This window comes from Vibrio sp. OPT46 (assembly GCF_015163535.1).
In the GTDB taxonomy this organism is placed as follows: Bacteria; Pseudomonadota; Gammaproteobacteria; order Enterobacterales; family Vibrionaceae; genus Vibrio; species Vibrio alginolyticus.
The window spans coordinates 25,983-70,355 of sequence record NZ_JADDYG010000141.1 but is presented as its reverse complement, the minus strand read 5'-3'; the positions used below and the strand labels follow the sequence as shown (position 1 = coordinate 70,355).

General features: G+C 45.0%; 40 protein-coding genes, 2 tRNA genes and 3 pseudogenes. 22 read left to right on the top strand and 23 right to left on the bottom strand.

The genetic code is table 11. From position 1 onward, the window contains the following. The 4 genes and pseudogenes from IQR33_RS32410 to IQR33_RS06585 all read left to right on the top strand — a co-directional run. A pseudogene (locus IQR33_RS32410) lies at window positions 1-285 on the top strand (hypothetical protein); the annotation flags it as partial. Between the two features lie 205 nt (window positions 286-490). Next, window positions 491-889 (top strand): VOC family protein, encoded by a 399-nt coding sequence (locus tag IQR33_RS06595; protein ID WP_005377827.1) that lies wholly within the window; start codon window positions 491-493, stop codon window positions 887-889. Between the two features lie 165 nt (window positions 890-1,054). Continuing rightward, window positions 1,055-1,693 (top strand): DJ-1/PfpI family protein, encoded by a 639-nt coding sequence (locus IQR33_RS06590; protein ID WP_005377828.1) that lies wholly within the window; start codon window positions 1,055-1,057, stop codon window positions 1,691-1,693. 129 nt (window positions 1,694-1,822) lie between these two features. Then, complete coding sequence (locus tag IQR33_RS06585; protein ID WP_005377829.1) at window positions 1,823-2,053, top strand: hypothetical protein; 231 nt, start codon at window positions 1,823-1,825, stop codon at window positions 2,051-2,053. A gap of 258 nt (window positions 2,054-2,311) precedes the next feature. On the opposite strand, the gene IQR33_RS06580 is transcribed toward IQR33_RS06585, so the two are convergent. From IQR33_RS06580 to hppD, 8 genes are all read right to left on the bottom strand, one after another. Then, window positions 2,312-2,388 (bottom strand) — tRNA-Val (locus tag IQR33_RS06580). Window positions 2,389-2,421: 33 nt separating this feature from the next. Beyond that, a tRNA-Val gene (locus tag IQR33_RS06575) sits at window positions 2,422-2,498 on the bottom strand. 179 nt (window positions 2,499-2,677) lie between these two features. Beyond that, window positions 2,678-3,016: a hypothetical protein gene (locus tag IQR33_RS06570; protein WP_005377830.1), complete on the bottom strand. Its 339-nt coding sequence runs from the start codon at window positions 3,014-3,016 to the stop codon at window positions 2,678-2,680. 119 nt (window positions 3,017-3,135) lie between these two features. Beyond that, entirely contained in the window at window positions 3,136-3,795 is a 660-nt protein-coding gene (locus IQR33_RS06565; protein WP_005377831.1) for a DUF2726 domain-containing protein, read from the bottom strand. 195 nt (window positions 3,796-3,990) lie between these two features. Further along, entirely contained in the window at window positions 3,991-4,659 is a 669-nt protein-coding gene (gene maiA, locus IQR33_RS06560; RefSeq protein ID WP_005377832.1) for a maleylacetoacetate isomerase, read from the bottom strand. A gap of 21 nt (window positions 4,660-4,680) precedes the next feature. Next, window positions 4,681-5,718: a fumarylacetoacetate hydrolase family protein gene (locus tag IQR33_RS06555; protein ID WP_005377833.1), complete on the bottom strand. Its 1,038-nt coding sequence runs from the start codon at window positions 5,716-5,718 to the stop codon at window positions 4,681-4,683. Between the two features lie 9 nt (window positions 5,719-5,727). After that, window positions 5,728-6,858, bottom strand: coding sequence for a homogentisate 1,2-dioxygenase (locus IQR33_RS06550; protein WP_017633969.1), 1,131 nt, complete (start codon window positions 6,856-6,858; stop codon window positions 5,728-5,730). Beyond that, complete coding sequence (hppD, locus tag IQR33_RS06545; RefSeq protein ID WP_005377835.1) at window positions 6,851-7,924, bottom strand: 4-hydroxyphenylpyruvate dioxygenase; 1,074 nt, start codon at window positions 7,922-7,924, stop codon at window positions 6,851-6,853. The genes IQR33_RS06550 and hppD overlap by 8 nt, the downstream gene beginning before the upstream one ends. 538 nt (window positions 7,925-8,462) lie before the next feature. Between hppD and IQR33_RS06540 the strand changes: the two genes are divergently transcribed. The 7 genes from IQR33_RS06540 (at window position 8,463) to IQR33_RS06510 (ending at window position 17,243) form a co-directional block, all read left to right on the top strand. Further along, entirely contained in the window at window positions 8,463-9,569 is a 1,107-nt protein-coding gene (locus IQR33_RS06540) for a M20/M25/M40 family metallo-hydrolase (protein WP_017820903.1), read from the top strand. A gap of 264 nt (window positions 9,570-9,833) precedes the next feature. Next, window positions 9,834-11,444 carry a peptide ABC transporter substrate-binding protein gene (locus tag IQR33_RS06535; RefSeq protein WP_017820902.1) on the top strand — a complete coding sequence of 537 codons (1,611 nt, stop codon included), beginning with the start codon at window positions 9,834-9,836 and terminating at the stop codon, window positions 11,442-11,444. A gap of 144 nt (window positions 11,445-11,588) precedes the next feature. Beyond that, window positions 11,589-12,509: an oligopeptide ABC transporter permease OppB gene (oppB, locus tag IQR33_RS06530; RefSeq protein ID WP_193837423.1), complete on the top strand. Its 921-nt coding sequence runs from the start codon at window positions 11,589-11,591 to the stop codon at window positions 12,507-12,509. 9 nt (window positions 12,510-12,518) lie between these two features. Next, window positions 12,519-13,451: an ABC transporter permease subunit gene (locus IQR33_RS06525; protein WP_005377839.1), complete on the top strand. Its 933-nt coding sequence runs from the start codon at window positions 12,519-12,521 to the stop codon at window positions 13,449-13,451. Window positions 13,452-13,461: 10 nt separating this feature from the next. Further along, window positions 13,462-14,445 (top strand): ABC transporter ATP-binding protein, encoded by a 984-nt coding sequence (locus IQR33_RS06520; RefSeq protein WP_017820901.1) that lies wholly within the window; start codon window positions 13,462-13,464, stop codon window positions 14,443-14,445. A 9-nt stretch (window positions 14,446-14,454) separates the two neighbouring features. Continuing rightward, on the top strand, window positions 14,455-15,447 hold the full coding sequence (locus tag IQR33_RS06515; RefSeq protein WP_017633963.1) for an ABC transporter ATP-binding protein: 993 nt from the start codon (window positions 14,455-14,457) through the stop codon (window positions 15,445-15,447). Beyond that, on the top strand, window positions 15,447-17,243 hold the full coding sequence (locus IQR33_RS06510; protein ID WP_193837424.1) for an aminopeptidase P family protein: 1,797 nt from the start codon (window positions 15,447-15,449) through the stop codon (window positions 17,241-17,243). The genes IQR33_RS06515 and IQR33_RS06510 overlap by 1 nt, the downstream gene beginning before the upstream one ends. 159 nt (window positions 17,244-17,402) lie before the next feature. Here IQR33_RS06510 and IQR33_RS06505 read toward each other — a convergent pair whose 3' ends face one another. Continuing rightward, window positions 17,403-19,847, bottom strand: a complete 2,445-nt coding sequence (locus tag IQR33_RS06505; RefSeq protein ID WP_017820899.1) for a collagenase — start codon at window positions 19,845-19,847, stop codon at window positions 17,403-17,405. A gap of 302 nt (window positions 19,848-20,149) precedes the next feature. Here IQR33_RS06505 and IQR33_RS06500 point away from each other — a divergent pair. Continuing rightward, window positions 20,150-20,584: pseudogene (locus IQR33_RS06500) on the top strand (hypothetical protein). Window positions 20,585-20,704: 120 nt separating this feature from the next. Here the strand turns inward: IQR33_RS06500 and IQR33_RS06495 are convergent. The 7 genes from IQR33_RS06495 to IQR33_RS06465 all read right to left on the bottom strand — a co-directional run bounded on the left by IQR33_RS06495 (window position 20,705) and on the right by IQR33_RS06465 (window position 28,515). Beyond that, window positions 20,705-21,553, bottom strand: a complete 849-nt coding sequence (locus IQR33_RS06495) for an ABC transporter permease (RefSeq protein WP_025766753.1) — start codon at window positions 21,551-21,553, stop codon at window positions 20,705-20,707. A 2-nt stretch (window positions 21,554-21,555) separates the two neighbouring features. After that, on the bottom strand, window positions 21,556-22,836 hold the full coding sequence (locus IQR33_RS06490) for an ABC transporter permease (protein ID WP_053350407.1): 1,281 nt from the start codon (window positions 22,834-22,836) through the stop codon (window positions 21,556-21,558). Further along, window positions 22,833-23,954: an ABC transporter ATP-binding protein gene (locus IQR33_RS06485; protein ID WP_005377849.1), complete on the bottom strand. Its 1,122-nt coding sequence runs from the start codon at window positions 23,952-23,954 to the stop codon at window positions 22,833-22,835. Before IQR33_RS06485 ends, IQR33_RS06490 begins: the two co-directional genes overlap by 4 nt. A 73-nt stretch (window positions 23,955-24,027) precedes the next feature. Further along, window positions 24,028-24,942, bottom strand: a complete 915-nt coding sequence (locus IQR33_RS06480; protein ID WP_033905160.1) for a dihydrodipicolinate synthase family protein — start codon at window positions 24,940-24,942, stop codon at window positions 24,028-24,030. A 56-nt stretch (window positions 24,943-24,998) separates the two neighbouring features. Beyond that, window positions 24,999-25,973 (bottom strand): ornithine cyclodeaminase family protein, encoded by a 975-nt coding sequence (locus tag IQR33_RS06475; RefSeq protein ID WP_193837471.1) that lies wholly within the window; start codon window positions 25,971-25,973, stop codon window positions 24,999-25,001. Window positions 25,974-26,060: 87 nt separating this feature from the next. Beyond that, window positions 26,061-27,134: a polyamine ABC transporter substrate-binding protein gene (locus IQR33_RS06470; protein WP_017633955.1), complete on the bottom strand. Its 1,074-nt coding sequence runs from the start codon at window positions 27,132-27,134 to the stop codon at window positions 26,061-26,063. A 124-nt stretch (window positions 27,135-27,258) separates the two neighbouring features. Next, on the bottom strand, window positions 27,259-28,515 hold the full coding sequence (locus tag IQR33_RS06465) for an NAD(P)/FAD-dependent oxidoreductase (protein ID WP_017633954.1): 1,257 nt from the start codon (window positions 28,513-28,515) through the stop codon (window positions 27,259-27,261). A 109-nt stretch (window positions 28,516-28,624) separates the two neighbouring features. On the opposite strand from IQR33_RS06465, the gene IQR33_RS06460 reads away from it, so the two are divergent. The 6 genes from IQR33_RS06460 (at window position 28,625) to IQR33_RS06435 (ending at window position 35,153) form a co-directional block, all read left to right on the top strand. Next, a complete protein-coding gene (locus IQR33_RS06460; RefSeq protein WP_017633953.1) occupies window positions 28,625-29,626 on the top strand; it encodes a 4-hydroxyproline epimerase in 1,002 nt (333 codons plus the stop codon). A 21-nt stretch (window positions 29,627-29,647) separates the two neighbouring features. Continuing rightward, a complete protein-coding gene (locus IQR33_RS06455; protein ID WP_017633952.1) occupies window positions 29,648-31,180 on the top strand; it encodes an aldehyde dehydrogenase (NADP(+)) in 1,533 nt (510 codons plus the stop codon). 152 nt (window positions 31,181-31,332) lie between these two features. Beyond that, window positions 31,333-32,007: a GntR family transcriptional regulator gene (locus IQR33_RS06450; RefSeq protein WP_005377862.1), complete on the top strand. Its 675-nt coding sequence runs from the start codon at window positions 31,333-31,335 to the stop codon at window positions 32,005-32,007. A gap of 30 nt (window positions 32,008-32,037) precedes the next feature. Next, the gene (locus IQR33_RS06445) at window positions 32,038-32,802 is read left to right on the top strand and encodes a hypothetical protein (RefSeq protein WP_017633951.1); all 765 of its coding nucleotides are present in this window, start codon (window positions 32,038-32,040) and stop codon (window positions 32,800-32,802) included. Between the two features lie 364 nt (window positions 32,803-33,166). Then, window positions 33,167-34,762: a S41 family peptidase gene (locus tag IQR33_RS06440; RefSeq protein WP_193837425.1), complete on the top strand. Its 1,596-nt coding sequence runs from the start codon at window positions 33,167-33,169 to the stop codon at window positions 34,760-34,762. A 70-nt stretch (window positions 34,763-34,832) separates the two neighbouring features. Further along, window positions 34,833-35,153, top strand: a complete 321-nt coding sequence (locus IQR33_RS06435) for a hypothetical protein (protein WP_017633949.1) — start codon at window positions 34,833-34,835, stop codon at window positions 35,151-35,153. Window positions 35,154-35,224: 71 nt separating this feature from the next. Here IQR33_RS06435 and rlmF read toward each other — a convergent pair whose 3' ends face one another. Together rlmF and IQR33_RS06425 are read right to left on the bottom strand one after the other, a co-directional pair. Further along, window positions 35,225-36,352 (bottom strand): 23S rRNA (adenine(1618)-N(6))-methyltransferase RlmF, encoded by a 1,128-nt coding sequence (gene rlmF / locus IQR33_RS06430; RefSeq protein ID WP_017633948.1) that lies wholly within the window; start codon window positions 36,350-36,352, stop codon window positions 35,225-35,227. Continuing rightward, window positions 36,339-36,854, bottom strand: a complete 516-nt coding sequence (locus IQR33_RS06425) for a M48 family metallopeptidase (RefSeq protein ID WP_053303159.1) — start codon at window positions 36,852-36,854, stop codon at window positions 36,339-36,341. The genes rlmF and IQR33_RS06425 overlap by 14 nt, the downstream gene beginning before the upstream one ends. Window positions 36,855-36,992: 138 nt before the next feature. Here IQR33_RS06425 and IQR33_RS06420 point away from each other — a divergent pair, with 138 nt between their 5' ends. Next, on the top strand, window positions 36,993-37,223 hold the full coding sequence (locus IQR33_RS06420; protein WP_005377871.1) for a glutaredoxin family protein: 231 nt from the start codon (window positions 36,993-36,995) through the stop codon (window positions 37,221-37,223). Window positions 37,224-37,250: 27 nt separating this feature from the next. Here the strand turns inward: IQR33_RS06420 and IQR33_RS06415 are convergent, their stop codons facing one another. Further along, complete coding sequence (locus IQR33_RS06415) at window positions 37,251-38,120, bottom strand: LysR family transcriptional regulator (RefSeq protein ID WP_005377872.1); 870 nt, start codon at window positions 38,118-38,120, stop codon at window positions 37,251-37,253. A gap of 106 nt (window positions 38,121-38,226) precedes the next feature. On the opposite strand from IQR33_RS06415, the gene IQR33_RS06410 reads away from it, so the two are divergent. The 3 genes from IQR33_RS06410 to IQR33_RS06400 all read left to right on the top strand — a co-directional run bounded on the left by IQR33_RS06410 (window position 38,227) and on the right by IQR33_RS06400 (window position 40,798). Then, window positions 38,227-39,450, top strand: coding sequence for an MFS transporter (locus IQR33_RS06410; protein WP_005377873.1), 1,224 nt, complete (start codon window positions 38,227-38,229; stop codon window positions 39,448-39,450). An 89-nt stretch (window positions 39,451-39,539) separates the two neighbouring features. Next, window positions 39,540-40,112, top strand: coding sequence for a DUF1415 domain-containing protein (locus IQR33_RS06405; protein ID WP_017633946.1), 573 nt, complete (start codon window positions 39,540-39,542; stop codon window positions 40,110-40,112). Window positions 40,113-40,222: 110 nt separating this feature from the next. Next, the gene (locus tag IQR33_RS06400) at window positions 40,223-40,798 is read left to right on the top strand and encodes a nucleoside triphosphate pyrophosphohydrolase family protein (protein WP_005397767.1); all 576 of its coding nucleotides are present in this window, start codon (window positions 40,223-40,225) and stop codon (window positions 40,796-40,798) included. Window positions 40,799-40,866: 68 nt separating this feature from the next. Here IQR33_RS06400 and btuD read toward each other — a convergent pair whose 3' ends face one another. From btuD to IQR33_RS32405, 4 genes and pseudogenes are all read right to left on the bottom strand, one after another. Further along, window positions 40,867-41,634 carry a vitamin B12 ABC transporter ATP-binding protein BtuD gene (gene btuD / locus IQR33_RS06395; protein WP_080960060.1) on the bottom strand — a complete coding sequence of 256 codons (768 nt, stop codon included), beginning with the start codon at window positions 41,632-41,634 and terminating at the stop codon, window positions 40,867-40,869. Next, entirely contained in the window at window positions 41,621-42,616 is a 996-nt protein-coding gene (btuC, locus tag IQR33_RS06390) for a vitamin B12 ABC transporter permease BtuC (RefSeq protein ID WP_193837426.1), read from the bottom strand. Before btuC ends, btuD begins: the two co-directional genes overlap by 14 nt. A gap of 82 nt (window positions 42,617-42,698) precedes the next feature. After that, window positions 42,699-43,727, bottom strand: coding sequence for a succinylglutamate desuccinylase (locus IQR33_RS06385; protein WP_017820882.1), 1,029 nt, complete (start codon window positions 43,725-43,727; stop codon window positions 42,699-42,701). 274 nt (window positions 43,728-44,001) lie between these two features. Further along, a pseudogene (locus IQR33_RS32405) lies at window positions 44,002-44,373 on the bottom strand (oligoendopeptidase F); the annotation flags it as partial.

Here is a 44,373-nt window from a genome sequence, read left to right as displayed (position 1 = left end):
AATGATGGTTTAGGAACAACATGTAAGGATTGGCACCTACCCCTAGAATCTGGATTGCGAGAAGTTAACAATCATAAGAATCAAGTGGCGATAGACCAGCAGCGAGCACATGAAATACATAAAGCAAACGCTTCTAAACCTGTAACGTATTCAACACCAGCATCTACTTCGACTAGTAATGTTGTTCACTGTTACAAATTGGAAGACGTTAGCTTGGATAAGAACATTCAAACCTTTAATGGAATGATATGCCCTATAGGCTGGCTTAAATATTATGGCTATTAATGTATTTGATTAATACAGTACTTAAGAATGAACTCTAAGTTTAATTTTTAGTTCAAGATTGGGTTTCTTGTTTACAATGTTATGTTTCCAGTTGGATTACCGTATTCGAATAGATTGACGAAGTTAATCAATATATGTGTATTGATGCTTACTTTTTATCGAGTTATCTTTGTTTGATAGCCATTAAAACGAGTAAGGAAACAAAGTGACTGTGTTAACAAAAGGCATACACCACGTAGGTTTAACCGTATCTAACCTAGAAGCAAGCGCGAAGTTTTTCACTGAACAATTAGGTTGGAGTGAAGTAAAAAGAAATCCAGGCTACCCGGCAATATTTGTGAGTGATGGGCATATCATGCTTACACTATGGGCGGCTAAGGCTGATGCCGCCACTCCATTTGACAGAAAAACGAATATTGGTTTGCATCACTTAGCTTTACTCGTAGAGACTGAGAAGCAACTCTATGAGTTGCGTGATCAATTTATGGCGTCGGGAATCGAAATTGAGTTTGGTCCCGAGCTTGTTAAAACAGGACCCGCAAAACATTTAATGTGTTACGACCCAAGTGGTATTAGGGTTGAGTTTTTCTGGGCGGGCTCATAAAACAAACATAACAAAGTTTTATAATAGGGATTTGGTACACATGGCATTGTTAGTTTGCACCGCCTTTGGTGTTTAAGGTGCTCAGCAGAAGCTTGCGTATTGAATGCCCCTCCCCTCCTACTACACATTTTGCGACTTACGAGTAAGTCCAAAAGGATAAATGTTATGTATAAAATCGGCGTTGTTTTATTTGATGATTTCACGGATGTCGATTTCTTTCTTATGTATGACTTGCTAGGGCGCACAACCGACAGTTGGACAGTAAGTATACTTGGAACTAAATCTGAACATCATTCCCACCTCGGTATGAAAGTTAAAACAGACGGACACCTTTCTGAGGTGACGAATCAAGATGTCGTTCTTATTACAAGCGGCAAACGGGGTATTCCAGCCGCTTTAAAAGATGCTGAATTTATGTCAGCGTTGAATCTTGATCCAAATAGGCAGCTAATAGGTTCGATTTGTGCGGGATCATTCATCCTCCATGAACTCGGTTTACTAGAAGGCAAGCGATTAACAACAAACCCAGATGCAAAGGCTGTTCTACAAAGTATGGGAGGAGATGTTCAGGATCTGCCTCTCGTGATAGACGGTAATGTAGCGACGGCCGGTGGCTGTCTTTCACTGATGTATCTAATTGGTTGGTTAACAGAACGGCTATTTGACTCAAACAAACGAAAAGCTATACAAAATCAATTGATACCTGCTGGGCAATTAGAGCTATTTGAAGAGCTTATTGCCACAACTATTCAATCAGCAGAGTTAGCAAGCTCGGATAACAAGGCGTTAAATAATCATTCATAACATGTGGTGTTTTACATTACGTTAGTTTTAGTGTTTAGGGTAAGTCACACACCAGTCTTGTGTGACTTACCCTTGAACATAACGCCACTTGGGGAAATTAACTTACAGGGAGTAAATCAATTGGTAAAAATGTACGGTTCTGAAGAGACAAGAGCGTTTTGCTGTAATTGTAAAGAAGTAACGCTACATCGGTACGAAAGCTTCTCTAAAGCACAGGAAAAGACCGAGAAAAAAGCTAAAGGTTTCTTCTCTGGTCTATTTGCAGCAATAATTGGCTCATTAATGGAAGGCGAAGCGACTGGTGACTACAAATGTACAATATGCGGCACTAATCTTCACACGCCAGATAATTTAGATTAGTAGTCAGTGTCTCTAGTGCCACAGCAAGTGGCACGCAACACAATTTATAGACGGCTCTAGTGGGTTTGAAGCGTATGCACCTTATGCATTGGCATTTAGGGTTTTGAGGTTGTGTTGCGGATCAGGTAGTGCGCTTTTATCTTTAACAAGGGGCTAACGCAGAGCAAAAACAAGGACAAGAAAAGAAGTAGTTTTATTTGAGTATTAATGAATTACAGACACAAAAAAGCCCACCAAAAGGTGGGCTTTTCTAAAATTTGGTGGGTCCGGGCGAACTCGAATCGCCGACCCCTACCATGTCAAGGTAGTACTCTAACCAACTGAGCTACGGACCCAAATTTTTATGTTCCTAACCATTCAATTCAGAATGGTGCGTCCGAGTGGACTCGAACCACCGACCCCCGCCATGTCAAGGCGATACTCTAACCAGCTGAGCTACGGACGCATTTCTCTGGAACGACGAGGATATTAGCTATAAGCGAACGACGGTGCAAGCACAAATTTACCAACTTTGAACCGTTTGGCGAAAATGTAAACTCAACACGCGTTTTCAGATGATTTTATCGACAAGGACTGAGCCTGCAGGGTTTAAAAGTGTGATCTATATAACTTTTATTATCTCACTTAATTGTCGTAAGGCACTTCACTGAGCATCCAAATCTGTAAGGTTTGCGATACCTTAGGGCAAGTGCCGAACAAAATCTGATATTTAGGTTTAAATGGTTCGCCGATATAGGTTGTACGGATCAACTCTCCTGTTTTGACGTCTACTTGAGTGCTCACCCTGCCTTTGAAGTTTTGAAATATGACAAACTGCTCACTGTGGTAAACCATTTGCTCTCGGTAAAACAAGAAATGATCTTGGGGTGTCTCTGTCAATTCACACTCCAGTGGTTTCAAATTAGGTATCGCACTAACATTCGATGCGATGAACAACGCCGATAAAATCCATCCGTATCGCATATGGCTGCCCTATTCTGCCCTCTTTTTCAAAGTATAGGCCCTGCCTTGATGACTGATACAAAAAAGGCTTTGATCATCTCTAATCAAAGCCCCTTGTTTCTGCTGGTTAATTGTCGTGTTTAGTCGTCCGCCTCAAACACAACGTTATAATTTTCGGTGTATGTACAATTCGGCTGACGGCTACAAGTAAAGAAACGTCTCCCTTTGAACTCACCTTGGCTTGCGGTTTTAATGATCATCGGACTGCCGCATTTTTTACAAAAACGCACTTCTTTATCGGGCTCAATCAAATCAATGTGTGCCGCAAGCAAACGACGTAATCGCCCAACTTGATAACTGTGCTTTATCGAAGCGCCAATTAAAGGCAGGTTGGCCGTCTTACAAACATGAATCAATAACTTTTGTCTTTCTATCTTACCCTTGTTTAGCTCCTGCCCATTATCCAATTCAACGATAACGCGCGGCTCTAGTGTCCTTGGGTCACAAATAACGTAATCAAAATAGCTTCGAGATATACGGTTGTTCGCGACAAAAAACTGCTTCTTATTTTTGATTTCTTTTGGCGTAACCAAACTGGACATGTTTACTTTCGCGAATACTACGGCATGCTCCCCTACCGCCGCTCTTAACGCATTATAGAACGCACCCTCTTGACCTCTGAGCAGAGGGCCTTTCGAGCGATAAGGATAATCACGCGTGTCATCGTGCTTAATCACGTACTTTTGAATAACAAAGAAGAATAAAACCAGAAGAACAACAATGATAAAAATGTTGGTCATAAATAAAGTGCATCCAAAACAACTCGTTGCTCAAAGCGTAAATGGAAATGTTATGCAGAGCAACAAAACCTCGCAATTTTGAGGCGCCACGACGATAGCGAGAAACAGAAAATTTTGCTCACCAATAAAAACGAGCCAATCACACACTTGGATTGGCTCGTTTAAATTTTGTTAATACATTATGTATGCTAAGAATCAACTATTAGCGTCTGGCTGATTCTCTGGCATCGCATCAATAAAAGCTGGCAGTTGATTGCATGACTGCACAACAGCGTTAATGGTTGGATAAAGAGAGGTATCTACACCAAAGCGTTGTGCGTTATAAAATTGTGGTACCAGACAAATATCGACAATAGATGGCGAGCTTGTCAGGCTAAACTTGCAATCACCATTTAGTTTACGATGCTTCTGAAGTTTCTCTTCTAATGCTGTAAAACCTTTGTGGATCCAGTGATGAATCCAAGCGACTTTGCGCTCTGGTTCGCAAGCTAGCTCCCCCTCTAAATACTGTAGAACTCTTAAGTTATTCAGGGGATGAATCTCCATTGCAATATCCTGAGCCAAAGCTAGCGCTTGGTATCGAAGCGGCGTTTGCTCGGGGATCACAGTGACATCCGGGTAGTGTTCTTCTAAGTATTGAATGATCGCCAGTGACTGGGTTAACTGAACCTCCCCATCCACCAGCAAAGGAACCAGTTCAGAAGCGTTTAACTCATGGTACTCGTCACTGTGTTGTTCGCCACCATTGCGCACCAAGTGTACCGATTTTGAATCATACGATAACTCTTTAAGATTCAAGCAAATACGCACACGATACGCCGCCGATGATCGCCAGTATCCGTATAAAATCATGCTATCGCTCATATCGTCTCCCAACCAGCATTGTTAGTGCTTGAGATATTGGCTAACTTGTTGGTCAATCGAGCCGAATATGTTGTTGCCATCCGCATCGAACATTTCCAATCTGATTGAATCTCCAAACGACATGAAGTTAGTCGACGGCTTACCATCACGAATGGTTTCAATCATGCGAACTTCCGCGATACATGAATAGCCAACGCCACCTTCTTCAATAGAAGTGCCATGTTCCGTTCCCTGCTTGTTGGATACCGTACCTGAGCCTATAATCGCCCCAGCAGATAGCGGGCGCGTTTTAGTCGCGTGAATAATTAAGTCTGCGAAATCAAACGTCATATCGATACCTGCATTCGGGCGACCAAACGGCTTGTGGTTGTAGGTCGAGACCAATGGTAAATGCACTTTGTTTTCGTACCACGCATCGCCTAGTTCGTCTGGTGTTACTGCCACAGGAGAAAACGCAGAAGAAGGTTTAGATTGGAAAAAACCAAACCCTTTAGCTAATTCTGCGGGAATTAGCCCACGCAGTGAGACATCATTCACCAGCATGATCAAACGAATCGACTCCTGAGCCTCTGCAACACTCGCGCCCATTGGTACGTCACCAGTTACCACAGCAACTTCACCTTCGAAATCAATACCCCATTCATCACTCGCAAACTCGATGTTGTCACAAGGTCCAATAAAGGCATCAGAGCCTCCTTGGTACATCAACGGGTCCGTCCAAAAACTCTCTGGCATTTCAGCGCCGCGAGCTTTTCGAACCAACTCAACGTGGTTTACGTAAGCACTGCCATCAGCCCACTGATAAGCGCGAGGAAGCGGCGACTCACAGTAGTGCGCTTCAAACTCTTCATACCCTGCAACCGTGCCATTGTTCAGTGCAACGTATAGCTCTTCCAGTTGTGGTGCTAGCGTATCCCAGTTATCAAGCGCCACCTGCATCGTCGGTGCTAAGTTCATAGGGTGGAAAATTTCTGTCGCAGGTACGCAGCGCGTTAAGTCTTTGCTCACGACCATCAACAAACCGTCACGAGTGCCATTTTTCTTGGTTGCTAATTTCATCCTTGCCTCTTACTTCTCTTGCCAGCTATAGACGTATTCTTTGTTTTCTACTTTTTCCAGCTCATCCGAAAACTGAAGTGCGTGACGCGTATCAATCATGACCGCGACTTCGTCGGCAAAAGTCTTCTTATGCTCTCGCCCTGCCTTGAAAGCTTTCGGGTGAGGGCCATGTGTAAAACCTGCTGGATGGAATGTCACCATACCCGCTTCAATGTTGTCACGACTAAAGAAGTCACCTGCATGGTAGAACAAGACTTCGTCATAATCGTCATTGTTGTGGTAGAACGGTACTTTGAGCGCTCCAGGATCACTTTCAATTGGACGAGGAACGAAGGTGCACACCACAAATCCTGATCCTACAAATGTAGTATGTGCAGAAGGCGGTAAATGGTAACGATGTGACATAAGTGGACGAATATCACGCCAGTTCACTTTTACTACCGCCAAATCACCATGCCACCCAATCGCATCCAGCGGGTTGAATGGGTAAGTGATAACACTGACTTTATCGTGGCGTTTCACCTGAACCTGTGTTTGATTCTCAGAATATTGAGCACGGAACTGATCGTTGATCGACGGCGTTTCTAAAACCGCTGGATCAAACACCGCGTGGTTTCCAACCATGCCTTTTTCGGGCAATGTATAGGCCGCATCGGTGTTTTCAATCATCAGAATGAACATCGGCTCGCTTGGTTCTAAACGCCAGCTCGTTGAGCGCGGGATCATGACATAATCCCCTTCACTCACTTTCAAATGACCATAATCACAGTAGAGATCTGCCGTACCTTGGTGGATGAATAGCAGTTCGTCGCCATCCGCGTTTCTCACCAAGAAGTCCATTTTTTCATCCATACGCCAAACACGAACTTTACAATTCGCGTTGTGTAATAGATGCGGGACTGCCCAAGGGGTAATATGGCTGGCTTTCTCGACTAGATTAAAATCAAATGCTCGTGGACGTAGCTCGCCTTCCCACTCAGACCACCCCGTTGGGGCATGTTGATGATGAAAATGTGTTGCGGGGCCGAAGAAGCCACTTCGACCTGCCTCACGTTCATAAATTGCCTCTTCCGGGAAGTCAGCATGCGCTTGTTTAGAGCACACTCCCTCCCGGTGAGGGAATGTGATCCATTTATGCATCGCTCAATACTCCTCGTCGAATTTGGTCTTCTTCTATCGATTCAAACAACGCTTTAAAGTTACCCTCGCCAAAGCCTTCATTGCCTTTACGTTGGATGATTTCGAAGAACACAGGGCCGATAACGGTTTGAGTAAAGATTTGTAGCAAGATGCCATCTTTCGTTGGCGCACCATCAATAAGAATCTGCAAATCACGAAGCTTGCTTACATCTTCACCATGGCCTTCAACACGCTGATCGACTTTCTCGTAGTAAGTATCTGGCGTTGGCATAAAGTCCATGCCGCGCTCACGCAATGTTTTGACCGTTTCGTAGATGTCGTCTGTGGTCAATGCGATGTGTTGAATACCTTCGCCATTGTATTCACGGATAAACTCTTCAATCTGCGATTTATCATCTGACGACTCATTGATAGGAATTCGGATTTTGCCGCAAGGTGCGGTCATCGCACGGCTGACAAGACCAGTCAGCTTACCTTCGATATCGAAATAACGAATTTCGCGGAAGTTACCAATGCGCTCATAGAAACCTGACCAGACATCCATGTTGCCCTGCTTAACGTTGTGCGTTAAGTGGTCGATTTCGTAAAGACCAACATTCGCTTTTGATAAACGCTCATCAGCATCATCATAAAAACGAAAATCGACATCATAAATACTCTGCTTTCCATAACGGTCGACAAAATAAAGCAAGCTTTCACCGATGCCATAAATAGCAGGAATGCTAAGCTCCATCGGCCCAATTTCCGTTTTATATTCTTTACCGCCATTCTCTAACGCATGCGCCAGAGCAACGGTGGCGTCTTTCACACGAAATGCCATGCCACAAACCGACGGACCGTGAACTTTGGCGAATCCCTCAGCTTGGCTATGCGGCTGCGCATTCACAATAAAGCTAATGTCACCTTGTCGATATAACCACGCTTCTTTTGAGCGATGCTTTGCAATTTCCGCAAAACCTAACGATATAAACAGATCTTTAAGCTGTTGAATGCCTTTGTTGTCAGCAGCGGTATATTCAACAAACTCAAATCCGTCTGTTCCTAGTGGGTTATATGCATCAACCATGACTTTCTCCTTGTCTCAGTAGCTTTTGTTTGGACTTATTTTTCTAACTTGGCGCAGGTCTTGAGAAATTGGAATACGTGGGGAGAAATCTTTACCTTGGCGATTTTTACGCATAATTGTAAAATATATGTTACATACAGGAGGCGCGTCGAATCCACTTTCGTAAACATCAAATAAACTGCTTATTTTCAATATATTAGATTGATGTTTTCGGCTTTACGCCAACATATAAAATGTAAACAAGTTGTTACTTTGGCATTTTATCTTGGCAACGTAGCTCAAAAAGCAAAAGGGGATGGAAAGTCTATTGCACCCTATCTCTATCCGATTTATTCATTTGATCCTGCAAAACATCAAAAGTAATGTTTCGTGACGCTTCATACAGTTCGAAAGGCTCATCGGTCAGAATCGTGTCATGGATACCCCTTTATTGATTCACCTCAGTTTTATTTAAAAGTAACTGTGCCATAAGTGGTGCTCTGTTCCCTATCGAGCCGAGCCACAAGGCTTCACGCTCGATCAGAAAAAGAGACTTCTAATGACACACATCAATCAAGAACGCTTAGTTGAACATTTTTGCCAACTGGTACGTATCGATAGCGAATCAACAAACGAAAAACAAATTGCAGAAACACTGGCAGAGCAGCTAGGCGACCTAGGCTTTACCGTGCACAAGCTTCCAGTACCTAAGCACATTTCTAACGGCTTTAACGTGTACGCCCGTTTAGACGGCAAAAAAGACGGCTCTATCCTAATGAGCTGTCATATGGATACAGTCACACCGGGCATTGGCATTGAGCCAATCATCGAAGACGGCGTTATCCGTTCAAAAGGCAATACGATTCTTGGTGGCGATGATAAATCTGGTATTGCTGCCATCATGGAAGCCGTTCGTTGTATTCAAGCGGAAAACCTTGAGCACAAAACGTTAGAACTTGCTTTCACCGTGTATGAAGAAGGCGGTTTATTCGGTTCACAATACTTCGATATGTCACACGTCACTTCAACGGAAGCAATCGTGTTAGATACGGGTGGCCCTATTGGCACTATTGTGACCGCAGCCCCAGGCCAGCAAAAAATCGTGGCAACAATCAAAGGTCGACCAGCACATGCAGGGCTTGCGCCAGAAGAAGGCATCAGTGCGATCATGGTGGCGGCAGATGCCATCAACCAAATGAAGCTGCTTCGCATCGACGAAGAAACGACAGCCAACATCGGTATAGTGAATGGCGGTCAGGCCACAAACATTGTTATGCCTGAATTAAAAATCGTGGCAGAAGCACGCTCCCTGAATGGCGATAAACTAGATGCTCAGGTCAATCATATGATCTCAACATTAGAGTCTGTCTGTGAAAAACACGGTGCAGAAGTCGACATTGAATCTAGCCGAGCCTACGACGCTTTTGTTATTGAAGAAAACCACCCGCACGTAAACGCTATAAAAGCAGCGTTTTCAGAGTTGGGAATTGACGCCTTCACAAAAGGCACTGGCGGCGGTAGCGATGCCAACAACTTTAACAAGAAAGGTCTCACAACGGTCAATCTTTCAACTGGCATGGCAAAAGTACACACGACAGAAGAGTTTATCGCGGTAAGTGATATGGTCAAAATCACTGAGTTCGTGAAACATTTCCTAGTCAGTTAACGTCGTGCCTTTTGAAGAGCAGACTGACTATCTTCCCCTTCTAGCCTGTGCTTGAAGGGGATTTTAATTTGTATCGAAGCAAAATTACTTCCCGTCATGCCAACTTGATATCAGATCTTCAAAGAAATTCCCCTAGCTCACTTTTTGAGACCAGACAGCTCAATACCTGACACCCTGTTACAGTAATGTTAAAACTCGATTGTGTAGACAATTTATACAATATACATTTTTGGCATCTTTCAGGATGAAAAGAGTGAGACAAGGATGAAATTACCTAAGTTGCTTTTATTAGCGTCGATGATGAGTCCAATACTGGCAACATCAAGCTATGCCGCGCCGTATCCCGTAAGTGTGACCCTCGATGAGACACAAGAAATTACGCTAAACAATGGGGCTGAAGTTACTTCTATTGACCCAGCCAAGCAAGCCGCAGAGCCCGCTTTCAATCTCGGTCGAGACCTGTTTGAAGGTCTGGTCATTCAAGATAAGCAAGGTAAAACCATTCCTGGTGTTGCTGAGTCTTGGTCAGTCAATGACAACAATACGGTTTATACCTTCCACTTACGTGATGCAAAATGGTCAAATGGCGAAACGGTCACTGCACAAGATTTTGTCTACAGCTGGCAACGCTTACTGAATCCAAGCACTGCTTCACCCTACGCTTGGTTTGCGGCCATTCCAAATATCGAAAACTCGCAAGCCATTATGAAAGGCGACGCCGCACCCGAGTCCTTGGGCGTGAAGGCGCTGGATGAAAAAACGTTCCAGGTAACACTCGAAGAGCCTATTCCCTTCTTTACGAAACTATTAAGTCATCCAGTGCTTGCCCCCGTTCATAAAGCGACCATTGAAAAACATGGCAACCGTTGGACCCAGCCTGAGCATATCGTTACAAATGGTGCGTTTACTGTCTCTGAATGGAAAGTTAACGAAAAACTGGTGATGGTTAAAAATCCACATTATTGGGACGCAAGCAATGTAGTGCTGGAAAAAGTCACCTGGCTACCAATTGGTGATGCAAACGTAGTGCTAAACCGCTACCTAGCTGGTGAGATAGACCAAGCGGTTTCCATTCCTGCCGCTCAGAAGAAAAAGTTAATTCAACAACGCCCACAAGAAGTGGCAAGCACCAGTGCGTCTCTTGGCTCCACATTCTATTACCTCAACACTCAACAAGGGCCAACAAAAGACGTGCGGGTTCGTAAAGCCCTCTCATATGCCATTGACCGTCAACTGTTAACGAGTGCTATTTTGAGAAACGGTGGGGTTCCAATGTATACCCTTGTGCCACCTCAAACAGATGGTTTTAAATCTCACACTCCTGAGTTCGCAACTTGGAACCGCCATAAACGTATCGAAAAAGCGCAGCAATTACTGTCAGAAGCTGGATACGATAAAAGCAATCCGCTTAAGTTAACGTTTACCGTACCAACTTTCTCGATGGACGTAAAAATGGCAACCACCATGGCAGGCATGTGGAAAAGCCGATTGGGTGCGCAAGTCACGATAAAACAGCTAGAACCGAAAGTGTTCTACGCACTTAAAGAGCCGACCGACATTACTCGCGGCGGCTGGACGGCCGACTACAATGAAGCCTCTACATGGTTGGATATCTTCGTTTCTAGTGGCGAGTACAACGATTCTCGTTATAACAACCCGCAATACGACGAGTTAATGGCTCGCTCAAAGACCATGAGCAACCCATCAGAACTGTATTTACAAGCAGAAAGCATGCTGATTGAAGACATGGCCATTATTCCTATTTATCGTCCGGGTAACGATCAATACCTCATCAAGCCTTACGTGGGCGGCTACGAACTGACAAACCCTGAGTCGTCGTACTACCGCAAGAATGTCTATGTAAAAGCCCACTAAAAGCATGTTTTCGGTCTGAGTCGGCAAGTTCAATGTTTACTTGCCGTTCCTCATATCTCTCGGTGGAGAAGGCAACCTGAGCTCAGACCATTTTTTATTCATAACCGTTCGAAGTGATTTCGGATGACCAAAGGATGATGGATCATGATTTGGTACATTGTTAAGCGATTAGCTATCGCTATCCCCACGCTTCTATTCATCGCACTCGTATCATTTTGGCTGATGCACATTGCACCAGGGGGGCCATTTGATATGGAACGGCCTATGCCAGAGGTGGTACGTGCGAATATCGAAGCAAAATTCCATTTGGACCAGCCCTTCCTTACTCAGTTTTGGATTTACATTGGTAATTTCATACAAGGAGATCTCGGTCCGAGCTTCGTTTATCAAGACTTCAGTGTTACACAGCTCGTCGCACAATCATGGCCAGTTTCAGCAGTATTAGGCGTACTCTCCTTTTGCATTTCCGTTCCACTTGGCATGTTGCTTGGCACCATTGCGGCATTGAACCGAAATAGCCGCCTAGATTACGGCCTGATGACACTTTCGATGACTGGAGTTGTAGTTCCGGCTTTCGTGCTTGCTCCAGTTTTAGTCATGCTCTTCGCTATTCAGCTCGGCTGGTTCCCTGCTGGTGGTTGGGAAGGAGGAAAGCTGGCTTTTCTTGTTCTTCCCGTGCTCAGCCTAGCGATTGGCTCCATTGCGAGTATTGCACGCGTCATGCGTGGCGCAATGATTGAAACACTCAACCAACCATACATTCGAACGGCAAAGGCCAAAGGTTTGTCCACAACCTACATTTTATTCCATCACGCTTTGCGACCATCCCTGATTCCCGTCGTTGCGATGCTCGGCCCTGCGTTTGTGTCTGTCGTGACAGGCTCGGTAATTATCGACATTTTCTTTGGTACAGGTGGCATGGGACAACACTTTGTGTCTGGGGCTCTCAACCGCGACTACGGCCTAGTAATGGGCATTACTCTGATTGTCGCTTCACTCACTATCTTCTTTAACCTTGTGGTCGACTTGCTATATACGATTATCGACCCTCGTATACGCGTTTAGGAGTCCGGTATGTTAACGATCAAAAAACTGGATACACAAGCTCTTCAAGATCAAGTCGTCGACAATATTGAAGCCGTCGAAGGTCGCAGTCTTTGGCAGGATGCATGGACTCGATTTCGTAAAAACAGAGCCGCGATGACATCAGTGTATGTTTTGGCTTTCATTACCTTATGCATCACTTTCGGCCCCTCTCTTGCCGCTTTTGGCCATGATGAAATTGACTGGGAAGTGCTCATCGATCCATACGAGCTAGGGAAACCTTCACTGAGCAGTGGCCATTACTTTGGTACCGATGATCTCGGGCAAGATGTCTTCGCTCGCACGATGCAAGGTGGCAGGCTCTCTATTTTGGTAGGTTTTGTTGGCGCCTTAGTCGCCGTTGTTATTGGTACGATTTGGGGAAGTATTTCCGGCTATCTTGGCGGCGTTGTCGATAGCGTAATGATGCGCATTATTGAGGTGCTCGATTCGGTGCCATTTATGTTTATGGTTATCCTGTTTGTTACCCTTTTTGGCAACAACATCTACCTGATTTTTATCGTGATCGGAATGGTATCTTGGCTGGGCATTGCCCGTGTTGTACGTGGTGTCACCTTCGGTCTAAAAAAGCGAGAGTTCATCGAAGCCGCACACTCTATTGGGGTTTCTAAATTGACAATTGTCCGACGCCATGTTCTGCCTAATGTGCTTGGGATCGTGATGGTTTATTCCTCCTTAATGGTACCAGGATTCATTATGTTCGAATCGTTTTTGAGCTTCTTAGGGCTTGGTGTTCAACCACCAGACACGAGCTGGGGAATCCTAATTTCCGAAGGCGCAAAAACGATTGACGTTGCATTGTGGATGCTGCTTTTTCCCTCTCTGTTTTTAGTTGCCACCCTCTTTTGTTTTAACTTCATCGGCGATGGCTTGCGTGATGCTCTTGACCCGAAAGACCGATAAGGACAAACCCATGCTATCTATTGAAAACATGAACGTGCGCTTCGATACGCCAGATGGGCAAGTGCAAGCGGTCAGTAATCTCTCCTACTCGATTAAAGCGGGCGAAACTCTTGGGATTGTTGGGGAATCAGGTTCGGGAAAAAGCCAGTCTGTTTTCGCATTAATGGGGTTAACCGCGGATAACGGCGCCGTGTCTGGAAGCGCAATGTTCCACGGTGATGATTTACTCGCGATGTCTAAAAAGCAGCTCAACCGCATCCGTGCAGAGAAAATCGGAATGATCTTTCAAGATCCGATGACGTCACTCAACCCATTTATGAAAATTGGCAAACAGCTTTGTGAAGTTCTCATGATTCATAAAGGAATGACCCGAAAACAAGCAAAAATTGAATCGATTCACATGTTGGATGCGGTGCGTATTCCCTCTCCCGAAACTAGGATGAATCAATACCCTCACGAATTATCTGGCGGAATGCGTCAGCGAATCATGATAGCGATGGCCTTGTTGTGTAAGCCCGAGTTGTTAATTGCAGACGAACCAACCACCGCGTTAGATGTAACCGTTCAAGCTCAAATTTTGACGCTATTACGAGACTTACAACAAGAGTTCAATACGGCTATTTTACTGATCACTCACGATATGGGCGTCGTCGCCGAGATGTGTGATCGCGTATTGGTCATGTATGGTGGTCAAAAAATGGAGCAATCAGATACCGAGACATTGTTCGCTCAACCTGCGCACCCCTACACTCAAGGCCTGCTAAAGGCGATTCCTTCCATCACTGAAGATATGCCGCGTTTACCAACCATCCCAGGTAACCCACCAAGTGCGTTGATTAACCATCAAGGGTGTCCGTTTAAAGAGCGGTGCGAGCATCGAGAGACGCGTTGCCAATACGAAACCCCACGGTTTTCTCCATTAAACACGAGCCAGTCCATTGCCTGTCACGTTAAAGCACCCAGTGTTATCACTCCCATTCAAATAAAAGCTTAAGGAGGCGTTATGAATAAAAAAGAAGTCCTCATGTCTGCTCGTGATTTAAACGTCCACTTTCCTGTTTCACGTCATCTTATTCCAAGTCGACGTAAAATCGTGAAAGCGGTCAATGGTATCGACTTAGATGTTTACCGAGGTGAGACACTTGGCATTGTGGGGGAATCAGGCTGCGGAAAATCAACACTTGCTCGCGCCTTACTTCGCTTAATTGAACCTACACATGGCGAGTTGACTTGGAAAGGTCAAGACATGCTCGGGTTTAGTAAAAAAGAGCTTTCCTCTCGACGCAGAGAATTTCAGATGGTGTTTCAAGACCCATCCGCTTGTTTGAATCCGAGGTTAACCATCTCAGAATGCATCGCCGAACCACTGCTCACCCACGAGCCAAAGCTTAAACGGGCAGAGGTAGAAAAGCGTGTCATCGCTATGATGGATAAAGTGGGTCTCTTGGCGAGCCAGCGAAACCGCTATCCACATGAATTTTCCGGAGGTCAATGCCAGCGTGTGGGCATTGCCAGAGCATTAATTCTCAATCCAGATTTGGTCGTGTGTGATGAACCCGTTAGTGCACTAGATGTCTCCATACAAGCTCAGGTCATCAATCTTCTAGATGATCTTAAACAAGAAATGGGGTTAACACTGGTGATGATTGCGCATGACTTAAGCGTGGTGCGCCATATCAGCGACCGCGTTATGGTGATGTATCTTGGTAAACCTATGGAAGTAGGACGTTACGATCAAGTATTTGATGATGCTCAACACCCCTACACCAAAGCACTGTTATCTGCTGTCCCGATAGCTAATCCGCAATTAGCACGTGACCGTGAAATACAACTATTGCCCGGCGATCTTCCTTCTCCACTTAACCCACCGAGCGGTTGCGTTTTTCGTACTCGATGCCCAGAAGCAACAGAAGTATGCGGGCAACAGAACCCAATAAAAACAGGCTCGGAGCAGCATCATATCTATTGCTCAAATATGACTTTAGGAACCATTTAATGAACAATACTAACTCAGTAAACCAACGCCTTACGTTATTGCGTGAGGCAATGTCCTTTCACAACGTGTCTGCATATATCGTGACCAACAATGACCCACATAACAGTGAATACTCAGCGGATCATTGGTTAGCGCGAAGCTGGATTTCAGGTTTTACCGGCTCAGCAGGCGATGTCGTCATTACCCAACAAGGTGGTGGCCTGTGGACTGATGGTCGTTACTATATTCAAGCTGAAGAACAGTTACACGGCACAGGACTTGAACTGTTTAAAGCCAAACAACCAGAAACGCCGACAGTTGCCAAATGGCTGGCTACCACGCTACCAGAAAACAGTATTATCGCGGTTGACGGGCGCGCCATCAGTTACGCTTTTTATCAAGGCCTCAAACAAACCTTTGAAGCGAAAAACATTAAGATCATTCTCGACCTGGATTTACTCACACCGATTTGGCTTGAAAGACCACCTCGCCCAAGTGCACCCGTATTCGAGCACCCCACCGCTTTTGCTGGCGTTGACACTGAAAATAAGTTAGCGAGAATCCGTTCTTGGTTAACCGAGAACCAAGTAGATAGCTTATTAGTGTCAACGCTAGATGATGTCATGTGGACAATGAATATTCGAGGTGGTGATACGAATTACTGCCCAGTTTCTGAAGCCTATCTAGTCGTAGAGCAATCACTTGCGACACTGTTTATTGATAAAGCCAAACTGCCTCAAGACGTTGAAAGAGCGCTGACCGATCAGAGTGTACACATTCGCCATTACAACTACGTAAGTCAGTATTTGAATCAGCAATGTGAGGGATTATCGCTCGCTTTTAACCCGACCCACACAGACAGCTTATTGGTGAGTTCGATTGAAGGGAATGTGAATCTAAAGCCAATGGCTTGCCCTGTAACGGCAATGAAGGCCATAAAAAATGCGACCGAGCTAACTAGCCTAGAACAGGCATTAACAGATGATGGTGTGGCAATCGTAAGGTTTATGAACTGGCTCGAAGAGCAAGTTCCAAGCGGACTCGTTACAGAATTGTCTGCTGAGGCACAACTGAATCACTATCGCCGTCAAACCCGACATTATGTGAGTGACAGTTTCCGCACTATCGCAGGCTTCGCAGCTCACGGGGCAAAAATGCATTATGCCGCCGATGAAGAAAGCAATGCGGCAGCCAATGAAAGCAACTTCTTTCTCGTCGATTCTGGTGGCCAATACCTTGGCGGGACAACAGACATCACCCGTACTTTCCACTTCGGGTCACCGACCATTAAGCAGCGCAAAGATTATACCTTGGTGCTCAAAGCGGTCATCCGACTGACTCAGACTCGATTCATGAAAGGCTCTACGGGTGCCAATCTTGATATCATGGCGCGTGGCGTCTTATGGCAACATGGTATTGATTACAAGTGCGGCACTGGACACGGCGTGGGCATTTGCTTGAATGTTCACGAAGGCCCACAAAATTTCTCGCAAAGCCACCACGAGGTTGAACTAAAACCGGGTATGGTCATTACTAATGAGCCAGGCGTTTATCGCGAAGGTGAGTACGGGGTAAGAATAGAGAACATTCTTAAAGTTGTAGAAGTAGAACAAAATGAGTTCGGCACGTTTTACGGTTTTGAGACCATCACTCTTGCTCCAATTGCGACCAACGCCCTTGATTTATCAATGCTAGATCAAGCAGAGCTAGACTGGCTCAATCATTACCATTCACGAGTCTATCAAGCACTTAGCCCTTTTCTTGATACGCAAGATAAAAACTGGCTTCAACGCACAACCCAACTTATTGAGAAATAGGATATCAGCAAGCTTTATAACGTTTTCATTTTCATCTCAAACTCCTTGTTTGCCAGCCTTCGGGCTGGTTTTTTATAGAGATAACGGCGTGAAAAACAAAAACGCCCCGCAATGTTAGCGAGGCGATCAATTAAATTAAAATGATGCAGTTAAAATGCCCTACTGACGACACTTCTGAGCATCAAAATCAACGACGATGGCGGCATTCTCAAAGTCACCAGAGACTTTAACGTAGCCCCAGTAGTTACTCTGATTTGACAACGTAATACACTCTCCATTACCAATATTATCTGACCACCCGTGAAGATTAGCACCATCCGGCCAACCAGAGTTACTGTATTCAAGCTTTAGGTTGCCCATACCGTTCCCCGTCGTTATCGCCAGATTTGAGCTCTCATTCACCGCTGGCACGCTCAGCCAAATGGTTTGTTGATTTGCCAAGCAAACAGGCTCTCCTGCTGTTAGGCGCCCACCGCTTACTTTACTTTGCACCGCGCAGTCTTGTGGCAATGTGTCATTACCGCCCAACGTTGAGATAACAACACTATGAGTGGCGGTTGCCGTCAAGCCTTCACTGTCTGTCACACTTAGACTGACCGAATACTCCCCTTCACTCCCATATTGGTGCGTCGGCTTGGTTTGTGTACTTGTCGAGCCATCACCGAAGTCCCATAAGACGCTGACGATCTTCCCGTTTGGGTCTGTACTGTTTTCACTGCTAAATGTAATGCTTTCACCGACTTTCCCCTTGTTGTTTGCGGTTATGACTGCATTAGGTGCACCATTTGAGACAAGGGCTTGCTGCCACTGCTCAAACTCACTTTGATATAAATTCGCCCATTGGGTGATCGTTGCTTTGTAATTGCTCCAATTCCCTTGGCGTGTTTCCACCAGCATTTGGTTTACGTCATCTTTATGATTTTCAAACATAAAACGTACAGCTAAGTACCCCCAACGATAAATTCGATCGACATCAAACCCATCATAAGTAGTCTCGAAAATCTCACTTAAGGTATATGTCGAGCCGTCTAAAATCGTCTCAAGTGCTGCTTGGTTGTCATTTTCTTGAGCGACATACTCTGCAATGCCTTCACTCCACCACACTATTTTTTCAGTTGGATGACTAAACCCTCCATAGAGATCAAATCGACCATCTAAGTAATGCACGTATTCGTGCTCTAAGTTCCAGACAAAGTGATCCGCGTTCGCATAAGAGGCTTCATAAGCAATAAAGTTGGGAATATTCCCCGGCTGGGAAGGATCGCCTTCCAAGTACATACCGCCATTGTCAGTACTAATATCGAAAATTGGCCCTGCGTACTTACCATAATCGGTGCTTGAATCGAAGATATTGACTTGGAGCTGAGTATTGTGGTCATCTTTTACTGGCTGTTCACCAGTTTCTAATGACTGATGAAAGTAACCCTCTTCGTAACCCATTTTAGAACATGCGGCCGCGTGTTGCTCTTGCGTCATATTCTGGGACAATATTCGAATTGTTGGACTACAAGTATAAGTTTGCGATAGCACTAAGCCTTTTAGCTCAGTTTCGAAATTACAAATTCCGAACTCACTACAATCTGCGTAATATGAGGCAGTGTCCGCCGCCGCAAGCCAAACCGCGTCACCCCGACCATACATTTCATACTGTTCAAAGATTCGACTCAGCTGACTCTTCACAACAGAACTCGCGTTACCCGTATACTTGGTCAAACGCCCGAGCTCTCGCCCCGCATTCGCGGCCATGAACTCATCTTCAGCACCGATTGATGATGCCCTCAGAGCAAAATCGCCTAAAGCTTTGGCAAGGTCCGTTTGGTTGCCAATTATTTGCACAAATTGCTCGTTCCACTGCCCACCAAACAAAATAGTGAAAACACCGTTAACTGCATTGCGCATATACCAGTGCTGGGCGTATTGATCATTCCAACGTGTAAGCCACTGGGTCACTTGCGGTAAGTACGCGTGCTGCAAGCCCGCACTATCCATAGTGATGATGACTTCACTAAGCACTTTGCCGTGACGGTCGCTGTTCTCATAGAAGTTTGCGTTATTAACAAACGCATCCACGGATTCTTTCACCGCTGGGGTAACCCATTCAATAAATGAGATGTTGTCATTGTAAAACTCGGCGTAATAACCCGCGCGCAAGTATAAGAAAAACGTTTCGAGTTCATCGCTCCCGCCACCTGTATACCCCTTCGCCAATGTCGTAGTGCGCTTCGCAATGTTGTACATATGATCGGAGCTAAATACCGACTCCTGAATCCGACTTTCAGCAGAGAATAACTGGTTCACGCACGTCGCGCCCTGACTTAAAATTTCGCTGATCAATTGGTTACTGCTTTCGGTAACCAATGCTTCCAAATCACAAGCAGTGCTCGACTCATCAAGGCTTTCAAGTGACTGTACTCGAGTTGCCTTGGAGGGCTGAATAGGGAGAGTTGCGGTTGGTTGGTATTCAACTCGATTGGATTCAACACCGTGTGTATGAGCCGAATGTGCATGTTGCTCTGTAACTTGAGAAACTGGCTCGCTTAACGCAAATACGCCAGTGCTGGTTAATGTTGTCGCAATCGCGACACTCAAAGTCTTCAGTTCCATCTAATTTCTTCTATATTGAGTTTTCCTTAAATGCATTACGTCTTTTGCATCGCCACTGCCCTTATTACTGCAAGAGCATCTCCATATAATCTACTCGCAAGACAAGATGAAACATTTTGTTAACAACTGAACGTGACGGTGTCAGTTTTTGGTACTCGAGTTGCCGTTGCACGAGCTTGCCAGAAATCGATTTGCTTTAGTAATATTGATCAACTAGTTGTTTATCTTTCCATTCAAATATCTTTTATTGCTCCTCACAAAAGCGATAAAATGGTTTCTTTTCTTTTTGCTAAACAACTCCTATGACCGACGCTGATATTGAGCTACAACATCTTTGGTTAGAAGTCCAAGCCGAACGCTGGCAAAACCTGCCACGCTTTTTATTCAGTTACTAATGCTACAAGCACAACCTTGTCAGTAAAACCAACAAAGTTTGTTGGGAGACGGCACGTGCAAGACTGCCCGCTTCAACATCAATAAAAGAGCGAAAAAAGGCGGTGGTTGAACCGTTAGTCTCTGAGGAAACCGTCGTTGGGTTATTGAAATCCATCAGCAAAGATGGGGAAATGACGTTTAACGTGATGGTAACCACACTTAATGCGTTTTTGCACTATGTTGTGATTAGCAAGGAAGAGAAAGCCCGACTTAAACCAAACATGCCAGCTAGTTGGTATCAGCGATCAAACAAGTCGCCTTTGGCACGTTTCGAGCAGGCTGGCATTAATCTACAGGAGTGACATGTCAGTCATCGCTGATGATAAACACAAAAGACAAGCGCCTACAATGAGGCGCATTTGGTCAAAAATTGAGGAGCCCCTAAACAAAAGTGCGTAGCGAGCAACAAAGAAAAAGTTTGGTTATTCTTGAATGCCTCGAATGCGTACATTACGCCTACGTAGAACTTCTAAAGTCACGAGCAAACACACCGACATAAAAATCAGCAACGTAGCGACCGCCAATATAGTCGGACTGATTTGCTCTCGAATTCCTGACCACATCTGCCTAGGAACGGTTTTTTGTTCTGCCCCAGTCAGGAATAACGCCACCACAACCTCGTCGAACGAAGTGCCAAAAGCAAACAAGCCGCCAGAAATCATCCCCGGACGAATCAGAGGAAAGGTAATGTGTCTGAAAGTATAAACAGGGTTTGCTCCTAAGCTAGCCGCCGCTTTTACCAAGCTATGGTCAAAGCCGCTTAACGTCGCAGTAACGGTAATGACGACAAAAGGCGTACCTAACGCAGCGTGTGCCAAAATGACGCCTAAATAAGTTTGTGATAAGCCAAGGCGTGTGTAGAAAAAGTACATCGCAGCAGCAGAGATAATGACTGGTACGATCATGGGCGAGATCAACAGCGCCATAATCGTATTGCGAAAAGGCAAGTTACTACTTGCTAAACCCAACGCCGCCAGAGTTCCCAGCCCTGTTGCAACGAGTGTCGCCATAAAAGCAATGAACGTGCTATTTTTCAGCGCCAACAGCCACTGATCACTAGTAAACATTTCTTGATACCAGCGAGTAGAATACGCTTCCGAATCAAGGTTTAACATCCCCTCGGTAAAAGTAAAGTAAGGCGTTGCATTAAACGATAACGGGATGATGGTCAGAATTGGAGCGATTAAAAAGAACAGCACCAACCCACAAAAAGCTAAGTAACCTGCGTAAGCAACTCGCTCTACTTTTGATGCATAGTTTGGTAATGCCATGGTTATCCTCCTACCTTAAGGTTATTAATACCAACCACACGGTTGAATATATAAAACAGAACCAGTACAACGAACAAAAGCAGTCCACCCAATGCGCCAGCCATCCCCCAGTTCAGTGATGTCTGCATATGATAGGCAATCATATTGGAGATCATCTGTCCGCTTCTTCCACCAACCAAAGCGGGCGTAATGTAGAAGCCAATAGAAAGAATGAAAGTAAGCAAGGCCCCCGCACCTATCCCCGGTAACGTAAGCGGCATATAAACTTTGATGAACGCAATGAAAGGCGTCGCGCCTAGAGAACGAGCGGCACGGAAATAAGTTGGGCTAATTCCTTTCATTACGCTATACAGAGGCAGGATCATAAAAGGCAACAGAATGTGCACCATAGACACCACCGTTCCGAAGGTATTGTGAATCATCTGAATTCGCTCAGAAGTAAAACCCGACCAAATAAGGAGATCATTAATGACCCCTTGGTTTTGCAGCAGAACAATCCAAGACGTGGTTCTGACTAACAATGATGTCCAAAATGGCAGCAGCACAATAATTAAAAGTAAGTTCGCGCGCTTATCAGGTAAATTGGCAAGCAGGTAAGCAACGGGGTACGCCATCACCAAACAAATTAAGGTGATTGAAATAGACATCCAAAAAGTTTTAAAGAAAAGGTCGACGTATATTTGGCGTTTTTCTGGTTGGGGCTCAATGTCTCCAAACTCATTCACTTGCAAGTCTAGCGCTGCAAGATAGTGACTGAATGTTAATGCGCCACTAAGATTCTTAAACGCCGCCCAATATTTAGGATTAGTCCATCGCTTATCCAGCTTAGCCAACTGTGTCACCGAGCTCGGCAGCGACGTCAAACGAGACAACTTTCTGCCGGTTTTCATGAGTAAACTGCGCATACCAGACTCTTCAATATTCATCCGGTTGGCTATTTTCGGCAGCTCTTTGCTTTGATAAAGCGCAAGTACTTCAACAGAGAATGCCTCAATGACTTCTTGATGAGGCTGACCTTGATAATCCCAACTTTCTAAGGCTTGAATAGTTTGTGGTAGTGACAGGGATATTTCTCGGTTATCCACGCTTCGATAAAGCATGTCGAGGATAGGAAAAGCAAACGTAAGCAGAATAAAACACACCAATGGCGTTGTGAGCATAATGGAGCGAAGCTTTTTTCGGCGCTCGGCCTTTTGCAACTGCGCTTTCAAATTGGTTTCTTGCTCATGAACTTGGCGTTCGATTTCCAATACAGAATCTAATGCGGTTAGCTCTCGACTCATGCTGCTACCTCGCTACTTTGAGTTTGTGTCCCATCAAGAGCATGGCAATCGTCACTTTGCCAACCAATACGACAAATTGAGCCAGGCGTTAACTGCAAGTGTTTACGATTATCGTTAGGTACTTTAACGATGAAGTGACCAACGCTCTCTACTTCGACGACCAGACGATAATGATCACCGTGATAAATCAATTCTCGTAGGACGCCCGAGACTTGGTTCTCACAAGACGCTTTCTCTGGTTGAATAACAATCTTTTCTGGTCGAATGGAAAGTGTTGTTCTCTGCCCTTGCTCAGAGACTCTGACAGGTTTCGCAGTAAATAACTCTTTCCCAACGAGCACTTGGCAATACTTTCCGTTCCACTCTTTGACTAAACCTGAGAGTTGGTTGTTTTCTCCGATAAACTGCGCAACAAACGTATTACTCGGAGATTCATAAAGCTCGGTTGGTGTCGCGAGTTGTTGCACTTCGCCGTGATTAAAAACCGCAATACGGTCGGACATAGTGAGAGCTTCGTCTTGATCGTGCGTCACATACAAAATGGTAATGCCAAGCTTTTCATGCAAATGTTTAATTTCCATCTGCATTTGCTCACGCAGCTGCTTATCTAACGCGCCTAGTGGTTCATCCATCAACACGAGTTTAGGCTCAAACACTAATGCTCGCGCTAACGCAACACGCTGTTGTTGACCACCTGATAACTGCTTCGGGTATCGAGTCGCAACATGCTCAAGCTCGACCATTTCTAATACACTCTGAACTTTGCTTTGAATCGTGTCACTGTCGAGTTTTCGCACCTTTAAAGGAAACGCAAGATTCTCAGCAATGGTCATATGTGGAAACAACGCATAGTTTTGAAACACCATACCAATATCGCGCTTGTGCGGCGCGAGATGATTGACAGGAACGCCATCGATATAAATGTCTCCACCGGTCGCAGTTTCAAAGCCTGCTAGCATCATCAAGCAAGTGGTCTTGCCCGATCCTGACGGCCCCAACATAGTAACGAACTCTCCAGGAGTAATATCTAAGTTGAAGTCTTTCACCACCAAATTCGTGCCATCGTAGGTTTTCTTAACGTGTTGAAAGCTGACATAGTCCTTGTTTTCCGTGCTCATGACTTCCCTCTTCTCATTTTTTGAATATTACGAATGAGTAGAGCGTCAGTTAACGCTCTACTAAACAGCACAATTACAGATTGTATTTGGATAGGTCTAAGCGGGTTTCTAACGCATGTTCAACCATTTGAATGACTTGTTGACGCTCTTCACCTTGTAAGAGTTGGCGTGGCGCACGAACTTGTTCAGAGCCACGTCCGCAGACTTGCTCGGCCAATTTTATGCACTGAACCAGCGTAGGAATGGTGTCTAAACGCAGTAGCGGTAAGAACCAACGGTAGATTTCTAACGCTTCAGCATAACGACCTTGGCTTGCCAGTTTATAAATCGCGACGGATTCTTCTGGGAATGCGTTGGTTAAACCAGAAATCCAGCCGGTCGCACCTAGCATCAATGATTCAAGAGCGATGTCATCAACACCACTGAACACGGTAAAGCGGTCATCAAATTTATTGTAAAGCTCAGTGATACGACGAGTATCAGTGGTCGACTCTTTGATAGCTACAATACTTTCAAACTCAGCCAGTTTCGCCATAATATCGAGGTTTACATCGACACCATAAGCAACCGGGTTGTTGTAAATCATGATTGGCATTTCTGGCGTTGCTTCTGCTAGCGTGCGGTAATATTCGAACGTTTCGCTCTCAGACGTGCGGTAAACCATGGCAGGCATCACCATACAACCATCGATACCAATTTTGTGCGCATCCTGCATGTAATCAACAGCTGCTGTGGTAATAGACTCTGCTGTACCAGCAATCAAAGGCACACGGCCATTTACGACTTCTTTTGCCGCTTGCAAGACCTGGCGTTTCTCCTCCGGGTACAACGCACAGTTCTCACCGACAGTACCCAAGCAGATAATGCCATTCACACCATCTTTAATTTGGTTATCTATAACAGTTTGCGTTGCGTCTAAGTCGATTGACTGATCTTGACGGAATTGCGTACTGACCGCCGGATAAACACCTTTCCAATCAATTTTCATGAACTACCTTCCTTATATGTATATTGTATGCAATTTAAATGAACGAGCGAAAATGCTCAGACATGGCTATCTATGCCATTTTCTAACAACACCGCCTTTACAGCGGCCAAATCAGCCAAAGCACTGCCAACTGATTTGTATAAAGTAATGACCTCATCGTTTTGACGTCCTGAGATTTGTTGGGCGCAAAGCTGCGGTAATTCCCCTTTGATATCGTCTGAAGTGAACACGCCCTCTTGAATTGGAATGAGAAGATCGCCCGCTTCGGCTAATACATTAATACGGCTATCAACATACACCTGTGCTCGTTGCACTGCTTTAGAGTCGCATTCACGCTTGTCCAAATCATGATTACCGACCAAATCAATATGGGTGCCCTGCAGCACGTCTGCGCCATTAAACAAAGGCTCTGCTGATGCGGTAATACAGCTGATGATGTCAACGTGTTTGATAACGTGGTCCACTTTTTCTACGACTGAAACACGGAACCGACGCTCATCAGGAAGCGATTGATACTCTGAAGATGACACAATGGCATCTACCGTCGCCTCGGCTTTGTCTGAGTTACGCCCCCAAATATAAACCTGCTTAAGTGGGCGAACCGCAGCGTATGCCCACGCAAAATAAGGCGCAAGATTGCCCGTTCCGCAGATCAACAGACGATCAGCACCGGGACGCGCCAAATAGTCCGCTGCCAACGCAGAAGCTGCGGCGGTGCGCCAAAACGTTAAAACTTTACCGTCCACGAGTGCGAGCGGCTCACCATCGTTTCGTCTAAAAACAAGCAGCTTAGATGCAAGCGTATCTTTTCCTTGCTCGGGGTTATGCGGGAAATACGTAAAGGCTTTCACCGCAATTAACTCCTGGTTCCAAGCAGGAAGTAGCGCAAACGCCTCGTATTCTCCCTCTTCTAAGGGCATGACTCGGCGTTGAGGTATTGTTGCTGGCCGCGAGTACATTTCACGCATCGTTTCAATAAGAGACTTCATTGTTAAACATTGCGCGACTTGCTGTGCTTCGATGACTTTCATCATTTCTCCGAAAACATAAATACAGTTGAGGAAAAGTACGGAACCTCGCTTATGGATGAAAACTCGGCCCCATACAAAAATTAACGCCTAGTTAAGCAGCCAGGTGTTGAACTCTTCATTGAGTTCATCCGCGTAGTCTGACCACCATTCATCGTTAATCAGGAAGGCGGTTTGGAAGTTTTGAGGTGCGGTAGGAAGGTTCGCTAAAATGTCTGGGTTCACCTCCGCCGAAGACGACTTACGCGTAGGCCCATAGGCAACGTACTTAGCTTGATCAGCTAATGGTTTTGTTCCTGAAGAAAAAGCAATAAAGTCCAATGCAAGCTTTGTGTTCTCACTCCCTTTAGGTATCGCCCATCCATTCATGTAACCCATTTGACGGTCCCATATAATCCGAAATGGTTGACCTTCATCTTTACGGGCATTGTGGATTCGGCCGTTAAACGCCGAGGCGATCACCACTTCTTTGTCTGCAAGCATTTGAGGTGGCTGGGCACCTGTTGTCCACCACAGTACTTCTGATTTGATCGTATCCAACTTAGCAAAAGCACGCTCACGCCCCGCTTCGGTTTCGAGCAGGCTGTAGACCTCTTCTGGCTTTACACCATCAGCCAATAGTGCCCACTCAAGATTGCCCTGAGGTTGTTTTTGCAATGCACGTCGACCTGGAAAAGTTTTTAGGTCAAAAAGATCGGTCAACTTGCTTGGCAAAGCCTTACCTTTAAACGCGTCTTCGTTCACCGCTAATACAGTGGACACAACGATGGTATTGATTGCGCATTCGTGAATCGCACCATCAATAAAATCCTCTTGTGCTGGTGTTCCATCAGCTCCCGGAGGCAAAATACTTGGGCTCACTGGTTCTAATAGCCCTTCTGCACAACCACGAACAATGTCCGGCTTGTCGAGAGAAACCAAATCCCAGCGCACATTGTTCGCTTCCACCTGTGCTTTAATTTCGGCTAATCCGCCGCTGAAATCCTCGGATACGATCTCAACACCTGTTTTTTTAATGAAAGGCTTATGATATGCCTCCACTTGGCTCTTGGTGAATGCACCACCCCAAGATACGACCGTCAATTTGTCTTCAGCATAAGCAGAGGTCCCCAACAGCATTCCTGAGATCAACAGCGCCAATGGTGCTTTGGTCATTCGTGACACGTTTTACTCCTTTTGGTTGTTTTTCTGGAGGCATCCGAGTACGGCTGTTGGATACCAGTTTTTGTTAAAATTAAGTTAACATTAGCATTTAATATATTTTATACAATATTTAATATTAAATTTTTCAGGCAAATCGTTGTAATGAAAAAGGTGAAAGATCAATCGATGTCGGCTTTCCTTCGATAAGCTCTAAAAGGAGATCTGCCGTAATCGCCGCTTGAGTTAATCCAAGGTGTTGGTGGCCAAATGCCAGTAATACATTTCCATCCCAAATGCTATCAATAACCGGTAACGAGTCGACTGTTGAAGGCCGATTACCCATCCACTTTTCTCCTTGCTTGAGTGAATGTAACCCCGATTCAAACATCTCATCACCTAACTGAAAAAGCATTTCTGAACGTTTCATATTGGGTGGTGATTCTACATCGGCATACTCCACAGTGCCTGCCAAGCGTAGCCCACCTGACATCGGAGTCATGATGAATTTTCTATCGGCAGAGCTAATAGGAAATGGCAGTACATCACGCTTGTCATCCACCATTAGGTGATAACCACGCTCGGCTTGAATAGGCACTTTGACTCCGGTTAGTTGCCGTATCAAAGGCTTAGAATGTACACCAGCGGCAACAATGATTCGGTCAAATGAATGTGTTTGAGACTCAACCAGCACATCGCCATTTTTCGCCAACGCAGATACACCTTTTTGTAAAACCTTACCGCCAAGAACTTCAAAAGCTTCACTTAGCTCAGCACAGAGCTGATAAGGGTCTAGCGTATGACCGGTTTCGGGAAAAAAGACTCCGATACGAACCTTATGGCTGAGATCAGGTATTCGCTCTCGAATCGCCTCTTGTGTCCAAACTTGATGCGTCACACCGTTTTTAGCCAGTGAGTTAAGCGTACTTTGATAATTCTGAAACAGTTTCTCGTTTTCAAAAGTGAGCAATGAACCATTCATTTTTATTAGATGCGCTTTTCCGATTGAATCAAGCACGCCACGCCAACTTGCCACTGACCGCTCGTTAAGACTCTTAATCGCGTTTTTTGCCCGCTCCGCGGCTGATGGCTTGGTTTGTAATAGAAAACGAATCATCCACCCGATTGTGTTTGGAATATCTTGCCAACGGATCGAAACCGGACTTTTGGAATCTAGCAGCATTTTAGGTAATTGTGGAAGCAGCGCTGGCGTTGCAAGAGGGAAGATTTGCTCAGTCGCGATATGACCTGCATTTCCCTTAGAGCATCCATTCCCCACGCCATTGGGATCAAAAATCGTGACTTGATAACCTTGCTGCTGCAACTTCAATCCAATTGATAAGCCAATAATCCCCGCACCTATCACGGCGATCCTTTCCTTTTTGGTTTCATCCTTGACCAACATAAATATGCTCCGAGTCACACTTGAAAACGTAGATTGTATACAATATATTTTACATTACGTTAACATCACTATTGTTTAATTCAACCATTTTTTCAGCAAGGAGCGAAAAATGAGACAAGGAACTTTTTTCTGTATTGATGCCCACACCTGCGGCAACCCAGTTAGGCTGGTCGCAGGCGGTGTGCCTCCACTCGAAGGCAATACCATGAGCGAAAAGCGCCAATACTTTCTTGAGCATTATGATTGGATTCGTCAGGCACTCATGTTTGAGCCTCGCGGACACTCAATGATGTCGGGGTCAGTTGTCTTGCCTCCTTGCAGCGATAACGCAGACGCTTCAATTCTGTTTATTGAAACCAGTGGCTGCTTACCAATGTGTGGCCACGGCACCATTGGAACCGTCACTACCGCTATCGAGAATCGCCTTATCACTCCCAAAAAAGAAGGCCGTTTGATACTTGATGTCCCAGCAGGACAAATCGAAGTGCACTACCAAACAAAAGGTGACAAGGTCACGTCGGTGAAGATATTTAACGTACCAGCTTACCTTGCCCACCAAGACGTAACCGTGGACATAGAGGGCTTAGGTGAGCTCACTGTCGATGTTGCTTATGGCGGAAACTATTACGTAATCGTCGATCCTCAAGAAAGCTACGCCGGACTTGAACACTACTCTCCAGATGAAATTTTGATGCTTTCACCAAAAGTTCGCGAAGCGGTATCTAGAGCGGTTGAGTGCGTACATCCAGAAGATCCTACAGTATGCGGTGTTTCTCACGTGCTATGGAGCGGAGAGCCCACACAAGAAAACGCCACCGCTCGAAATGCTGTGTTTTACGGTGACAAAGCGTTGGATCGCTCGCCATGTGGTACGGGCACAAGTGCACGCATGGCGCAATGGCATGCAAGAGGCAAACTCAATCAAGGGGAAGACTTTGTTCACGAAAGTATCATCGGCAGCCTATTTCAAGGACGTATAGAAGGCATTACCGAAGTGAATGGCAAAGCCGCTATTTTGCCAAGTATTGAAGGATGGGCACAAGTATACGGTCACAACACGATATGGGTAGACGATGAAGACCCATATGCGTACGGATTTGAAGTGAAGTAATAAGGATAGTAAGGAAGAATGATGAACCCACAAGAACCAACCACTTTTTACGCAGTCAACGCCTTTACTGGTGAGCCTCTACCCACAGAGTTTCCGGTGCATGGGGAGCAAGAAGTTAATCAAGCAGCCTCAGCCGCCCAAAGCGTTGCGCGTGAGTTTCGCCAACTAAGCAATGCAAAGCGAGCGAGCTTACTTTGCTCTATCGCCTCTGAATTGGAAAAGAAGAGTGAAGAAATCGTTGCTCGTGCTCATTTAGAAACTGCCCTTCCCGAAGCACGTTTAAGCGGTGAAATAGGACGTACCGCCAACCAATTACGACTATTTGCCGAGGTTGTGAGCTCGGGTAATCACTATCAAGCAATCTTCGATACGCCAAACCCAAACCGTCAACCACTGCCAAAACCAGATATTCGCCGTCAACAAATCGCAATTGGCCCTGTCGCCGTGTTTGGTGCGTCTAATTTTCCGCTCGCATTTTCTACTGCAGGTGGTGATACGGCTTCGGCACTGGCTGCTGGCTGCCCTGTGATTGTAAAAGGCCATACCGCCCACCCTGGCACCAGTCAACTTGTTGCTGAGTGTATTGAGGCTGCACTTGAGAAAGAGTGCTTACCGCAAGCCATCTTCACGCTATTGCAAGGTAACAAACGTGCACTTGGCCAAGCACTCGTTACCCATCCAAAAATTAAAGGGGTTGGGTTTACAGGTTCAGTCGGTGGTGGCCGTGCGCTGTTCAATCTAGCCCAGCAAAGACCAGAGCCAATCCCCTTCTATGGCGAACTAGGGGCGATTAATCCAACATTTATTCTCCCTTCAGCCATACGGGCAAACGCATCATTGGCTGAAGAATTTGTGGCTTCTATGACTTTGGGCTGTGGACAATTTTGTACAAAACCAGGCGTTGTATTTGTCTTGAATAGCCCAGAAACGCAAGCCTTTATCGAAATCGCTCAAGGGTTAATTCGACAACAATCAACGGCCACTTTGCTAACGCAAGGAATCCGAGAAACGTATGAATCCGAAGTGGATAAGCGAGCTTCCGAAACAGGCATTAACGTCACTCGTTCTGAACAAGCAGAAGCGACCAATGTCTCACCAGCACTGTTCGTGACGGACAGTAAAAACTGGCGTGAAAACCCGCAATGGGAGGAAGAAATATTTGGTCCTCAATCGTTAATCGTAATCTGTGAAGATTTCGATGACATGTTGAAACTGAGTGATTCACTGACTGGATCGCTCACCGCAACCCTTCACGCTACCGCTGAAGACGAAGAACAAGCCAAGCAACTGCTTCCAAGTTTGGAAGAAATCGCCGGACGCCTTGTATTCAACGGTTGGCCAACTGGCGTCGAGGTTGGTTACGCTATGGTTCATGGTGGACCATATCCGGCTTCAACCAATTCTGCCTCAACATCTGTCGGTGCGGAGGCTATTCATCGTTGGTTGCGTCCGGTCTCTTATCAAGCTTTGCCAGAATCTTTATTGCCGGATTCATTAAAAGCGTCGAACCCACTGGGTATCCAACGCGCCATAGATGGCAGTGTGTCCCAATAAGCCCACCAAATGGCTCAAAAAGGCATCAACTGATGCCTTTTATTTCACTCTACTTCTCAAAACCTTCTTTCCTAGTTGGTTTGTGCCAGAAAAACAATAAACTACTAAAGTAAAATGGATTGGATACAATATTAATTTCACGGGAGACTTCAATGTCACAGAAACCTGTTTTTAAAACGCGCACTCAGCTCGTTGAGGAAGCAATTCGAACTCAGATCTTGAAGGGCGAGTTAAAAACTGGTCAACCTTTACGTCAAGATGCGTTAGCAAAAGAGTTTAATGTTAGCCGAATTCCTGTGCGTGAAGCGTTAGTTCAATTGGAAGCACAAGGACTCGTTAGCTTTGAACCTCACAAAGGTGCGACGGTCACTGAGCTATCTCCAGAGAAAATCAATGAGCTATTTGAACTGCGCGCTGTCGTGGAATGCCACATTTTAGAGCGCGCGATTCAAAATATGACAGACGCTGACCTTGAACGCGCGCGCGAAGTTCGCGAACGTTTCGAGTCAGTAGTGAACAGTGGCGACGAAGTAGAAGAATGGAGCAACTACAACTACGAGTTCCACAAAGCCCTATATGCGCCAGCCAACATGCCTGAAACTATGGACGTCATTTACAACCTGAACACAAAGTGTGACCGATACATACGCATGCAGCTATTGTTTACTACAGGCATTAAAAAGGCAGAAGAAGAGCACTTAAGCTTGTTTGAAATGTGCCAAAATCGCGATATCGAAGGCGCCAAGTACCTACTGAAAAAGCACATTCTAGAAGCAGGCACAGCGATTCGAAACCTGCTGCTTGAAAGGCAAAATATCAGCCAGTAAACGGAATAACGAATAAGGTGATATTCAAGGATGAATGTTGGACCAAAGTTTTTACTTGCAGCGCTACGACAAAAGATTAAAGAAGAAGGGCTTTGCTACAATTCCTTGTCAGAGAAAAGTGGCATCCCTTTATCTAGTATTAAACGCCACCTACATAATCCAGCTTTAGGTTTGGATAAAGTACTTATTTATCTGAACTACCTGAATACCGATCTCATCGAACTCGCAACCTTAGCCAACGAGCTTCAGCACCAAAACGAGCAAATGCTAACAGATGAAGAGAGCGCCCTTTTCGTTGAGCATCCTTACTTACTTGATTTTATTTATATGCTGACTTCTCGTGATATTAAACCGCAAGAGATAGCCCAAACTTACGGACTTTCTGATACAAGCTTACGATTCTATTTGCGTATCGCGGAAATTCTAGGATATGTCGAAAACTTCGGAGACGGCTTGTTTTACCGTTCTGGTCGTCGATTTATTATGGAAGAAGGTACGGCATTAGACACCTTATTCAAAGAGCGATTTCAACAAGATTCGCTTTCTCATGATATCAACCCAGGCGTATGTATAGGTCGCATTAGGCTCACCGAAGAGCAGAAAGTGCAAATAGAGGACGAGCTTTGTAATAAATTAGCGAAACTTAACGCAGTTAACACTTCCAACAATGAAGGTGAACTAATAAATATATTAATGCGCTGCACTCCCGGTGCTCAGATATTTTTCGCTGATGATTTACCTAACATTGACGGAAGCCTATTAAAGCACGTCGCTCAACTCACTAAATTAAGTTAAAGCATCAGACAAATAAATCAAACAAACCCCAGATAACATCATATATCCCTACCAAACTATTGATTCAAAGCGTTTCCTGAATCTAATTCTGATTTTTATTTAGCAAGCATCGCTTAGTCAACTAAGAACTTGTCTTAATTTCACACTTATTAATTGTCTTGTTAGCTCTTTTGAAATAGACAGAAAACTTAAGTAATGACTAATTTAGCTTAAGTATAAAAGACAACTTTTTTACGTTATTTACCTCACACTATTTAACTATAAATTTGCAGACGAACAAATTAAATTAATACATTCACCTAGCTAATAAAAACAAAAGCAAAACACATAATTATAATTCTATTATTTATAAGGACATAGAAAAGTGAAATTTAAGTATTCTTTAGCAACGGCAGTCACTCTCGCATTATTACAAGGCTGTGGCGGTGGCGGCGGTGATGGTTCATCACCTACTCCGTCAACTAGCAGCGCAACTGGACCAACATGGAAAGCCGGTGATTATAGCCAACCGTCGAAAACGTTTATCAACCAATGTGAAACGCCCCGCGTCGGACTGGACCCATATGACAACTATGCCGCCTATCCAGATAAATTGGGCTCTACATTGCACGAAAAACTCTTTTTAAGAGCTTTTACTAACGAAACGTACCTATGGTATGACGAGGTTCCTGATAATAATCCAGCAAACTACAAAACTGTTACTGATTACTTCAATACGCTGGTCACCTCTGCTACTACCGCGACGGGTAAACCCAAAGATCGCTTCCATTTTACCGTCCCTTATGAAGATGAGATGAAATCATCGCAATCCGGTTTAGTTGCTGGATTTGGTTTCAACTGGGCATTCTTACGTGGCGTACAACCTCGAGACGTTCGTATTTCCTACAATGAAGAAGCCTCTCCAGCTGATAGAAGCGGCATTGCTCGTGGTGATAAGCTTCTGAAAATCAATAATATTGATGTGGTTAACACCGGTAGTCAGTCCGACATTGATTTTATTAATAAAACGCTCTTTAACCCTGACATCAATCAAGATTACACCTTCACATTTGAGAGTGTCGACGGTCTAGTGAAAACCGTGACGCTTACCGCCTCTGATGTCATGACCTCTCCAGTTAAAAATGCCAAAGTGATTACACACAATGGTATGCGGATCGGCTATCTGCAATACAACTCCTTTGAACCAAGCGCTCAAGCCCCGCTTATTGAGGCGTTCAGTACGCTCTCAGCAGAGAATGTTGACGAGATCGTCGTTGATTTACGTTACAACGGCGGTGGCTTAGTCCTTCAGTCCTCGCAAGTAGGCTACATGCTAAGCAGTGCTGGTCAGAACCGAGTCTTCAGTGAGTTGATTCACAATGACAAAGTGATGCGTACCATTAAAGATGGGGATAACATCTATCGCTTTACAAATCTAGCAATAGACTGGGCAGCACAGAAATATTCGGACCAAGTGCTTCCGACACTGAACAAAAAGCGCGTATATGTGCTGACTTCAGGAGGCACGGCTTCCTCAAGTGAACTGCTAATCAACGCTTTGCGCGGCATTGATGTGGAGGTTATCCAAATAGGCTCAACAACCACAGGTAAACCGTATGGGTTCTCACCAGAACAAAACTGCGGCACTATGTACTACACTATTCAGTTCAAGTCGGCGAACGAGAAAAAATTTGGCGACTTCGCTGATGGTTTTATTCCTACTCCAAAGAGCCAAATCAATACCGAGCTAGGCTTAGACAATAGAGTGGAAGGTTGCTGGGTCAATGACGACCTAACAAAACCATTAGGCGATCCATCTGAAGGTATGCTTTCTGCGGCACTAAACTACATGGAAACTGGAACCTGTCCGCCAGTATCCCCTTCAAGTTTCAACGCCATGCCGCGTAACATTTCATCTCCGGAGTTAAGCGATCTTCGCTCTCCGCTACGAACAGAGGCAATTCATGTTGAGATCAACTAGCTTTTTACGAATGCTGATTCGGGTGGCGCTTTTCCTAGGCACTTCAATTTCTTTGATAGGATGTCAAGCTATGTCACAAGAACCCGTTGAAGCATTGAGTAAAAAGAACTCTCCGGAAACAGTCATAGAAATTCAAAACGCGATCGCAGAAATCCAAGGGACACCAGCACCTAGAATCGCAAATAACGTATTTGAATCTTCACCGCATTTGTTGATTGAAAAAGGACGAGTAAAAGGGAACAACAATCAACTGTTGGATGGCAGCTATAAGGATCTTCCAGACCAATATACGTTGCAGATAAGAGGTGAAACCTGTGGCTTGTACTATGCCAAAACAGATACTTTTGTCTCTCTCAGTTCACTAGATTGTGAGCCCAACATTAAGTTTTAGATCTCCCAAAATAGAAGCCCGCTGATATCAGCGGGCTTCCTACTTTATTGTTCAGTGTGAAACGGTCAACGTTACTTTAGTTCAATCCATGCTTTGCGCTGTTGCTTATCCATGTATGACCAAGCTACAAAGCGGCTCACTTTCTGCCCTTGACTCATTTCAACCACACGAATGGCTTTCACACCCAATTTTTCAAGCTGCTTGCGCATCGGACGAACGTTGTCTTTTTTGGATATAAGGGTTGTAAACCACAAGACCTGCGCGGCAAAAGCTTGGCTTTCATTCGCCATTTTTCGGATAAACGCCGCTTCTCCACCTTCACACCACAATTCAGCGTTTTGACCGCCAAAATTCAACGCGGGCTTACTTGTCTTTACTTGTGCGGTTTGAGGTTTTAGCCCTTTCTTGCGCTGGTTTGCTTTTAGATTATCGATTTTACGCTGGCTGCCCATAGCGGCATCTTCCGCCGAACGGTGGAATGGCGGATTACATGTCGTCACATCATAACGATCATTCGGTTGAATGATACCTCGATAAATATTGGCATCATTGTATTGCTGTACCAGTGCAATTTTTCCCGTCAAAACACGATTGTGCTCTACGATCGTTTGAGCCGATTGGATGGATTTTGGATCGACATCGCTGCCCGTATAGTGCCAACCGTATTTTGTTACACCAACAATCGGATAAATACAGTTTGCTCCCACGCCAATGTCCAACGCTTTCACTTTTTGGTGCGCGTACTGACCTTTTACTTCACCATCAAGTAGTTCTGCCACTCGGTGAATGTAATCAGCGCGGCCCGGAATCGGTGGGCAAAGGTAGGTGTCGGGAATGTCCCAGAACTCGATACCATAATACGCAGCAAGCAATGCTTTATTGAGCATTTTAACAGCATTAGGATCAGAGAAGTTTATGGAGTCTTCCCCTTTCGGATTTTTGATAACGAATGGCTTTAACTGTGGTTCACTTTCCACGAGTTTTTTAAAATCGTAACGACCTCGATGAACATTACGCTCATGCAAACCATTCTTCGCTATTTTTATGAACTCGACTTCGCTCTTTCCTGCAGGCTGCGAGGATTTGCGCGCAACTTTGTCTTTAACACGCTTCGGCTTGGCTTTATTCGCGTCTTTATTCTGACCCGCCATTGAAGTCTTTGGCTTTGCTTGCTTCGCGTTGTGATTATTGTTCTTCATTCAAATTCGCTTTTAAATCGAGGTAAATCATAAACAAACGAGCATCAAATTCGAGTTGGTGATACTCAGGCTCCATATAGCAACATAGCTGATAGAACGCCTTGTCGTGGTTTTTCTCACGAGTATGCGCCAACTCATGTACCACCAGCATTCTTAATAGTGGCTCGGGCGCATCCTTAAATACATTGGCAATGCGAATCTCGTTTTTCGACTTCAGCTTACCGCCATGGTTTCTACTGATTACACTGTGCAAACCAAGCGCGTTGTTTACGGCGTGAATTTTCTTATCGTAGACAACTTTACTGATTGGCGCGGCTTTCTTCATGTAGCGGTTTTTGATTGCCATGGCGTACTCATAGAGCGCCCTTTCGCTTTTGATTTGGTGCCTATCGGGATAACGCTTTTCGAACCAAGGAACAAACATGCCACTCGCTATCAATGAGCTCACCTGCTCTACGATGTTTTGTGGGTAGCCCTGAATGTATCGAAGTGACGGATGCATAGAGTTAACGTCTGTTATGACAAAATAAAGGCGCTCAATATACCTGAGATAAAGGACAGTTTCACCTTAGCTTTCGCCTTTCATTTATGACGAAAGGCCGTTAAACTTCGCCTCCCAATGATAATGGAGAGAAATTCAATGAAACGTGTCGTTCTTTACGTCAAAGATAAATGCCCTCACTGCAAAGATGCTCAACGTTATCTGGATTCGAAAAATATTAACTATCGTTTGTGCAATGCTAAGATGCAACGCGGTCGCAAAGAACTTGATGCGCTTGGTGCTCGTTCAGTGCCTGTTTTAAAAATTGGTGATCGGGTAATGATTGGCTGGAACCCAAAGAACTTCGAGAAGATGTACAAAGGCGACTAGTGCTCGGACGATGAATCTGCGCTGCATTTAAACGTAGCGCTTGATAAAGTCGATAAACGTTCGATCTGCTATTGATAAGTACCCCTGCTTGCGCCAAGCAAGTGCCAGATCCAGCGTAACGGGTGGTTCAAACGGTAGGCCAACAACGCCCGACTCATGTTGAGTCACCAATTCCAGTAACGCGGTAATCGCAAACTCTTGTTTCACAATACTCAAAATCAAAGGCAGTAAGTTGGTCTCGAATGATGACTTCATGGTAAACCCATGCTCCTCACTCACCTGATCCAAAAATTCACGGTGAAAATAGCCATGCTGAAACATAACCAAATCGTGTTCAAAGAACTCATCAAAAGTAAGAGCGTCTCGCTGGGCTAACTCATGCTCAGGTGAAACAACTGCGACCATTTGGCTAGTAAACAAATGGTCAGTTTCTAGGTCATCAGGCACGTTATCACAACTGATCACACCGATATCGAGTTGACCATTGAGCAGCATACGACGAATCGATTGAGTCCCAGCTTCGACCAAGGTCAATTTTAACTCCGGGAACTGGCTTTTAAACGCCATCACAATTCGTGGAAAGAAATAACTGCCCATCATTGATGGCGTCCCGAGCCTTACTTCGCCTTTCGCTAAGCCTTTCAACTCATCAATCGCGAGCTGCGCGTCGTGCAACTGTTGAATCACCCGCTTGGCATGTATAAGTAGCGTTTCGCCCTCTTTCGTTAAGCTGATTTTTTTATCATCACGGCGAAATAGGGTAACGCCCAAAGACTGCTCAAACTTTTTGATAGAAATGCTTAATGCGGGCTGGGCAATATGCAGGGCTTTCGCCGCATGGGTAATATTTCCATGTTCAGCGACCGCCAGAAAATGTTTAAGTTGTTTCGATTCCATTAGATCAAAAATATATGGTGTCCATATTTTTAATATATTTTTTTAATTTATAACGAACTGATAGATTGATCACAGTCTCTCCATTTGCTCACATTAGGCAGGATTCATGGTCAGTTTTGGCACACCGGAATACAAACGCATTACGCTCTCGCTAGCGCTTGGTTCCTTCTTAGTTTTTTCAAATTTATACCTACTACAGCCAATGCTGCCCACTTTTGCCCAAATTTTCACGATCTCAGAAACGCAAGTGAACTGGTTATTTGCGGCCTCAACACTCGCTCTCTCTTTTAGCCTCGTTCCGATGGCTGTGTTGTCAGAATCAGTGGGACGAAAGCCAGTCATGATGGCTGGTCTGTTTTCGATTCCTACCCTTTCCGCTTTGATGCTGTTTGGTGACTCATTCCTGTTTTTGGTGGTATGTCGAGCACTGATCGGTGTCGCGCTCGCCGCTTTTGCTGCGGTCGCCGTGGCTTACATGGCAGAAGAGCTCGACAAGCACGCTTTCTCGATGGCAATTGGAACGTACATTGCGGCTAACTCATTAGGCGGTATTGCAGGACGTATTAGCGGCGGCTTATTGGCGGACAATTTCAATGTTGATGTTGCCATTGAAGTTATGATGGTGTTCACTCTTCTTGGTGTCATTGGCGTTCACTATTTATTGCCAACACAGCGCAACTTCACCCCGTCATCAAGCAGCTTGCGCCATCAAAATCGTGCGCTTATTGGTCATTTTAAAAACCAACGCGTGTGGTTCGCGATGCTGATAGGAGGACTCAACTTTGCTTTGTTCGTCAACCTTTACTCCGTAATGGGGTTCCGTCTGGTGAGTGAACCTCACAATGTGCCCGTCGGGTTGGCCTCACTGATCTTTATTTGTTACTTGGGAGGAACTTTCTCCTCTCGTTGCGCAGGCCACTGGAGTAAACGTTATTCATCAATCCTCGGCATGTTCTTGGGCGCGATAGTGAGCATGACGGGGATGTGGATTGCGGCGGTTGAAAGCTTGACTGCAATGCTATTTGGGTTGTTGCTGATAAGTTTTGGTGCCTTCTTTACTCATACCCTCGCCTACGGTTGGGTCGGTCAGAATGCCACTCGCGCCAAAGCCACCGCGACTGCGCTCTACTTAGTACACTACTATGTAGGCGGTAGTTTGGGAGGATTCTTACTTCTTTATTGTTGGCAACATGGTGGTTGGTCGAGTGTTCTTATGGGGGGAAGCGCAGTCTACCTAGCGATGTTTGCTGCGATTGCGTATTTGAAACACATTGCCGAAAGAAAGCACACTGACCAAACACCTGACGCTGCGAGTTTAAAGAGTAGCTAAGGTACGCTCATTTGCGTAATACCTCTCTGGTTACTTGGATAACCAACTCTGCTATGCTTGCGCTACTTTAATAAAAACCAGAAAGTCGTATGTCAACGCGTTCAACACAAAACACAGATATCGAAGCGATCACTCAACAGGTCGATCAATGGCTCAACGATGTAGTAATCGGTCTCAACCTTTGTCCGTTTGCTGCCAAGCCGCAACGTAATAAACAAATCAAAATCTTTGTTAGTGAAGCGACTCAAGAAGAAACGCTTCTTGAAGATATTTTATTGCAACTGATTGAGCTGAGTAACACAGAGCCCGAACAACTTGAGACCACGTTGGTTGTGGTTCCCAACATGCTACAAGATTTCTGGGACTACAACTTTTGCATAGATTGGGTTGAAGGATTAATTAAGCAGCAAAACTGGGAAGGTATTTTCCAAGTAGCGACTTTCCATCCTGATTACTGTTTTGGCGGCGCAAGGCCTGAAGACGACGAAAACCTGACCAATCGTTCTCCTTACCCGATCTTCCATTTGATTCGCGAAGAGAGTATGGAAAAGGTACTAAAACACTATCCTGATCCTGAATCCATTCCCGATACGAACATCGCTCGTGTTTCCGCCCTTTCAGAGGAAGAACGTAAAAAGCTGTTCCCTTACCTATTTCGTTAAGCACCACCATTCCCCAAAGGCAGATTTATCACCAGTTAGATGCAATGCCCTTGGGGTTCAAAGTGCGGTTTGGTATCATTGCCGCTTCAATCGATTCAATGGAAATTAGAATGCAACTGTCAAAGCTAACCCAAGAGATTTTTGATCACTTATACCGTGATATCACCGAGTTCCGTAGTACGTTCGACTTACCAGTCGCAGACGCTGCAAGCCTTGATGCACAAGCAGATACACTACATACCTCTTTGGCGATCGAAGAGCTAACAGAGCTAGCAGAAGCAGATTGTAAAACTGAGCAAGCAGATGCCATCGTAGACAGCGTGTATGTATTAATGGGCCGTCTCGTTCATCTTGGCCACAGCAAAGTAGAAGACAACCTGGCGATCAGCTACTTAATTGATCTTCTATTAAACGTTGCGGTAAACCGTGGTATCGAGTTTATTCCTTGCTGGGATGAAGTACATTCAAGCAACATGAGCAAAGTATGCCGTAACGAGCAAGAGTACTCAGAAACAGAAGCATTCTACGCAGAACAAGGCATCAAGTTGATGGCGGTGCAGAAAGGTGAATACATCATCGCGAAATGCGCCGAAGATTTCGTATCGGAAGGTAAAACCATTCGTAAAGGCAAAGTACTCAAATCTGTTTACTACCGCCCAGCAGATCTAAAACCGTTAACTCAGTAAGCGTTAAGTTTGGCTTTCTCGATTAAAGAAACGACCTCAAGTAGGTCGTTTTTTATTGTCCCTAAATACTAATCAAAGATTAAATAAGGTTGCTCATCTACGATGACCTTTTTGACTTGAGTATTGAACACTTCCCCGAGAGCTTCTTCCGTTAGCACAGTATCGGCATTTCCTGATGAGTGCAGCACACCGTTGTTAAGCAGCAATACTTTATCTGCGTGCTTTAATGTGCGATTGAGATCGTGATTAGCAACCAATACTCCAATTCCCTGCGCCGCCATAGCGTTAATCAATTGATAGAGCAGACCCTCTTGCGCAATATCTAACGGTGCTGCTGGCTCATCCAAAATTAAAAACTGCGAAAAAGGATTAATGGTACGCCACACCTGCAAACATACACCTGCTAATCGGACACGCTGCCACTCACCACCGGATAATGTTTGAATACTGCGATGAAGCTTATCTTGCAGTTGTACCAGCTCCACCACCATATTGACGGCATCACGCACTTTGATATCCGCAATCTCAGCACCACTTGGCAGAGATAAAGCGAGATACTGAAACACATCAACATTAAACGCTGGGCGCGATTGCTGACACAAATAACCTCGAACATGAGCTTGCTCTGACAACGGTAAAGTAAGCAAGTTTTTGTTGCCAACGTACACTTCACCACTCATACCGTCTCGGTGACTTAACGTACCAGAAATCGCAGCCAATAAAGTACTCTTACCGGAACCATTAGGCCCAACGATATGTACGATTTCGCCAGCTTTGCATTCAAAAGAAAGAGGCAATAATCGACTACCAACCGACATATGTTTAACGTGCATCATGACTCTTCACCAGCATCCAGATGAAAATAGGTGCGCCAATCGATGTTGTCATGACACCTAAAGGTAACTCTGCGGAGTCCAATAACAGTCTTGCGCCGATGTCAGCAAATACAAGCAACGCAGCACCAGATATTGCAGAAAGTGGCAATAAATAACGGTTTTCCGTACCAAAAGCCAAACGCAACAAGTGCGGCACCACCAAACCAACAAAACTGATGATGCCACCCAAAGCGACTGAACTACCCACCAAAACAGAAATGGCGAGGATCAATTTCCAACGCATTTGATGCACATCGACACCCAATTGGGTCGCATGAATCTCACCCAGCATCAATCTATCAAGCGATTTGCCTTTACAACATAACCAGATGAGCACCGGTAACATCACCAAGGTAACGGTATGTTGATACCAACTCGCACCGCCAATACTGCCCATTAACCAATACATCAGTTGGCGTAAGCTAAGATCATCACTAAAGTAAAAAGCCCACGTCACAATCGCACTCGATAAAATACCCAATGCGACCCCAACCAAAAGCAATCGAGCCGTCGTCAGGTGCATTGCCCTTGCTATCGCCACCAAAACAAACGTGAAGACCATCGAGCCTGCAATCGCTGCCAACATAAAAACAATCGGGGTAGGAAGAACAGGTGACGCGAACATGATTAAGACCATTGCTAAGCTTGCACCACCAGATATACCGAGCACGCCAGGTTCAGCCAACACGTTCCCAAGCAACACTTGTAACGTCGCGCCAGATACCGCTAACGCAGCACCAATAATTGCCGCAGACACTAACCTCGGTAAACGCAAGTCCACCAATAACTTCTGTTCAAATGCAGATAAGGATTGAAAAGGAGAAAGGAAAATTTCTCCGACCATCAAGTGAATGGCAGAGAGTACAGCGAGCACGATCGACATAACTATCAGGTTACGTTGCCAGCGTCGTTCCTTGTTCAGGATAAGTTGTTGAAAATCCATAGCGGCCGATAAAAACAAACGAGGCTTAACCTTACAGTTAAGCCTCGGTAAATTGCAATTAACTTCTCAAAGCAATGTTGGATTAATCGTAAACCAACTCACCCTCTTCAAAACGGGTTTTCACTTCACAAACCATCAGAGCTGCACGTTGACCTATTGCGACGTGGCGGTTCGGGAAGACAATCGCTTCGTTTTCATTCTTCGCCATTAATGGTTTGTCGCCATCATGACCAAACACTTCGCCGTGAACAAATGAGGTGAAGTTTTCAACATTATCGTCGAACATAAAGTCAAAGTCTTCGTTCAAACGAACGATTGTGCGACTTACGCGATACTTAATGCATGGTTTTGGTAGGTGTTCTGGCTTCGTTTCCGCAATCAAATTACGTAAAGACAAATCAAACGCGGTCAGTTTATCGAGGTCATTTTCACCAATACGAGCCACGCGTCCAAGCTCCATTGTGAGAGCCTGCGCACCAAAGTTCTCGGCACTGTACCAGCTAAACGTGCTCGATGGTGAGTTTGACAGGAGCACAGCTTCAATGTGTGCACTGTCCAAGAAATCGATCAATGCCTTGCTGCGCACAGGATGACGAGTCTTAGGACTTACTGCAAACGTATAGTGCTTCGAGCCTCTAATCGCGCAGTGTAAATCAAGGTGCCAGCGTGTTGTCGGGTCGGTATCCTGATAAAAATCTCGAACAAGCAGCTTAAGTGTATCGGCGATAACAAGCTCTTTTGTCTGTTTATGTTCTTTTTCGTCAAACAGACGGTTGAGGTTTTCTTCGAGGAATCGCGTGTGCGCCAGAGTGGATTCTGGGTGAGCGATAATGAACAGACAACGGGTATCGACCGTCTGGAACCCAGATTCTATGTCTTGAATAATGGAATCCACCAGCTCCATCGGTGCGGTTTCATCTCCGTGAACCCCACAAGAGATGATGATGTTCTTCGTATCCTGAGTATAATTCGCAGGGATTACTTCTAATACACCACGCTGATAGAGTTTAAGTTTTACACCGCTAGAAAGCACCTGCTCCGCTGGTGCAACATCAATATGAACATCTAACGTGTCAGTTAAAAACGATTGGCGAAAGAGAGACTTCGTCATGCGTTACTCCTTAATAGCACGGCGGATATGTTAATAAATTGTACAAAGGATTTTTGTTGCTGCGATCTCACTTATGAGTAGAAATCACTATTTCCCTCGAAAATCCGATGCCTTTTCGCGCCAGGCACTCAAATCAAGCATTGAGGCGTTTAATTTTCAAACAATTACAAAGTGTTAGGGCTGTGAACTTTACCACAGCCCTGATTAAGATCATTATGATTTGATCAAATTTTTGTAGCTATAAAGCAGATTATGCATCAACACTGCGAAAAACTTAGCCGCGCTGTGCGAGCAAACGCTCAAACTCATCGACTTTTTCACGCACTAGCTCAACACTCTGCTGCCAAAACGTTGGCTGGGTTAAATCCATCGACAGGTGCTTTTCGACGACATCTTCCGCCATCATGCAGCCTGTATCGCGCAGCAAATTGATGTAATCGGTGTAAAACGCTTCGCCTTTGTTTTCTCGCTGTGCATAGATACCCTTGCTAAACAAGAAACCAAATAGGTATGGGTAGTTATAAAAGCTCACGCTATCAATAGAAAAGTGCAACTTGCTTGCCCAGAAGTACGGATCCGGTTCGCTCATTACGTCGCCATACCATTCTTTCCAAGTTTCTGACATCAACTCACAGAATTCATCTGC

Coding starts and splice junctions, on each gene's coding strand:
- IQR33_RS06585 (WP_005377829.1), top strand. CDS start 1,823: ATGTACGGTTCTGAAGAGACAAGAGCGTTTTGCTGTAATTGTAAAGAA.
- IQR33_RS06555 (WP_005377833.1), bottom strand. CDS start 5,718: ATGAAATTAGCAACCAAGAAAAATGGCACTCGTGACGGTTTGTTGATG.
- IQR33_RS06450 (WP_005377862.1), top strand. CDS start 31,333: ATGTCACAGAAACCTGTTTTTAAAACGCGCACTCAGCTCGTTGAGGAA.
- IQR33_RS06535 (WP_017820902.1), top strand. CDS start 9,834: ATGAAATTACCTAAGTTGCTTTTATTAGCGTCGATGATGAGTCCAATA.
- btuC (WP_193837426.1), bottom strand. CDS start 42,616: ATGGATTTTCAACAACTTATCCTGAACAAGGAACGACGCTGGCAACGT.
- maiA (WP_005377832.1), bottom strand. CDS start 4,659: ATGAGCGATAGCATGATTTTATACGGATACTGGCGATCATCGGCGGCG.
- IQR33_RS06480 (WP_033905160.1), bottom strand. CDS start 24,942: ATGAAAATTGATTGGAAAGGTGTTTATCCGGCGGTCAGTACGCAATTC.
- IQR33_RS06420 (WP_005377871.1), top strand. CDS start 36,993: ATGAAACGTGTCGTTCTTTACGTCAAAGATAAATGCCCTCACTGCAAA.
- IQR33_RS06495 (WP_025766753.1), bottom strand. CDS start 21,553: ATGGCATTACCAAACTATGCATCAAAAGTAGAGCGAGTTGCTTACGCA.
- IQR33_RS06460 (WP_017633953.1), top strand. CDS start 28,625: ATGAGACAAGGAACTTTTTTCTGTATTGATGCCCACACCTGCGGCAAC.
- IQR33_RS06570 (WP_005377830.1), bottom strand. CDS start 3,016: ATGCGATACGGATGGATTTTATCGGCGTTGTTCATCGCATCGAATGTT.
- IQR33_RS06565 (WP_005377831.1), bottom strand. CDS start 3,795: ATGACCAACATTTTTATCATTGTTGTTCTTCTGGTTTTATTCTTCTTT.
- IQR33_RS06400 (WP_005397767.1), top strand. CDS start 40,223: ATGCAACTGTCAAAGCTAACCCAAGAGATTTTTGATCACTTATACCGT.
- IQR33_RS06425 (WP_053303159.1), bottom strand. CDS start 36,854: ATGCATCCGTCACTTCGATACATTCAGGGCTACCCACAAAACATCGTA.
- btuD (WP_080960060.1), bottom strand. CDS start 41,634: ATGATGCACGTTAAACATATGTCGGTTGGTAGTCGATTATTGCCTCTT.
- IQR33_RS06410 (WP_005377873.1), top strand. CDS start 38,227: ATGGTCAGTTTTGGCACACCGGAATACAAACGCATTACGCTCTCGCTA.
- IQR33_RS06475 (WP_193837471.1), bottom strand. CDS start 25,973: ATGAAAGTCATCGAAGCACAGCAAGTCGCGCAATGTTTAACAATGAAG.
- IQR33_RS06415 (WP_005377872.1), bottom strand. CDS start 38,120: ATGGAATCGAAACAACTTAAACATTTTCTGGCGGTCGCTGAACATGGA.
- IQR33_RS06455 (WP_017633952.1), top strand. CDS start 29,648: ATGAACCCACAAGAACCAACCACTTTTTACGCAGTCAACGCCTTTACT.
- IQR33_RS06490 (WP_053350407.1), bottom strand. CDS start 22,836: ATGAGTCGAGAGCTAACCGCATTAGATTCTGTATTGGAAATCGAACGC.
- rlmF (WP_017633948.1), bottom strand. CDS start 36,352: ATGAAGAACAATAATCACAACGCGAAGCAAGCAAAGCCAAAGACTTCA.
- IQR33_RS06465 (WP_017633954.1), bottom strand. CDS start 28,515: ATGTTGGTCAAGGATGAAACCAAAAAGGAAAGGATCGCCGTGATAGGT.
- IQR33_RS06515 (WP_017633963.1), top strand. CDS start 14,455: ATGAATAAAAAAGAAGTCCTCATGTCTGCTCGTGATTTAAACGTCCAC.
- IQR33_RS06405 (WP_017633946.1), top strand. CDS start 39,540: ATGTCAACGCGTTCAACACAAAACACAGATATCGAAGCGATCACTCAA.
- IQR33_RS06510 (WP_193837424.1), top strand. CDS start 15,447: ATGAACAATACTAACTCAGTAAACCAACGCCTTACGTTATTGCGTGAG.
- hppD (WP_005377835.1), bottom strand. CDS start 7,924: ATGGTTGATGCATATAACCCACTAGGAACAGACGGATTTGAGTTTGTT.
- IQR33_RS06485 (WP_005377849.1), bottom strand. CDS start 23,954: ATGAGCACGGAAAACAAGGACTATGTCAGCTTTCAACACGTTAAGAAA.
- IQR33_RS06435 (WP_017633949.1), top strand. CDS start 34,833: ATGTCACAAGAACCCGTTGAAGCATTGAGTAAAAAGAACTCTCCGGAA.
- IQR33_RS06540 (WP_017820903.1), top strand. CDS start 8,463: ATGACACACATCAATCAAGAACGCTTAGTTGAACATTTTTGCCAACTG.
- IQR33_RS06505 (WP_017820899.1), bottom strand. CDS start 19,847: ATGGAACTGAAGACTTTGAGTGTCGCGATTGCGACAACATTAACCAGC.
- oppB (WP_193837423.1), top strand. CDS start 11,589: ATGATTTGGTACATTGTTAAGCGATTAGCTATCGCTATCCCCACGCTT.
- IQR33_RS06445 (WP_017633951.1), top strand. CDS start 32,038: ATGAATGTTGGACCAAAGTTTTTACTTGCAGCGCTACGACAAAAGATT.
- IQR33_RS06385 (WP_017820882.1), bottom strand. CDS start 43,727: ATGACGAAGTCTCTCTTTCGCCAATCGTTTTTAACTGACACGTTAGAT.
- IQR33_RS06550 (WP_017633969.1), bottom strand. CDS start 6,858: ATGCATAAATGGATCACATTCCCTCACCGGGAGGGAGTGTGCTCTAAA.
- IQR33_RS06525 (WP_005377839.1), top strand. CDS start 12,519: ATGTTAACGATCAAAAAACTGGATACACAAGCTCTTCAAGATCAAGTC.
- IQR33_RS06590 (WP_005377828.1), top strand. CDS start 1,055: ATGTATAAAATCGGCGTTGTTTTATTTGATGATTTCACGGATGTCGAT.
- IQR33_RS06520 (WP_017820901.1), top strand. CDS start 13,462: ATGCTATCTATTGAAAACATGAACGTGCGCTTCGATACGCCAGATGGG.